This window comes from Mitsuaria chitosanitabida ATCC BAA-476 = NBRC 102408 (assembly GCF_001598255.1).
Classification (GTDB): Bacteria; Pseudomonadota; Gammaproteobacteria; order Burkholderiales; family Burkholderiaceae_C; genus Roseateles; species Roseateles chitosanitabidus.
In genome coordinates, this window is record NZ_BCYP01000040.1 from 56,450 (window position 1) to 112,315 (window position 55,866).

At 71.1% G+C, this 55,866-nt stretch carries 49 protein-coding genes and 1 riboswitch (2 of these 50 only partly in view); of the genes, 24 read left to right on the forward strand and 25 right to left on the reverse strand.

Translation table 11 applies throughout. The annotated features are described in order from the left end of the window. A protein-coding gene (locus MCHT01_RS23925) for a xanthine dehydrogenase family protein molybdopterin-binding subunit (protein ID WP_084453299.1) crosses the window boundary here: on the forward strand, nt 1-2,042 show its 3' portion. 193 nt of this gene lie to the left of the window's left edge; only the last 2,042 of its 2,235 coding nucleotides appear in the window; the start codon falls outside the window, past its left edge; it ends in the stop codon at nt 2,040-2,042. Nucleotides 2,043-2,325: 283 nt separating this feature from the next. Here the strand turns inward: MCHT01_RS23925 and MCHT01_RS23930 are convergent, their stop codons facing one another. Continuing rightward, on the reverse strand, nt 2,326-2,517 hold the full coding sequence (locus tag MCHT01_RS23930) for a heavy-metal-associated domain-containing protein (protein WP_067069804.1): 192 nt from the start codon (nt 2,515-2,517) through the stop codon (nt 2,326-2,328). A 228-nt stretch (nt 2,518-2,745) separates the two neighbouring features. On the opposite strand from MCHT01_RS23930, the gene MCHT01_RS23935 reads away from it, so the two are divergent. The 3 genes from MCHT01_RS23935 to MCHT01_RS23945 are packed head-to-tail and all read left to right on the forward strand — an operon-like array spanning nt 2,746 to nt 6,634. Next, nucleotides 2,746-5,256 carry a heavy metal translocating P-type ATPase gene (locus tag MCHT01_RS23935; RefSeq protein WP_148661694.1) on the forward strand — a complete coding sequence of 837 codons (2,511 nt, stop codon included), beginning with the start codon at nt 2,746-2,748 and terminating at the stop codon, nt 5,254-5,256. Then, a complete protein-coding gene (gene cueR, locus MCHT01_RS23940) occupies nt 5,256-5,705 on the forward strand; it encodes a Cu(I)-responsive transcriptional regulator (protein WP_067069806.1) in 450 nt (149 codons plus the stop codon). Before MCHT01_RS23935 ends, cueR begins: the two co-directional genes overlap by 1 nt. Then, nucleotides 5,702-6,634, forward strand: coding sequence for a pirin family protein (locus MCHT01_RS23945; RefSeq protein ID WP_067069809.1), 933 nt, complete (start codon nt 5,702-5,704; stop codon nt 6,632-6,634). Before cueR ends, MCHT01_RS23945 begins: the two co-directional genes overlap by 4 nt. A gap of 135 nt (nt 6,635-6,769) precedes the next feature. Here the strand turns inward: MCHT01_RS23945 and MCHT01_RS23950 are convergent, their stop codons facing one another. Both MCHT01_RS23950 and MCHT01_RS23955 read right to left on the reverse strand, forming a co-directional pair. Continuing rightward, nucleotides 6,770-7,642: a pirin family protein gene (locus tag MCHT01_RS23950; protein ID WP_067069812.1), complete on the reverse strand. Its 873-nt coding sequence runs from the start codon at nt 7,640-7,642 to the stop codon at nt 6,770-6,772. A gap of 99 nt (nt 7,643-7,741) precedes the next feature. Then, on the reverse strand, nt 7,742-8,368 hold the full coding sequence (locus MCHT01_RS23955; RefSeq protein ID WP_067069815.1) for an FMN-dependent NADH-azoreductase: 627 nt from the start codon (nt 8,366-8,368) through the stop codon (nt 7,742-7,744). Nucleotides 8,369-8,504: 136 nt separating this feature from the next. Between MCHT01_RS23955 and MCHT01_RS23960 the strand changes: the two genes are divergently transcribed. Further along, nucleotides 8,505-9,446, forward strand: a complete 942-nt coding sequence (locus MCHT01_RS23960) for a LysR family transcriptional regulator (RefSeq protein WP_067069818.1) — start codon at nt 8,505-8,507, stop codon at nt 9,444-9,446. A gap of 19 nt (nt 9,447-9,465) precedes the next feature. On the opposite strand, the gene MCHT01_RS23965 is transcribed toward MCHT01_RS23960, so the two are convergent. Then, nucleotides 9,466-10,293, reverse strand: coding sequence for a TonB family protein (locus MCHT01_RS23965; protein WP_067069821.1), 828 nt, complete (start codon nt 10,291-10,293; stop codon nt 9,466-9,468). Nucleotides 10,294-10,551: 258 nt separating this feature from the next. After that, nucleotides 10,552-10,674: riboswitch (TPP riboswitch) on the forward strand. Nucleotides 10,675-10,832: 158 nt separating this feature from the next. Between MCHT01_RS23965 and thiC the strand changes: the two genes are divergently transcribed. The 8 genes from thiC to MCHT01_RS24005 all read left to right on the forward strand — a co-directional run bounded on the left by thiC (nt 10,833) and on the right by MCHT01_RS24005 (nt 21,542). Then, the gene (thiC, locus tag MCHT01_RS23970) at nt 10,833-12,815 is read left to right on the forward strand and encodes a phosphomethylpyrimidine synthase ThiC (RefSeq protein ID WP_067069824.1); all 1,983 of its coding nucleotides are present in this window, start codon (nt 10,833-10,835) and stop codon (nt 12,813-12,815) included. A gap of 5 nt (nt 12,816-12,820) precedes the next feature. Next, complete coding sequence (locus MCHT01_RS23975; RefSeq protein ID WP_067069827.1) at nt 12,821-13,864, forward strand: FAD-dependent oxidoreductase; 1,044 nt, start codon at nt 12,821-12,823, stop codon at nt 13,862-13,864. Continuing rightward, nucleotides 13,861-14,190 (forward strand): sulfur carrier protein ThiS, encoded by a 330-nt coding sequence (gene thiS / locus MCHT01_RS27625; protein ID WP_084453300.1) that lies wholly within the window; start codon nt 13,861-13,863, stop codon nt 14,188-14,190. Before MCHT01_RS23975 ends, thiS begins: the two co-directional genes overlap by 4 nt. 1 nt (nt 14,191) lies before the next feature. Beyond that, nucleotides 14,192-15,061: a thiazole synthase gene (locus tag MCHT01_RS23985; protein WP_084453301.1), complete on the forward strand. Its 870-nt coding sequence runs from the start codon at nt 14,192-14,194 to the stop codon at nt 15,059-15,061. A 170-nt stretch (nt 15,062-15,231) separates the two neighbouring features. Further along, nucleotides 15,232-16,848 (forward strand): bifunctional hydroxymethylpyrimidine kinase/phosphomethylpyrimidine kinase, encoded by a 1,617-nt coding sequence (locus MCHT01_RS23990; protein WP_067069832.1) that lies wholly within the window; start codon nt 15,232-15,234, stop codon nt 16,846-16,848. A 28-nt stretch (nt 16,849-16,876) separates the two neighbouring features. Next, nucleotides 16,877-18,604, forward strand: a complete 1,728-nt coding sequence (locus MCHT01_RS23995) for an MFS transporter (RefSeq protein WP_245643610.1) — start codon at nt 16,877-16,879, stop codon at nt 18,602-18,604. 206 nt (nt 18,605-18,810) lie between these two features. Beyond that, nucleotides 18,811-20,016: an HlyD family secretion protein gene (locus MCHT01_RS24000; protein ID WP_084453314.1), complete on the forward strand. Its 1,206-nt coding sequence runs from the start codon at nt 18,811-18,813 to the stop codon at nt 20,014-20,016. Beyond that, the gene (locus MCHT01_RS24005; RefSeq protein WP_067069835.1) at nt 20,013-21,542 is read left to right on the forward strand and encodes an efflux transporter outer membrane subunit; all 1,530 of its coding nucleotides are present in this window, start codon (nt 20,013-20,015) and stop codon (nt 21,540-21,542) included. The genes MCHT01_RS24000 and MCHT01_RS24005 overlap by 4 nt, the downstream gene beginning before the upstream one ends. 76 nt (nt 21,543-21,618) lie before the next feature. Here MCHT01_RS24005 and MCHT01_RS24010 read toward each other — a convergent pair whose 3' ends face one another. Next, a complete protein-coding gene (locus MCHT01_RS24010; RefSeq protein ID WP_067069838.1) occupies nt 21,619-23,661 on the reverse strand; it encodes an alkaline phosphatase in 2,043 nt (680 codons plus the stop codon). A 144-nt stretch (nt 23,662-23,805) separates the two neighbouring features. Then, a complete protein-coding gene (locus MCHT01_RS24015; protein ID WP_067069841.1) occupies nt 23,806-24,372 on the reverse strand; it encodes a hypothetical protein in 567 nt (188 codons plus the stop codon). A gap of 200 nt (nt 24,373-24,572) precedes the next feature. Between MCHT01_RS24015 and MCHT01_RS24020 the strand changes: the two genes are divergently transcribed. Beyond that, nucleotides 24,573-25,223 carry a methyltransferase domain-containing protein gene (locus MCHT01_RS24020; protein WP_067069844.1) on the forward strand — a complete coding sequence of 217 codons (651 nt, stop codon included), beginning with the start codon at nt 24,573-24,575 and terminating at the stop codon, nt 25,221-25,223. Nucleotides 25,224-25,265: 42 nt separating this feature from the next. Here MCHT01_RS24020 and MCHT01_RS24025 read toward each other — a convergent pair whose 3' ends face one another. After that, a complete protein-coding gene (locus MCHT01_RS24025; protein ID WP_067069846.1) occupies nt 25,266-25,679 on the reverse strand; it encodes a PspC domain-containing protein in 414 nt (137 codons plus the stop codon). Nucleotides 25,680-25,848: 169 nt separating this feature from the next. Here MCHT01_RS24025 and MCHT01_RS24030 point away from each other — a divergent pair, with 169 nt between their 5' ends. Beyond that, nucleotides 25,849-26,538: an alpha/beta hydrolase gene (locus tag MCHT01_RS24030; protein WP_067069958.1), complete on the forward strand. Its 690-nt coding sequence runs from the start codon at nt 25,849-25,851 to the stop codon at nt 26,536-26,538. Nucleotides 26,539-26,689: 151 nt separating this feature from the next. Then, nucleotides 26,690-29,998: a S9 family peptidase gene (locus MCHT01_RS24035; RefSeq protein WP_067069849.1), complete on the forward strand. Its 3,309-nt coding sequence runs from the start codon at nt 26,690-26,692 to the stop codon at nt 29,996-29,998. 256 nt (nt 29,999-30,254) lie between these two features. Here the strand turns inward: MCHT01_RS24035 and MCHT01_RS24040 are convergent, their stop codons facing one another. Continuing rightward, nucleotides 30,255-30,647, reverse strand: a complete 393-nt coding sequence (locus tag MCHT01_RS24040) for an S-adenosylmethionine decarboxylase family protein (protein ID WP_067069852.1) — start codon at nt 30,645-30,647, stop codon at nt 30,255-30,257. A 57-nt stretch (nt 30,648-30,704) separates the two neighbouring features. After that, nucleotides 30,705-31,202: a MerR family transcriptional regulator gene (locus MCHT01_RS24045; protein ID WP_084453303.1), complete on the reverse strand. Its 498-nt coding sequence runs from the start codon at nt 31,200-31,202 to the stop codon at nt 30,705-30,707. Nucleotides 31,203-31,263: 61 nt separating this feature from the next. On the opposite strand from MCHT01_RS24045, the gene MCHT01_RS24050 reads away from it, so the two are divergent. Further along, entirely contained in the window at nt 31,264-32,319 is a 1,056-nt protein-coding gene (locus tag MCHT01_RS24050) for an MBL fold metallo-hydrolase (protein ID WP_067069855.1), read from the forward strand. Between the two features lie 347 nt (nt 32,320-32,666). Here MCHT01_RS24050 and MCHT01_RS24055 read toward each other — a convergent pair whose 3' ends face one another. The 7 genes from MCHT01_RS24055 to MCHT01_RS24085 all read right to left on the reverse strand — a co-directional run bounded on the left by MCHT01_RS24055 (nt 32,667) and on the right by MCHT01_RS24085 (nt 40,752). Then, nucleotides 32,667-33,566: a M48 family metallopeptidase gene (locus tag MCHT01_RS24055; protein ID WP_067069857.1), complete on the reverse strand. Its 900-nt coding sequence runs from the start codon at nt 33,564-33,566 to the stop codon at nt 32,667-32,669. Between the two features lie 15 nt (nt 33,567-33,581). Further along, the gene (locus MCHT01_RS24060) at nt 33,582-34,373 is read right to left on the reverse strand and encodes a lysophospholipid acyltransferase family protein (protein ID WP_067069860.1); all 792 of its coding nucleotides are present in this window, start codon (nt 34,371-34,373) and stop codon (nt 33,582-33,584) included. Beyond that, complete coding sequence (gene gmhB, locus MCHT01_RS24065) at nt 34,373-35,023, reverse strand: D-glycero-beta-D-manno-heptose 1,7-bisphosphate 7-phosphatase (RefSeq protein WP_245643612.1); 651 nt, start codon at nt 35,021-35,023, stop codon at nt 34,373-34,375. The genes MCHT01_RS24060 and gmhB overlap by 1 nt, the downstream gene beginning before the upstream one ends. 60 nt (nt 35,024-35,083) lie before the next feature. Further along, complete coding sequence (glyS, locus tag MCHT01_RS24070) at nt 35,084-37,225, reverse strand: glycine--tRNA ligase subunit beta (RefSeq protein ID WP_067069863.1); 2,142 nt, start codon at nt 37,223-37,225, stop codon at nt 35,084-35,086. A gap of 17 nt (nt 37,226-37,242) precedes the next feature. Further along, nucleotides 37,243-38,208, reverse strand: a complete 966-nt coding sequence (gene glyQ / locus MCHT01_RS24075) for a glycine--tRNA ligase subunit alpha (RefSeq protein WP_067069866.1) — start codon at nt 38,206-38,208, stop codon at nt 37,243-37,245. 109 nt (nt 38,209-38,317) lie between these two features. Continuing rightward, nucleotides 38,318-39,868 (reverse strand): apolipoprotein N-acyltransferase, encoded by a 1,551-nt coding sequence (gene lnt / locus MCHT01_RS24080; RefSeq protein WP_067069869.1) that lies wholly within the window; start codon nt 39,866-39,868, stop codon nt 38,318-38,320. Then, nucleotides 39,868-40,752, reverse strand: coding sequence for a CorC family transporter (locus tag MCHT01_RS24085; protein WP_067069872.1), 885 nt, complete (start codon nt 40,750-40,752; stop codon nt 39,868-39,870). The genes lnt and MCHT01_RS24085 overlap by 1 nt, the downstream gene beginning before the upstream one ends. A 134-nt stretch (nt 40,753-40,886) precedes the next feature. On the opposite strand from MCHT01_RS24085, the gene MCHT01_RS24090 reads away from it, so the two are divergent. Both MCHT01_RS24090 and dksA read left to right on the forward strand, forming a co-directional pair. Continuing rightward, nucleotides 40,887-41,987 (forward strand): CobW family GTP-binding protein, encoded by a 1,101-nt coding sequence (locus MCHT01_RS24090; RefSeq protein ID WP_067069875.1) that lies wholly within the window; start codon nt 40,887-40,889, stop codon nt 41,985-41,987. Between the two features lie 137 nt (nt 41,988-42,124). After that, a complete protein-coding gene (dksA, locus tag MCHT01_RS24095) occupies nt 42,125-42,766 on the forward strand; it encodes an RNA polymerase-binding protein DksA (RefSeq protein ID WP_084453304.1) in 642 nt (213 codons plus the stop codon). Here the strand turns inward: dksA and MCHT01_RS27630 are convergent. Together MCHT01_RS27630 and MCHT01_RS27635 are read right to left on the reverse strand one after the other, a co-directional pair. Beyond that, nucleotides 42,741-43,646 carry a hypothetical protein gene (locus MCHT01_RS27630; RefSeq protein ID WP_245643614.1) on the reverse strand — a complete coding sequence of 302 codons (906 nt, stop codon included), beginning with the start codon at nt 43,644-43,646 and terminating at the stop codon, nt 42,741-42,743. The genes dksA and MCHT01_RS27630 overlap by 26 nt on opposite strands. Nucleotides 43,647-43,657: 11 nt before the next feature. Next, nucleotides 43,658-43,840 (reverse strand): hypothetical protein, encoded by a 183-nt coding sequence (locus tag MCHT01_RS27635; RefSeq protein WP_245643616.1) that lies wholly within the window; start codon nt 43,838-43,840, stop codon nt 43,658-43,660. A 194-nt stretch (nt 43,841-44,034) separates the two neighbouring features. Between MCHT01_RS27635 and MCHT01_RS27640 the strand changes: the two genes are divergently transcribed. The 3 genes from MCHT01_RS27640 (at nt 44,035) to hslU (ending at nt 46,650) form a co-directional block, all read left to right on the forward strand. After that, entirely contained in the window at nt 44,035-44,550 is a 516-nt protein-coding gene (locus tag MCHT01_RS27640) for a hypothetical protein (RefSeq protein WP_245643617.1), read from the forward strand. Nucleotides 44,551-44,746: 196 nt separating this feature from the next. Beyond that, on the forward strand, nt 44,747-45,307 hold the full coding sequence (hslV, locus tag MCHT01_RS24105; RefSeq protein WP_067069878.1) for an ATP-dependent protease subunit HslV: 561 nt from the start codon (nt 44,747-44,749) through the stop codon (nt 45,305-45,307). Then, a complete protein-coding gene (gene hslU, locus MCHT01_RS24110; protein ID WP_067069881.1) occupies nt 45,304-46,650 on the forward strand; it encodes an ATP-dependent protease ATPase subunit HslU in 1,347 nt (448 codons plus the stop codon). The genes hslV and hslU overlap by 4 nt, the downstream gene beginning before the upstream one ends. A gap of 94 nt (nt 46,651-46,744) precedes the next feature. Here the strand turns inward: hslU and MCHT01_RS24115 are convergent, their stop codons facing one another. Next, nucleotides 46,745-47,251: a hypothetical protein gene (locus MCHT01_RS24115; protein WP_067069884.1), complete on the reverse strand. Its 507-nt coding sequence runs from the start codon at nt 47,249-47,251 to the stop codon at nt 46,745-46,747. A 142-nt stretch (nt 47,252-47,393) separates the two neighbouring features. After that, entirely contained in the window at nt 47,394-47,621 is a 228-nt protein-coding gene (locus tag MCHT01_RS24120; protein WP_067069887.1) for a hypothetical protein, read from the reverse strand. A gap of 137 nt (nt 47,622-47,758) precedes the next feature. Here MCHT01_RS24120 and MCHT01_RS24125 point away from each other — a divergent pair, with 137 nt between their 5' ends. After that, a complete protein-coding gene (locus MCHT01_RS24125; protein ID WP_067069890.1) occupies nt 47,759-48,190 on the forward strand; it encodes a YybH family protein in 432 nt (143 codons plus the stop codon). Nucleotides 48,191-48,264: 74 nt separating this feature from the next. Here the strand turns inward: MCHT01_RS24125 and MCHT01_RS24130 are convergent, their stop codons facing one another. After that, nucleotides 48,265-49,041, reverse strand: a complete 777-nt coding sequence (locus MCHT01_RS24130; RefSeq protein ID WP_067069893.1) for a type III pantothenate kinase — start codon at nt 49,039-49,041, stop codon at nt 48,265-48,267. A gap of 140 nt (nt 49,042-49,181) precedes the next feature. Here MCHT01_RS24130 and MCHT01_RS24135 point away from each other — a divergent pair, with 140 nt between their 5' ends. Next, complete coding sequence (locus MCHT01_RS24135) at nt 49,182-51,047, forward strand: methyl-accepting chemotaxis protein (protein WP_084453305.1); 1,866 nt, start codon at nt 49,182-49,184, stop codon at nt 51,045-51,047. A gap of 129 nt (nt 51,048-51,176) precedes the next feature. Here the strand turns inward: MCHT01_RS24135 and cobA are convergent, their stop codons facing one another. The 4 genes in view from cobA to nirB are tightly spaced (at most 13 nt apart) and all read right to left on the reverse strand, a layout consistent with a single transcriptional unit that may run on beyond the window. Next, nucleotides 51,177-52,100: a uroporphyrinogen-III C-methyltransferase gene (cobA, locus tag MCHT01_RS24140; RefSeq protein WP_369688635.1), complete on the reverse strand. Its 924-nt coding sequence runs from the start codon at nt 52,098-52,100 to the stop codon at nt 51,177-51,179. Continuing rightward, nucleotides 52,097-54,898, reverse strand: a complete 2,802-nt coding sequence (locus tag MCHT01_RS24145; protein ID WP_067069896.1) for a nitrate reductase — start codon at nt 54,896-54,898, stop codon at nt 52,097-52,099. The genes cobA and MCHT01_RS24145 overlap by 4 nt, the downstream gene beginning before the upstream one ends. Before the next feature lie 13 nt (nt 54,899-54,911). Continuing rightward, nucleotides 54,912-55,292, reverse strand: a complete 381-nt coding sequence (gene nirD / locus MCHT01_RS24150; protein ID WP_067069899.1) for a nitrite reductase small subunit NirD — start codon at nt 55,290-55,292, stop codon at nt 54,912-54,914. An 11-nt stretch (nt 55,293-55,303) separates the two neighbouring features. Further along, nucleotides 55,304-55,866 carry the end of a nitrite reductase large subunit NirB gene (gene nirB, locus MCHT01_RS24155; protein WP_067069902.1) on the reverse strand. It continues 1,939 nt past the right edge of the window, so only the last 563 of its 2,502 coding nucleotides appear in the window; the start codon falls outside the window, past its right edge; the stop codon is at nt 55,304-55,306.

Genomic DNA, 55,866 nt, shown 5'->3' on the forward strand with positions numbered 1-55,866 from the left:
CCGCGGCGCCGAGCAACACCTTCGCGCCCAACGCCTGGCTGCGCATCACGCCGGACGGCAAGGTCACCGTGGTGTGCGGCTCGGCCGAGATGGGCCAGGGCGTGCTGACCGCGATCCCGATGATGGTGGCCGAGGAGCTGGACGCCGACTGGGCGCAGGTCTCGGTCGAGCAGGCCCCGGCCGACACCGCCTACAACAACCCGATGTTCGGCATGCAGGCCACCGGCGGCAGCACCACGGTGCGCGCCCACTGGACGCCGGTGCGCCAGGCCGGCGCGGCGGCGCGCCAGATGCTGGTCGCGGCGGCGGCGAAGCAATGGCAGCTTGACGCGGCCTCGCTGCGCACCGAGCGCGGCCAGGTCCTCGCGCCCGATGGTCGCAAGCTGGGTTACGGCGCGCTGGTCGCCGAGGCGGCCAGGCAGCCCGTGCCGGACAAGCCCGCGCTGAAGGACCGCAAGGACTTTCGCATCATGGGCAAGCCCACGCGGCGCCTGGACAGCGCGGCCAAGATCAACGGCACGGCCAAGTTCGGCATCGACGCCAAGGTCGACGGCATGCTGGTGGCCGTGATGGCGCGCGCGCCGATCGCCGGCGCCAAGCCCAAGGCCTTCGACGAGGGCAAGGCCAAGGCGGTCAAGGGCGTGCGCAAGGTCATCGCGATCCCGTCGGGCGTGGCGGTGCTGGCCGACGGCTACTGGGCCGCCAAGCAAGGCCGCGACGCGCTGGGCATCGAATGGGACCTGGGCGAGCACGCCAACCTGTCTTCCGACAAGGTGTCCTCGACGCTGGAGGACGGCCTGCAGCACGCCACCGCGATCGCGCGCGAGGAAGGCAACGTCAAGGACGGCGCGGCCACCTCGGCGCGCCGGATCTCGGCGCAGTACGAGGTGCCCTATCTGGCCCATGCCTGCATGGAGCCGCTGAACTGCCTGGCCTGGGTGCGCGGCGACGAGGTCACGCTCTGGGCCGGCACGCAGAGCCAGGGCCCGGCGCAGGGCATCCTGTCTCAGGTGGCGCAGGTCACGCCGGCCAAGGTCAAGGTGAACACGCTGCTGCTGGGCGGTGGCTTCGGACGCCGCTTCGCGCCGGACTTCACCATCGACGCCACGCTGCTGTCCAAGCTCAGCGGCAGCCCGGTCAAGCTGATCTACGCCCGCGAGGACGACATGGCGGCCGGCTACTACCGGCCGGCCTCGCGCGTGCGCTTCGAGGCGGGGCTCGACGACAAGGGCCAGCCGCGCATGCTGCGCGCCGAGGTGGCCAGCCCCTCGATCATGGCGGCCTCGGGCTTCATGAAGATCCCGGACAACGGCGTCGACGCGATGGCCGTCGAGGGCCTGGCCGACCACCCGTACACGATCCCGAACCAGCGCATCGCCTACGGCCGCGCCGAGCCGGGCCCGCAGGTGTGGTTCTGGCGCTCGGTGGGGCATTCGCAGAACGCCTTCTTCATCGAGAGCTTCGTCGACGAGCTCGCCCACGCGGCCAAGGCCGACCCGCTGAAGTACCGGCTCGCGCTGCTGGACCAGCAGCCGCGCGCCCGGGGCGTGCTCGCGCTGGCGGCCGAGAAGGCCGGCTGGAGCAGACCCGCGCCCAAGGGCCGCTTCCGCGGCCTGGCGGTGGCGGAAAGCTTCGGCACCTATGTGGCGGAAGTGGCGGAGGTGTCCGTCGGCAAGGACGGTGCGATCAAGGTCCACAAGGTGACCGCGGCGGTGGACTGCGGGCAGACGGTGAACCCGCAGACCATCGCGCGGCAGATCGAGGGCGCCGTGGTCTATGGACTCACGGCCGCGCTGTATGGACGCATCACGTTCAAGGACGGGAAGGTGGAGCAGAGCAACTTCCACGACTACCCGGTGCTGCGCATGAACGAGATGCCCAAGGTCGATGTGCACATCGTGCAGAGCGATGCGGCGCCGGGCGGCATCGGCGAGCCAGGGACGCCGCCGATCGCGCCGGCGGTGGCCAATGCGATCTTCGCGGCGACGGGGAAGCGGCTGCGGCAGTTGCCGTTCGATACGGAGGCGCTCAAGAAGGCCTGATTCAGGCAGCGCTCTGGTGTGCGACGGCCCTCACCCCCGCCCCTCTCCCGCGCAGCGGGAGAGGGGTGACGCGTGCGGCGTCCGAGCAATCGGCAATCGGCAATCGGCAATCGGCTATCACGCTCGGTGCTGTATTACTCCCTCGCCCGCGGGGCGGGAGAGGGCGGGGGTGAGGGTGGGAGCGTTGCAGTACGCCTGAGCCCGAAGACCCTCACCCCAGCCCTCTCCCGCCCAGCGGGAGAGGGGGCCGCCGCCGACCGGGCGACTTCGCAAGGGGCTTCGCTCAGGCGGGCGGGTAGCCGGCCTCGGTCAGCGCCGCCGCCAGCTGCTCGCGGGTGGCGGCGCTGTTCACCTGGGCGGTCTTCGCGCCCAGGTCGACGACCACCTCGGCTTGCGCGTCGACTTCCTTGACCGCCTCGGTCACCGCGGCGCGGCAGTGGCCGCAGCTCATGTCGGGCAGCTTGAATTCATGCATGGAGAGACTCCTTGAAGGATGCGAGTTGGAAGGAATGAGAAAGGAATGGCCCGAAGGTTAAACCTTGCCATCATGGCAAGGTCAACCGACGGCCCTCCGGTCACCCCGCCATCATCAAGGTCGTCGATACCGCGTGCGCGGGTCGCGCCCCCGATCGGCGCCCCGTCCCTTCTCTCGAACGGGGCATGGCCTTGACCTTCCCATCATGGCAAGCTTGAGACTTCCGCCATGAACACCGCCACCCCTTCCCTCGCCTCGCCCTCCCCGTCGACGGACGCGGAGTTGCAGTTCGCCGTTTCCGGCATGACCTGCGCCAGCTGCGTCAACCGCGTCGAGCGCGCCCTGCGCAAGGTGCCGGGCGTCGAGCAGGCCGAGGTCAACCTCGCCGCCGAGACCGCCACCGTGCGCGCGCCCGGTGTGGACGCGGACGCGCTGGTGGCCGCGATCGTCAAGGCCGGCTACGAGGCGCAGCCGCTGGTCGAGGATCAGGCCGACGCACCCCGCCCCGTCGCCTGGTCCGCCACCGGCTGGCCGGTGCTGATCGCGGCGGCGCTGTCGCTGCCGCTGGTCGCGCCCATGGTCGCGATGCTGTGGGGCGCGCACTGGATGATCGACGGCTGGTGGCAGCTGGTGCTGGCCACGCCGGTGCAGTTCTGGCTGGGCGCCCGCTTCTATCGCGCCGGCTGGGCGGCGCTGAAGGACCGCAGCGGCAACATGGACCTGCTGGTCGCGCTGGGCACCAGCGCCGCCTACGGCCTGAGCGTCTACGAACTGCTGCGCGACGGTCCGATGAGCCCGGCGCTCTACTTCGAGTCCGCGGCCGCGGTGATCACGCTGGTGCTGCTGGGCAAGTGGCTGGAAGGCCGCGCCAAGCGCCAGACGCTGAGCGCCATCGCCGCGCTCAGGCAGCTGCGGCCGGAGCACGCCCGCGTGCGCCGCGACGGCGCCGACATCGACCTGCCCGTCGCGCGCCTGCGTCTGAAGGACCTGATGGTCGTTCGCCCCGGCGAGCGCATCCCCGCCGACGGCCGCATCCGCGAAGGCCGCAGCCAGGTCGACGAATCGCTGATCAGCGGCGAGAGCCTGCCGGTGGAGAAGCGGGAAGGTGACCGCGTCGTCGGCGGCGCGGTCAACGGCGAGGGCCTGATGCTGGTCGAGGTCACCGCGCTGGGCGCCGAGTCCACGCTGTCGCGCATCGTGCGGCTGGTCGAGTCGGCGCAGGCGCACAAGGCGCCGATCCAGCGTCTGGTGGACAAGGTCAGCGCGGTCTTCGTGCCGACGGTGCTGGTGATCGCGGCGGTCACGCTGCTGGCCTGGGGCCTGGCGACCGGTGACTGGGAACGCGCGCTGATCCACTCGGTCGCGGTGCTGGTCATCGCCTGCCCCTGCGCGCTGGGCCTGGCGACGCCGGCCGCGATCATGGTCGGCACCGGCGTGGCCGCGCGGCGCGGGCTGCTGGTCAAGGATGCCGAGGCGCTCGAGCACGCGCGCGGCGTGGACCTGGTCGTCTTCGACAAGACCGGCACGCTGACCGAGGGCAAGCCGCGCCTGATCGACTTCGTCGCGGCGCCCGGCCAGGACGAGGCCGATGCGCTCGCGCTCGCGGCGGCACTCCAGCAAGGCAGCGAGCATCCCCTGGCGCGCGCCGTGCGGGATGCCGCCGCGCAACGTGGCCTCCCGGTGCCGGTCGCCAGCGAGTTGCGCGCCTCGGCGGGCCGCGGCATCAGCGGTCGCGTCCGCGACGGGCACGGCGCCCGTTCGCTCCCGCTCCCACTTGCGGCAGCGGGCGACGCACGCTCGCTCCCTCTCCCACTTGCGGCACCGAGCGATGCCCGCTCGTCGCTCCCTCTCCCGCTTGCGGCACCGAGCGATGCCCGCTCGTCGCTCCCTCTCCCGCTTGCGGCACCGAGCGGCGCCCGTTCACTCCCTCTCCCGCTTGCGGGAGAGGGCTGGGGTGAGGGTCTTCCGGCCCACCCCAACGACCTGCTGCTCGGCAGCAGCCGCTGGATGGAGGAACTGGGCGTGGACCTGACCCCGCTGCGCGCGTCCGCGGATGCGGCGCTCGCGCAAGGCCGCACGTTGTCGTGGATGGCCGCGTCCGACGGTCCGGGCGCGCCGACGCTGGTCGCGATGCTGGCCTTCGGTGATCGCGTGAAGGACGGATCGCCCGAGGCCATCACGCGCTTGCGCGCGATGGGTCTGCGCACGCTGATGCTCAGTGGCGACAACGCCGCCGCGGCCGCCGCGGTGGGCGCCTCGCTCGGGCTGGACGAGGTCCGCGCCGAGCTGCTGCCCGAGGACAAGGCCCGCATCGTCGCCGAGTTGCGCACGGCCGGATCGCGCGTGGCCATGGTCGGCGACGGCATCAACGACGCGCCGGCGCTGGCCGCGGCCGACGTCGGCCTGGCGATGGGCGGCGGCACCGACGTCGCCATCGAGGCCGCCGGCATCACGCTGATGCGCGGCGATCCGCGCCTGGTCGCCGACGCGATCGCGCTGTCGCGCGCGACCGTGGCCAAGATCCGCCAGAACCTGTTCTGGGCCTTCGTCTACAACCTGCTCGGCGTGCCGCTGGCCGCGCTGGGCCTGCTCAGCCCGGTGATCGCCGGCGCCGCGATGGCGCTGTCCAGCGTGTCGGTGCTGGGCAACGCGCTGCTGCTCAAGCGCTGGCGCGGCACCGCCGGGCAACACCTGCCCCCGACTTCGACCGCCTCGTCGACCCACACAGGAGCCGCGTGATGCCCGCGTCCACCGCCTCTCCCGCCGCATCGGCCGCTTCCGCCGGTCCGCTGACCATCGGCCAGGCGGCCGAGCGCTCCGGCGTGTCGCCCAAGATGCTGCGCCACTACGAGTCGCTGGGCCTGCTGCCGCCGGTGGCGCGCACCGAGTCCGGCTACCGGCTCTACGGCGACAAGGAAGTCCACACGCTGCGCTTCATCCGGCGCGCGCGCGACCTGGGCTTCTCGATGGCCGAGATCGGCGAGCTGCTCAAGCTCTGGCAGAACCGCCGCCGCGCCAGCGCGCAGGTCAAGCGCATCGCCGAGTCTCACATCGCCGATCTGGACCGCCGCATGGCCGAGATGCAGGCCATGCGCCGCGCGCTGGCCGGCCTGGCGCATTGCTGCCACGGCGACGATCGCCCCGACTGCCCCATCCTCGACGACCTTTCGCAAGGAGCCGCCCCATGAGCGACACATCCCCCTTCGACCCGCGACCCGCCCGCTGGGAGCGCCTGACCGCGCACCTGGGCGACGTCGGCGGCCTGACCATCCGCCGCGCGCTGCCGACCGCCAGGCGACGCATGGTCGGCGCCTGGTGCTTCCTGGACCACGCCGGCCCGGCGGACCTGACGCCGACCACGGCGATGCGCGTCGGTCCGCATCCGCACACCGGCCTGCAGACCTTCAGCTGGATGATCGAGGGCGAGGTGCTGCATCGCGACAGCCTGGGCTCCGAGCAGATGCTGCGCCCCGGTCAGGTGAACCTCATGACGGCCGGCCGCGGCATCAGCCATACCGAGGAGTCGCAGTCCGATCGCCTGCAGCTGGCCCAGCTGTGGATCGCGCTGCCCGACGCGGTGCGCGACTGTCCCCCCGCCTTCGAGCACTTCCCCGAGCTGCCGTCCTTCGCGACCGGCGGCTTCGACACCATGCTGCTGGTGGGCGAGTCCGGCGGCCGGCGCTCGCCGGTGCCCAGCCACACGCCGCTGCTGGCCATGGACCTGAGCGCCGCCCGCGCCGCCGAGGCGACGCTGGCGCTGCATCCCGACCACGAGTACGGGCTGATGGTGCTCGAGGGCGAGCTCTCGGTGACCGTCGATGGCGAATCCACCGGCATGAGCAAGCCCGGCGAGCTGCTCTACGTCGCGCCGGGCGCGCAGTCGCTGCACCTGCTCTCGGGCGGCGGCAAGAGCCGCGCGCTGCTGCTGGGCGGCCCGCCCTTCGATGAGCCGGTGCTGCTGTTCTGGAACTTCGTCGGCCGCTCGCGCGAGGAGATGCTCGCCTACGCCGAGGAGTGGAACGCCCGCGAGGACGGCGGCCGCTTCGGCGCCGTGCACGGCTTCGACGGTCCGCGGCTCAAGGCCCCGGTCGTGCCGCCGCTGAAGGCGCCGCAGTAAGGGCCGTCCCGGCCGCGAGGCCCGGGGACGCCGGACGCAAGAAGGCCGTCGCATCGCGACGGCCTTCCACTGTCATCGAGGCGCCGGGGGCCGGCCCTCGCGGACCGGTCCTGGCGCGCCACGGGTGCCCACGGCTCAAGCGAACTTGCCCGCCTGGAAGTCCCGCACCGCCTGGAGCAGCTCGCCCTCGGTGTTCATGACGAACGGACCGTACTGCGCGATCGGCTCGCCCAGCGGCTGGCCGGCGATCAGGATCACGCGGGCGCCTTCGTCCGACGCGGTCAGCCGCACGCCGTCCGAGCCCGGCGTGTTGGCCAGGATCGCCATGCGGCCGCTGTTGACCAGGCAGCCGGTGTCGAAGCGCAGCGCGCCCCGATACACGTAGACGAAGGCGTTGTGCGTCGCGGGCAGCGCCTGCTCGAAGCTGACGCCCGGCTCCAGATGGATGTCCAGGTAGGTCGGCAGCGTCGCGTCGCGTTGCACCGCGCCGGCCACGCCGTGGCTCTCGCCGGCGATGACACGCACCTGGGCGCCGGGCAGCGCGAGCTCGGGGATCTCCTCGCTCGGGATGTCGCGGTACCAGGGGTCGCGCATCTTGTCGCGACCGGGCAGGTTCAGCCACAGCTGGAAGCCTTCCATCCGGCCCTCCTGCTGCTCGGGCAGTTCCGAATGGATGACGCCACGGCCGGCGGTCATCCACTGCACGCCGCCGGGACCGAGCAGGCCTTCATTGCCGGCCGAGTCGCGATGGCGCATGCGGCCGTCCAGCATGTAGGTCACGGTCTCGAAGCCGCGGTGCGGGTGGTCGGGGAAACCGGCGATGTAGTCGTCGGCGTTGTCGGTGCCGAAGGCGTCCAGCATCAGGAAGGGATCCAGCCGCCGCTGCAGGTCGTGCGTGAGCACGCGCGTCAGCTTGACGCCCGCGCCGTCGCGCGTGGCGGTTCCCTGCACCAGGCGCTCGACCTGGCGGGGCGTCGTGATGGTGGTGACAGGGGTGGCGGCGGTCATGATGGATTCCTTTCCTCGATTACCTTGAATGCGGACGTCTCGCTCCGACGGTCGGAGCACGCGCCAGTCCCGCGGGACGCACGACTGGCGCGAGGGCGATCAGGCCGGCTGGGTTTCGCCCAGGATGGCCGCGATCTCTTCGCGGGCGGTGGCCAGGCCCTTGGCCGCGGCTTCCTCGCCCATGTTCAGGCCTTCGGCCAGCACGAAGTCCACGTCCTTCATGCCCAGGAAGGCCAGCGTGACCTTCAGGTAGGGGACGATGTTGTCGGTCGGCTGGTCGCGGTGGACGCCACCGCGGCTGCTCACCACGATGACCTTCTTGCCGGTCAGCAGGCCTTCCGGACCCGTGGCGGTGTAGCGGAAGGTCACGCCGGCGCGCGCCACCGCGTCGATCCAGTTCTTCAGCTGCGAGGACACGCCGAAGTTGATCATCGGGGCGGTCAGCACGACGACGTCGGCGGCCTGCAGCTCGGCGATCAGTTGGTCGTTGAAGGCGACGCGGTCGGCTTGCGCCTGGGTGCGGGCGTCGGCCGGGGTGAACAGCGCGCCCAGCGTGGCCTCGTCCATGGCCGGCAGCGGACGCACGGCCAGGTCATGGACGTGGACTTGGGCGCCGGCGTTGCGCTCGACCAGGCCTTGCACGACCTCGTTGGCCAGCAGGGTCGACACGGAACCCTGGCCTTCATGCAGACGGCGGGCGCTGGAATTGATTTGCAGGATGTTCATGGTGCGTTGCTCCGGGTTCGGTGGTGGCCGGTCAGGGCCGGTGAGAGGGGATGACTGAACTGTATTGATCGCCCCATGCGCCCGGAAGCCATCGATCTGGATAAGATTGTTCCATTGGACGAACAATGGACCTGCCATGAGCCTCGACGCCGATGACCTGCTCGTATTCGCCCGCGTGATGGAAAGCGGCAGCTTCAGCCGCGCGGCCGAGCGTCTGCAGCTGCCCAAGTCCACGGTGTCGCGCCGGATCGCGGCGCTGGAGGAACGGCTGGGGGAGAAGCTCCTGCAACGCAGCACCCGGCGGCTGACGCTGACCGACTTCGGCCAGGGCGTGCTGGAGCACGCGCGGGTGCTGGCCGGCGAGGTGGATGGGGCCCTGGCCCTGGCGCTGCACCGGCAGCAGCGGCCCACCGGCCGGCTGCGGGTGTCGATGCCCGCGGACTTCGCGCACCAGATGCTGGTGGCCATGCTGAGCCGGTTCGTCGGCGACTATCCCGAGGTGCAGCTGGAGCTGGACCTGTCGCCGCGCCGGGTGGACCTGATCGCCGAGGGCTTCGACATCGCGCTGCGCATGGGCACGCTGCCGCCGGACAGCCAGTTGGCGGCGCGCCGGATGGCGATGTTCAGCAGCGGGCTGTACGCCTCGCCCGACTACCTGCGCCGGCATGGCGAGCCGCAGTTGCCGGAAGGCCTGATCAGCATGCACGGCCTGATGATCCTGAGCCGCGCCGGCGAGCCGCTGCCCTGGCGGCTGTTCGGCATCGTCGATGGCCAGGCCGATCAGCGCCAGGAATGGGTGGGCGTGCCGGAGAGCCGCACGCTGGTGAACGCGCCCGACATGCTGCTGCAGATGGCGCGCGCGGGGCTGGGCATCACCTGGGTCGGCAACCAGTACGCGCAGGCCTTCGTCGACCGGGGCGAGCTGGTGCGCGTGCTGCCGGGCTGGTGCGCGGAGCCCTCGACCTGCTGGGCCGTGTTCCCGCAGCGCCGGCTGATGCCGCTGCGCACGCGCCTGTTCCTGGACGCGCTCGCGGCGGAGCTCACGCCCTTCGACCAGGCGGCGATGTACGGGATGTGAGGCGCGCGGGCGCGCCGGGTCAGTCGACCTGGAAGCCGATCTCCACGCTCACCTGGCGCGGCCGGTTCACGGGCTCGAAGCGCCACTGCTTGACCGCGTTGACCACGGCGGCCGCGACCTTGCGGTCCGGCGCGCGCAGCGCCTCGGCCGATTCGATGGAGCCGTCCGGGCGCACGGTGAAGCGCACCTCCACCGAGCCGTTGCGCTGCTGCTGGAGCCAGTTGCGCGGGTATTCCGGATCGACCTTGCGGATCAGCTTGAGCGGCGCGTCCTCCTCGGGCTCGGCGACCTTGGGCGTCGGCGCGGGCATGGCGGCGGGCGGCTTCCCGGCCGGCGCCGTGGTCGCCGGCGCGGCCATGGCCACGACCTGGGGCGGCTCGGTCGCCTGCGCCACGGCGGGCGATGGCGCGCCGCCCGAAGGAGCGGCCGCGGTCTGCGTCGCGGGCGGCGGCGTCACGAGGGGCGCGGGCGACGCGGTCCCGCGCTCGGCCTGGGCGCGCTCGGCGAGCGCGCGTTCCGCGACCGGATCGAGGTCCTGCCGCTTGGCGGTCACCGCGGGCGCCGCGGGCGCGGTCGCCGGCTTGGCGACGGCCTTGGGCGGCTCGGTCCTGGCCTCGTGCTGCTTCTCGGCGGCCTTGCGCGCCTCGCCCTTCTCGGCGTGGAACTTGATCCACTGGAAGACCTTGTCGGCGTCGCGCTTGGCGCGGTCGACGTCGCTCAGCGGGGCCTTGGGATCGGCGGTCGCGGCACCGACGGTGCCCTGCGCGGCCTGGGCGCCCGTGGCGGTCTGCGCCTGCGCGGCACCGGCGGCCATCAGCATGGCGAGCACCAGGGCCGGGACCGGCATGGGACGCCGTGCCGGGTCTTGCCGGCGCGGGGACTGGGGACTTCTGCGGCTCATCACTCCACCCTCTTGGAGCGCGCGGGTCTGTTGATTTCTTGGTTTGTCGTTCTGCAGATCGCACCCGAGCGCGAGCGCCGCAGTGTATGAAGTCACGTGCGTGACGGACCCTCGGGGTTTGCCCGGGCTGGCGGCGGTCGCGGCTGCCGGCCGTCCACGATTTCACGAACCGTTCACGGATGCGCCGGGCCGCGCCTATACTGCGCGCCTGCTCCGGGGTGCCCTGGGCCGCATGACGCGGCACGGGCTGAGACATGGCGATGAAGCCGTGGACCCGCTGAACTTGATCCGGTTCGTACCGGCGTAAGAAGAGCCCGCCCTTCCGGCCCACTCCCGCGACAAGCGCGCGAGCGGACCGCCCAGGCCCGGCCCAGGTCCGCGACATCCGCTCGCGCCGGCCCGGGTCCGCCGCCCGAAGGGCCCTGTTCCCCACGCCTTCACGACCGCATCGGTCCAGCCTCCGGCGCCCAACCGGAGATGTCCCGATGACGCAAGACCTGTCCCTTTCCTCGTCCGCCGGCGATGCCGCCGTCGACTTCCACGAGCGTCTGGCCGCCAGCCGCGCGCCGCTGCCCGCCTCGACCAAGACCCACGAGCCTGGCGTGCTGCATCCGGCGCTGCGCGTGCCGCTGCGCGAGATCGCGCTGACCAACGGCGAACGCATCGCCGTCTACGACACCTCCGGCCCCTACACCGATCCCGCGGTGCCGACCGACGTGCGGCGCGGCCTGCCCACGCCGCGCGCCGAGTGGATCGCCGCGCGCGGTGACACCGAGTCCTATGCCGGCCGCCCGGTGCAGCTCTTCGACGACGGCCTGCGCGAGGCCGCCCAGCAGCAGGCGCTGCGCGCGCACGGCGCGGGCCTGTCGCGCACGCCGCGCCGCGCCGTCTCCGGCGCCAACGTGACGCAGATGCACTACGCCAGGCGCGGCATCGTCACGGCGGAGATGGAGTACGTCGCCATCCGCGAGAACGGCCGCCGCGCCTGGATGAACGAGTACCTCACCGATGCCGAGCGCGAGCAGCGCCTGCGCGGCGAGGGCCTGGGCGCCGCGATCCCGTCGGTGATCACGCCCGAGTTCGTGCGCGACGAGATCGCCCGCGGCCGCGCGATCATCCCGGCCAACATCAACCATCCGGAAGTCGAGCCGATGGCCATCGGCCGCAACTTCCTGGTCAAGGTCAACGCCAACATCGGCAACTCGGCGGTGAGCTCGGGCATCGAGGAGGAGGTCGAGAAGCTGGTCTGGGCCACGCGCTGGGGCGCGGACACGGTGATGGACCTCTCCACCGGTCGCAACATCCACACGACGCGCGACTGGATCCTGCGCAACAGCCCCGTGCCCATCGGCACCGTGCCCATCTACCAGGCGCTGGAGAAGGTCGGCGGCGTGGCCGAGGACCTGACCTGGGCGCTGTTCCGCGACACGCTGATCGAGCAGGCCGAGCAGGGCGTCGACTACTTCACCATCCACGCCGGCGTGCGCCTGCCCTTCGTGCCGATGACGGTCAAGCGCCGTACCGGCATCGTCTCGCGCGGCGGCTCCATCCTGGCGAAGTGGTGCATCGCGCATCACCGCGAGAACTTCCTGTACACGCACTTCGAGGAGATCTGCGAGATCATGAAGGCCTACGACGTCAGCTTCTCGCTGGGCGACGGACTGCGGCCGGGCTCGCTGGCGGACGCCAACGACGAGGCCCAGTTCGCCGAGCTGCGCACGCTGGGCGAGCTGACCAAGGTGGCGTGGAAGCACGACGTGCAGACCATGATCGAGGGCCCCGGCCATGTGCCGATGCACATGATCCAGGCCAACATGACGGAGCAGCTCAAGCACTGCGACGAAGCGCCGTTCTACACGCTGGGCCCGCTGACGACGGACATCGCGCCGGGCTATGACCACATCACGAGCGGCATCGGCGCCGCGATGATCGGCTGGTTCGGCTGCGCGATGCTCTGCTACGTGACGCCCAAGGAACACCTGGGCCTGCCGGATCGCGACGACGTCAAGCAGGGCCTGATGGCCTACAAGATCGCCGCGCACGCGGCCGACATCGCCAAGGGCCACCCGGCGGCGCGCTCGCGCGACGACGCGCTGTCCAAGGCCCGCTTCGAGTTCCGCTGGGAAGACCAGTTCAACCTCGGCCTGGATCCCGAGACCGCGCGCGAGTTCCACGACGAGACCCTGCCCAAGGACAGCGCGAAGGTGGCGCACTTCTGCTCGATGTGCGGGCCCAAGTTCTGCTCGATGAAGATCACGCAGGACGTGCGCGAGTACAGCGCGACGCTGGCCGCGAACGGCGAGGCGACCCCGGGCGCGTCCGTCGCGGTCTCGATGTCGACGGCCGGGAAGCCCCATGGCGACGGGGGTTCCGGTCACGGCGAGGAGGCGGAGGCCGGCATGCGGGCCAAGAGCGCGGAGTTCCTGGCCGGCGGCGGCGAGCTCTACATCCCGATCCGCCAGGCCTGAGCGCGATGGCCACCATCGCCATCGCGGGCGCCGGCCTGGCCGGTCGCCTGTGCGCGTGGGCGCTGGCGCGGGCCGGGCATCGTGTCGACGTGTTCGAAGCGGCGCCCGAGCCCGCGCCGTCCTTCGACGCGCGGGGCGCGGCCGCCTTCAGCGCGGCGGGCATGCTGAGTCCGCTCGCCGAGCAGGAACAGGGCGGCGCGGAGATCGCCGCGCTGGGCTGGCGCTCGCTGGCCCTGTGGCCGCGCATCGTCGCGGCGCTGCCGCGGCCGGTGCCGCTGTGCGCCGACGGCAGCCTGCTGCTGGCGCATCGCGCCGACCTGGGCGCGGCGCAACGCGCGCTGATGCGGATGCCGGGCGCCGAGCCCCTGAGCGCGGACGAGCTGGCCACGCTCGAACCCATGCTCGCGCCGGGCCTGCGCGGCTGGCACCTGCCGCGCGAGGGACTGATCGCCCCCGTGCCCGCGATGGCCGCGCTGCACGCGGGCGCCGAGGGCGCGCGCTGGCACTGGGCGCGCGCCGTGGACCAGGTCTTGCCCGGCGAGATCCACTTCGCCGATGGCGGCCGCTGGTCGGGCGACTGGGCGCTGGACACGCGCGGGCTGGGCGCGCGGCCTCCGCTGCCGCTGCGCGGCGTGCGGGGCGAGATCGTCACCCTGTCGCTGGACGGTCACGGCCTGCGACGTCCCGCGCGGCTGCTGCATCCGCGGCACCGGGTCTACCTCGTGCCGCGCAGCGACAGCGAGCTCGTCGTCGGCGCCAGCGAGATCGAGAGCGAGGACCGCAGCCCGGTCTCGCTGCGCTCGGCGGTGGAGCTGATGGCCGCGGCGCAGAGCGTGCTGCCGGCGCTGTCGGAGGCGCGCATCGTGCGCCTGGACCGGCACCTGCGCCCGGCGCTGCCCGACAACCTGCCCTTCCTCCATCACGAGCCCGGCCTGCTGCGGCTCAACGGCCTGTACCGCCACGGCTGGCTGCTCGCGCCCGCCCTGGTCGAGCGTCTGCTCGGCGACGCGGGACTGGCCGCCCTCACCGATCTGGAGATGTCTTCATGAGCAAATCCGACCGCGCGTCGTCTCCCGCCGGCCCCGGCGCGACCACCGTCGTCCCGTCACCCGGCTCGTCGCCGGCCCCGTCATTCCCGTCGTTTCCGCCGTCCTCGACGACCTCGATGGACTCGATGACGGTGCGTCTCGACGACCGCGCGTTGACCCTGGCCCGGGGCACGACGCTGGCGCAGTTGCTCGATCAGGAGCGCCGTGCGCCCGAGGCGGTCGCGACCGCGCTCAACGGCCACTTCGTCGCCCGCGGTGCGCGCGCGTCCACGCCCTTGCGCGACGGCGATCAGGTGCTGTTCTTCCAACCCATCGTCGGAGGCTGAGATGCCCCTCCCCACTTCTCCCACTTGCACGACGCAGGCCGCCGGCATCGAGGGCCCGCCGAGCGGCGCATCCATCGAGGCGGAACTGGTCATCGACGGTGTGGCCCTGGCGAGCCGCTTCTTCCTCGGCACCGCTGGCTATCCCAGCCCGTCGGTGCTGTGCGACGCGATCCGCGCGTCGTCGACGCAGCTGCTGACGGTCGGCCTGAAGCGCACGTTGCAGGCGGGCGACAACGGCGCGCTGGCGCAGGCGCTGAGCGTCGGTCGCGAGCAAGGCGCTCGCCTGCTGCCCAACACCGCCGGCTGCCGCAGCGCGCGCGAGGCGGTGCAGCTCGCCCACATGGCGCGCGAGCTCTACGGCACGGCGTGGATCAAGCTCGAGGTCGTCGGCGACGAGCACACGCTGCAGCCCGATCCCTTCGAGCTGGTCACCGCCGCGACCGAGCTGGTCCGCGAGGGCTTCGTCGTCTTCCCCTACTGCACCGAGGACCTGATCCTGGGCCGGCGCCTGCTGGACGCCGGCTGCCCGCTGCTCATGCCCTGGGGCGCGCCGATCGGTTCGGGTCAGGGCCTGCTGAATCTCCACGGCCTGCGCACCCTGCGCGAGCGCCTGCCCGACACGGTGCTGGTGATCGACGCCGGCCTGGGCGCGCCCTCGCAGGCGGCGCGGGCGATGGAACTGGGCTTCGACGCGGTGCTGCTGAACAGCGCGGTCGCGCAGGCCGGTGATCCGGCGACGATGGCCGGCGCCTTCCGCGACGCCGTGCGATCGGGCCGCGCGGCCTTCCACGCCGGCCTGATGCCGACGCAATCCTTCGCCGTCGCGAGCACGCCAGTCAGCGGTCACGCCTTCCTGCTGGGGGACGCATGAACACACGCATCGACGCCGCCCCGTCGCCTCGCCGGGATGACCGCGCCGCCGCTGCCGCGGAGTCCCGTCACGCGGCTCGAGGCGCGGAAGGCGGCACCTCACCCGCGGACGACCGTTCCGCCGACCGACGCGATGCCGGGATCGGCGCGGGATCGGCGGGACCGTGCACCGTGCTCGTCCCGCATCCCAGCCTGCCTTCGCCCTGGGCGCCGGACGTCGATCCCGACGCGAGCGCGCTGCAGCCCTGGACCGACGATCCCCACCCGCCGGTGATCTGGAGCGTCGCCGGCACGGACAGCGGCGGCGGCGCGGGCCTGAGCGCCGACACGCGCGCGGCGGCCGCGATGGGCGTGCACCTGTGCCCGGTGGTCGCGGCGGTGACGGCGCAGCACTCGCTGGGCGTGTGCGCGGTGTTCCCGCTCGATGTCGCGCAGATTCGCGCGCAGCTGAGCGCGCTGAAGCAAGACCTGCCCCCTCGGGTGATCAAGACGGGGCTGCTCGCGAGCGCGGCCGCCGCGGACGCCCTGCTCGCGCAGCGCGGCGACGCGCTGCTGGTGGTCGATCCGGTGCTCGGCGCGACGGCGGGGGGCTCGGGCTTCTGCGACGACGCGCTGCTCGACGCCTATCGCCATCAGCTGCTGCCGCAGGCGACGCTCATCACCCCGAACCGCCGCGAGGCGGAACGGCTGCTCGGCGTCGCCAGCGGCCAGCATCCGGTGCCGGCGCTCGCGGCGATGCTGCGCGGCCTGGGGGCGCAGGCGGTGTGCATCACCGGCGGCGACGACACCTCGCAGGCGGACGGCCTGGCGATGGACTGGCTGGACAGCGCGCTGGCGACCGGCTGGATCGCGATGCCGCGCCTCGTCCCGGGCCAGGGCGAACCGCTCCATCACCACGGCAGCGGCTGCACCTTCGCGACCGCCGCGGCGGCGGCGCTGGCGCGCGGCTTCGCGGTGCCGGACGCGGTCGTGCTGGCCAAGATGCTGACCTGGACCGCGCTGCGCGACGGTCATGCGGCGGGCGCCGGCGCGGGCCCGCTGCGGCCGGACCGCCGCTTCGTCGACGATCCGCGCGCGCTGCCGGTGATGGGGTTCGACGACGAGGCCTCGCCCGATCGCGCGACGCTGTCGCGCTGGCGCGAGGTGCTGTCGACGGCGCGCCGTCCGTCGCCCTTCGCGCGCGGCCTGTACGCGATCACCGATCGGCCGGAGCGGATCGCGGCGCTCGCGGTCAGCGGGCATTTCGAGCACGTGCAGCTGCGGGTCAAGCGCGGCGACGGTCCGGCGCGGCGCTCCGACGACGCCCTGCGCGCCGCGATCCGCGAGGCGGTGCGGGACATGGCGGGCCGCTCGTCGACGCTGTGGATCAACGACCACTGGCAACTGGCGCTCGACGAGGGCGCGCGGGCGCTGCACCTGGGCCAGGAGGACTGGGCCGCGATGGACGCCGCGTCCCGCGAGGACCTGCAGCAGCGCCGCGCCAGACACGGCGTGCGGCTGGGCCTGTCCAGCCACAGCCTGTGGGAGCTGTGCCGGGCGCGCGGCGTCGCGCCCGACTACATCGCCTGCGGTCCGCTCTGGGCGACGACGACCAAGGACATGCCCTGGCTGCCGCAAGGCCTGGCGCAACTGCGCTGGTGGTCACGAATGGCGGGCACGCCGGTGGTGGGCATCGGTGGCGTGCTGACGGACCGCCAATGGCGCGCCGGCATCGCCGCCGGCGCCTCCGCCATGTGCCTGGTCCGTGCGGCGGAGGAGATGGTGGAGAAGGGACGCTTGAGGGAATAATGGCCCGGTCCCCACCGCAGCGACCGCCGTGGCCACCTCCCCCTACCTGAAGCCGGTCCCCGACTGGCAGGAGCACGAGAAGCCCAGCATGCCGGGCTCTCCGTCGATGCCCTGGCATCCGCCCTGGCGCCGCGTGGCCTATGCCTTCGTCGCCATCCTGGTGGGCATCACCGGCGCGCTCGGCAACGGCCTGGTCACCGCCAACCTCCCCGTCCTGCAAGGCCAGCTCGGCCTCACCCCGTCCGAAGGCGCCTGGCTCTCCGCCGCCTACGTGATGGTCAACGTCACGGCCAACCTGCTGGTCTTCAAGTGCCGCCAGCAATTCGGCATGCGCTGGTTCGCCGAGATCGGCCTGGGCGTCTACGCCGTGCTCACGCTGCTCCACCTGGCCGTCGGCACCTTCGAGACCACCCTCGCCGTGCGCGCCGCCAGCGGGCTGGCCGGCGCCGCCTGCTCCACGCTCTGCCTGCTCTACATGCTGCAGAGCATGCCCCGCACCCACACCGGCAAGATGCTGGTCATCGGCGTGGGCATCGGCCAGCTCGCCGCCCCGCTGGCCTGGGTCGTGTCACCCGCGCTGCTCAACCAGGGCGGAGGGTCCTGGCACAACCTCTATCTCTTCGAGGCCGGCCTCGCGCTGTGCAGCTTCGCCGCCGTGGTCATGCTCAAGCTGCCGCCCGGCATCCAGATCAAGGTCTTCGAGCGCGCCGACTTCCTCACCTTCGCCCTGGTCGCGCCCGCCGTCGCCATGGTCTGCGCGGTGCTCGTGCAGGGCTACCTGCACTGGTGGTTCGACACCCCCTGGCTCGCCTGGCTGCTCATCGCCGCCCTGCTGCTCCTGGTGATCGCGGTGTTCATCGAGCACCACCGCGCCAACCCCTTGATCCAGACCCGCTGGTTCTTCAACGGCGCCACGGTGCGCTTCGTCATCGGCGGGATGATCCTGCGCTTCCTGACCGCCGAGCAGTCGGTGGGCGCGGTCAGCTTCCTGCGCGCGCAAGGCATGGGGCCGGACCAGCTGCAACCGCTGTTCGCGGTCGTCCTGGTCGGGATGATCGTCGGCATGCTGGCCTGCTCGCTGACCTTCACGCCCAGGACCATGGTCCCGCAGATCCTGCTGTCCATCGTGCTGTTCGCGATCGCCGGCCTGCTGGACCATCACCGCACCAGCCTGGATCGGCCGCAGGACTTCTACGTCAGCCAGTTCCTGCTCTCCATCGGCGCCGGCATGTTCATGGGGCCGCTGATGCTGATCGGCATCGGTCAGGCACTCAAGAACGGGCCGGCCTACATGGTCACCTTCTCGGTGATGTTCTCGATCACGCAGACGCTGGGCGGACTGGTCGGTTCCGCCGTGCTCAACACCTATCAGCTCTATCGCGAGCACGAGTTCTCCGCCTCCATCGTCGCCGGCCTCGATCGCACGGATCCCCAGGTGGCGATGCGCATGGCGCAGCAGAGCGCGGCGCTCAGCGGCGTGATCGGCGACCCGGTGCTGCGTTCGGCGCAGGGCACGGCACAGCTCGCGGCCGCCGCGCGGCGCGAGTCCAACGTCCGCGCCTACAACGACGTCTTCATGTTCAGCGCCGTGACCGCCATCGGCTTCCTGATCTGGCTGCTCGCATTGCTGGGCCGCACCGCCCTGCGTGACCGTCTCACCCGACACCATGCCGCGGCCGAGCCGCCCGTCTCCGCGAGTCCGGCCGCGATCCCCTCCCCCCTGCCGGCCCTTCCATCGCCGACCGCACGACCATGAGCCCAGCGCCGACTCCGTCCGACCCCGCTCGCCCCGACGCGCCGTCCGGCCCCCGGCCTCCGATCGCGCCGGCCCCGACGCCCGCCCATCCGCCCGGTTATCCGCCGCCGCCGGTCCCTCCGAGCGTCGCGATGGCCCCCTCCGCCACCGGCACCGCGGGCGCGGACCTGCCCTTGCCCACCGACGGCGAGGGGGCCGGCCAGCCCATGCCGCCGCCGGCCGCGGCTTCCGGGACGCCGACGATGCCGCCACCGCCCGCCGCCACGCCCGCGCCCGACGCGCCGCCCAAGTACCTGAAGGCCTCGATGACGGCGATCGTCGCGATGGCGCTGGTGGCGATCGTCGGCGTGACGCTGATCCTGCGGGCCTGGGAGCTGGGGCCCTTCGACACCAGCAACGAGACCACCGACAACGCCTACGTGCGCGGCGCGGTGACGGTGCTGTCGCCGCAGGTCAACGGCTATGTGGTGGAGGTGCTGGTCAAGGACTTCGAACGGGTGAAGGCCGGCCAGCCGCTGGTGCGCATCGATGACCGGCTCTATGCCGCCGCCGTCGCGCAGGTCGAGGCCCAGCGCGCCAACGCCGCCGCGCAGTTCGACAACTTCGATCAGACGCAGGCGCAGAACCGGGCGACGCTCGCCGCCTCGCGCGCGACCCTGGCCTCGGCCGAGGGCGAGCTGGCGCGCTCGAACGCGGAGCTGGCGCGGGTGGAGGATCTCGCGGGACGCGGTTCGGTGTCGCTGAACGAGCGCGACCGCGTGCGTGCCAGCAACCGGCTGGCGTCGGCCAATGTCGAGAAGGCCCGCGCCGACATCCGCATCGGCGAGGAACGCATCAAGGCCACCAGCGTCAGCCGCGGCGGCCTGCATGCCGGCGTGCAGGCCGCGGACGCGCAGCTCGCCACCGCGCGCATCAACCTGGCCAACACCGTCGTCCGCGCGCCCATCGACGGGCAGGTCAGCGAGGTCTCGGTGCGGCTGGGGCAGTACGTCAGCGCGGGCTCGCAGCTGATGTTCGTGGTGCCGCAGCAGCTCTGGGTCGTCGCCAACTTCAAGGAGACGCAGACCGGCCGCATGCAGGTGGGCCAGGCCGCCTCGTTCAAGGCCGACGCGCTCAAGGGCGTGCGCTTCACCGGCCAGGTGCAGCAGATCGCGCCGGCGACGGGCTCGGAGTTCAGCGTGCTCAAGGCCGACAACGCGACCGGCAACTTCACCAAGGTCGTGCAGCGCCTCCCGGTGCGGATCGCGCTGGATCCGGGACAGGCCGCGCTGGAGCGGCTGCGCCCCGGCATGTCGGTCGTGGTGACCGTCGAGACCAACGCGCCGGAGGCGGGATCGGCCGCCGCATCCGCGTCGTCCACGACGTCCGCGCCATCCACGCCGACCGCGACCGCGACCGGAGTCTCGCGATGAGGTGGGGAATACCGCGACTGGCGGTGCCGGAGCGCGCGCCCTCGCCCGGGATCTCCGTGGCCATCGGACTTCTCGGGGGGGCGCTGCTCGCCGGGTGCGCGCCCGCCTTGCGCGCGCCGCCCGAGGCCGCGCGGCCCGAACTGCCCGCCGGCTGGCGCGAACAGCCGGTGTCGAGCGCCTCCACGGTCTCCGCGCCCGCGGTCGACGCCGCCGCGCGCGAGCGCATCCGTCCCGACTGGTGGCAGGACTTCGGCGATCCGGTGCTGAGCGGCCTGGTGCTGCGCGCGCTCGATCGCAACAACGACCTGCTGCTGGCCGGCGCGCGGCTGGACGAGGCCCGCGCCACGCTCGCCGCGAGCCGGGCCGCCGAGGGCCCGCAGCTCAACGCGACGCTGGTCGCGCAGGGATCGCGGACGCTGCAGGTGACCGGCATCTCCGAGTCGCACATCGTGCAGCCGGGGCTCTCGGCCTCCTGGGAGCTGGACCTCTGGGATCGCCTGACCGCCCTCACCCGCGCGGCGCGCCTGCGCGTCGCCGCCAGCGAGGCCGACCGCGACGGTGCCGCGCTGAGCGTGGCGGCGACCACGGTGCAGTCCTACATCGCGCTGCTGGCGCTGGAATCCCAGCTGGCCTTGTCCAAGGCCACGCTGGACTCGCGCGCCGAGGCGCTGCGGCTGGCGCAGGACCAGGCGCGCATCGGCTACATCTCGCAGCTGCAGCTCACGCAGGCGCAGGCCGAGTACGCCTCCGTCGCGCAGCAGGTGCCGCAGCTGGAGCTCACCATCCGGCGGCAGGAGAACGCGCTCGCGCAGCTGACCGGCCAGTCGCCCGGCGACATGCCGCGCGGCCGGCGCTTCGAGGAACTCGACCTGCCGGCGCCGCCAGTAGTGCTGCCCTCGGCGCTGCTGGAGCGGCGTCCGGATCTCGCGCAAGCCTCGCTGACGCTCGCCGCCAGCGACGCGACCCTGGCCGCGCGGCGGGCCGCCTTCATGCCGCAGATCTCGTTCAGCGCGACGGGCGGCAAGCTCTACGTGGCGGCGCTCGACTACAACCCGCTGCGCGTCTGGAGCATCGGCGGCAGCGTGCTCGCGCCGATCTTCGACGCGGGCCGTCTGCAGGCGCAGTTCGACACCGCGACCGCGCAGCGCGACCAGGCCGCCTATGCGTACCGCGGCCGCGTGCTGACGGCGATCACCGAGGTGGAGAACGCGCTGGCCGGCATCGAGCGCCTGGACCGCCAGCGCCGCTTCGCGCAGGAACGCCGCGAAGTGCTGGCGCGCTCGCTGCAGTACGCGCATGACCGCTACGACGCGGGCTACGCGAGCTACCTCGAGGAGCTCGACGCCCAGCGCAACCTCTTCGCGCAGGACAACGACCTGATCCGCATCCGCCAGGGCGAGCTGGAGAACCGGCTCGCTTTGATCCGCGCGCTGGGCGGCGGTTGGCGCGGCACCACGGTACCGGTGGCGCCAGCCGCCGCCGCATCGCCGTCGACATCGGCGCCAGCGCCCTCGACATCCCCATGAAAAATGGGGACCTCGTGGTCCCCATTCGATGCGTCATCGCGCCACGGTGCCTGGCCCGTGCCGCCGATCGGCGCGCTTACTTCGCCGACTTCGCCGGCTTCTTCGCGCCGGTGGCGTCGGCCGGGGCGGTGACGCCCTTGACCGCCGCCTGCGCGACCTTGAAGAACACATCCGTGTTGTCGATCACGCCGGTGAAGGCCAGCGCGCCCGGGCCGAAGGCCGACAGCGGAATGTCGGTCGCCGTGTGCACGGCCTGCTCGCCGGGCACCTGGCCGGTGACCAGGTACTCGCCCAGCGCGTCGTCGCGCTCGGCCGCGTTCGCCGGGTACCACTTCAGCGGCTCGCTCTTGGCCATCGGCTGCTGCGTGTCACGCAGCGGCGTGTTGTTGGTGCGCCAGTCTTCGTAGCGGTCCGCGTTCGCGCCGTAGCCCACCAGCAGGCGGTAGTCGATGTCGGTCGCTTCCGGATAGCCGTCGGCCGCGATGCGATAGCGCGGGAAGCCGGCCTTCTCGTAGACGCCGACGACCTTGTCGCGCAGGTTGGCCGCGCCCTTCTTGGTCGCCGCTTCCTGCAGCGCCTTGTCCGTCAGCATCGAGCCGCCGATCAGCGCCGCGCCCGAGCACTCGTGGTCCGCGGTCACGATGACCAGGGTGTCGCCGTTCTCGCGCGCGAAGTCCTGCGCCACCTGCACCGCGCGGTCGAACTCGATGGTGTCCAGCATCCAGCGCTCGCTGTCCATGTTGTGCGCCTGCTTGTCGATGGACGCGCCCTCGATCATCAGCACGAAGCCCTTGGACTGCTTCTTCAGCGTCGCGATCGCGGCCTTGGCCATCTCGTCCAGCATCGGCTGGTCGGGGAAGCCGTAGTCGTCGACCACGCTGCCGCCGCCCAGACCCTTCTTCACGCCACGGCGGCCGTCGATCTTGTCCAGCGCCACATTCATGTTGGAGAACGCGAACAGGCCCAGCAGCTTGTCGGCGCCCTTGCCCGCGATGGCGGCGTCCAGCTCGGACTTCGTCGGCGCGTAGCGATAGCCGGCGGCCTGGAATTCCTGGATCAGGTCGCGGTCCTTGTCCTTCGCGCCCGGGGCCGCGCCCCAGCGCTTGACGATCTCGGCGGTGTGCGGGTCGGTGGCGGAGAAGGCGTAGTCGTTGGCCTCCGCGCGCTCCGAGCCCGGCGTGCCGGCCGGCAGGAACCACTTGCGGCCGCCCCCCATCAGCACGGTCAGGCCGGTGCGCGAGCGGTCGTCGAAGAACTGGTCGACGATGCCGGTGCCCGCGCCGCGGTTGCTGGTGTGCACCGCGTTGCCTGCGGGCGTGGCGTCGAAGACGTCGGCCGTGGTCACGATGCCCAGCGCCTTGCCCTGCGTGCGGTGCAGGTACTCGGACAGGTACTCGATGCGCGGGTTGTCGAAGGCGTCGACGGTGTCGTCGGGGAACACGCCCTCTTCATTGTTGTTGTTCTTGTTGCCGGAGACGTAGGACGTCATGCCCGGCGAGGAGTCGGTGACGATGGAGTTCAGCGACGAGGTCTTCACCAGCGCGGTCGCCGGGAAGGTGTCCATCGCCAGCGGGTGGATGGCCTTGCCCTGCGCGTAGCCGCCCTTGACGATGCGCGCCGCGGTGCGCTGCGCCGCGCCCATGCCGTCGCCCAGCAGGATGATGACGTTCTTGATCTTGGGGCCCATCGCGGCGGCGAAGGGGATCACGTCGAAGTTGCCGGTGGCGGTGACCTTCTGGCCGTCGGCCTGGGTGGCCTCGACGCTGAACTCGTGGCGGCCGGCCTTCTCGATGCCGACGGCGCGCACGGTGGCGATGGCGGTCTCGGCGCTCAGGCCCTTGACGCAGCCGCTGGCGCAGTCACGCAGCGCGACGGTCGCGTCGACCGGCTTGCCGTCGATCAGGAAGCGCGCGGCGGTGATGCGCTGGCCGGCGTCCGGCTTGATCGTCGCCTGTAGGTCGAAGCGCTGGCCGGGCAGGAAGCGCGCGATCACGGGCTCGGGCTGGCCGCTGGAGAACAGCTCGCTGGGCGGCGTCAGGCGGGTGACCGTCGGGGCCGCTTGCGCGGACAACGCCAGCAACGCGCAGGCGCCGGCGAGCAGGGTGGGCAGGGGTTTCATCGATGTGGACTCGAGTCGGAGAAATCGGCGGGCCGCGCGTCGATCGCGGGCCCGGGAATCGGCAGCCCGCCGTCGGCGACGGCCCGAGCGGCGGGGGTGGCGGCCCTCAGGGCCGCGGAAGATCGGAGGATCGGGGCGACGGGCTCAATGCCCGTGGCCGGCGGGCTTGGCGTCGGCGCTGGCCTGGGTCTCGAGCGCGCCGGGGGCCAACTGCAGACGGACCCAGGACACGCGCCCGGTCTCGTCCTCGAAGCGGCCCACCGACAGCGTGCCGGTCAGCACCACCAGGCCGTCGCGGTGCGCGACCAGGCGCTCCTTCTGGGCGGGGTCCAGCAGCACGGTCACGGTCGACGCGGGCAGGTCGTCGGCCTCGCCGTCCGCGTGCTCGCTCATGCGCACCGGGCGCGGCGTGAACCAGAAGCGGCCCGGCTTGGCGTCCTCCTGGGCGACCATGTAGCCCACCAGGCGCACCTGGCGGCCATCGGCGCCGCGCAGAGCGTCCGACAACGCCAGACCCGCGGGGCCGATCGGCGTCGTGAAGAACTGGGAGAACTTGAGGTCCAGAGCCGCCTCGGCGGCGGCCGGAGCGGCCTGGGCTTGGGCGGCGGGCTCGGCCTGGAGCAGGGGGGAAGCGGCGATCGCGGCGACGGCCGCGGCCAGCAGAGCGGCACGGCGGGCAATCCGCGGGCCTGTGGGGTGTTCTACGCGCATGGGCGCGGATTCTTTCGGTCGCGCATGACGATTCCGTGACGGCGAGCAATGACTTGCTTTTCCAGCTTGACCCGGCGGTCGCATCACGCGAAGCTGGGCCGCGCCTCCGCCCTCGCCGACGGGGCCGCGAAGACGCCGTCAGAGCGCTCTCCCCAGTTTCGACGCCCTGCCGGCGTCCTCGGCGACGGCAAAGGGAGCCCATGAACACGCATGACGAGCGGCCCGCGCTGCACGCGCTGAACGCCCTCTACGGCCGCCGCGCGGCGGTCTACGACTACGAGCTGATGCCGGTGGCGCCGCTGCGCCGCGAGGCGATCGCGGCGCTGGCGCTGCGGCCCGGCGACACGGTGCTGGACATCGGCGCCGGCACCGGTCTGAGCCTGCCCGGGCTGTGCGAGGCGGTCGGCCCGGCCGGCCGCGTCGTCGCCGTCGAGCCCTGCGAGGCCATGATGCGTCAGGCCCGGCAACGCTCCCGCGCCGGCCACTTGGGCGCCCCGGTGGACTTCCTGGCCGCCGCGGCCGAGGACGCGCCTTATGAGGCCGTGCTCGGCGACCGGCGCGCGGACGCCGCGCTGTTCTTCTTCACCCACGACGTGCTGCAGAGCCTGGCGGCGCTGGAGCGCGCGCTGGCGGTGCTCAAGCCGGGCGGGCGCGTCGTCGCCGCGGGGCTGGTCTGGGCGCCCCCCTGGCTCCCGCTGAGCAACCTGTTCGTGCTGGGGGCGGCGGTGCATTCGGTGACACGCATGGACGGACTGGACTGCCCGTGGCGGCAGCTCGAGGCCCGGATGAAAGAAGCGGAGGTCGAGCGCCGCTGGCTCGCCTCCGCTTATCTGCTGCGGGGACGGCGCTGAGCCGTCCCGCCTGCCGTCGCGTCCCGGGGGCCCGGTCCTCGTTCAATCCTCCAGCGGGATGAAGATCCACATCAGCAGGTAGAGCAGCGGCCCGACGCCCGCGCACAGCGTCAGTCCGACGAAGACGATGCGCCAGAACCAGGACGCGATGCCGGTGAGCCGCGCGATGCCGCCGCACACGCCGCCCAGCCAGCGATCGTCACGGCTGCGGCGCAGCGCGTTGATCGCGTTGACGGCGGGCGCGCCGCCCTGCGGGGTCGCGTAGCGCGCCGAGCCGTGGGCCGCGCTGCCGGGGCCGTAGGCGGTGCCGTCGGGACCGGTGGCGGTCCAGGCCCCGGAGGCGCTGGCGCCCTCGCCGCCCAGCACGCGGGCCTTGGCCTTGGCGAACTCCTCGTCGCTGAGGATGCCGCGCTGATGCAGATCGGCCAGTCGGTTGAGTTCTTCGCTGTCGGACATGGGGCTCCTTTCGATGTCGGCGGCATCTGCTGATGCCATGTGGCGAAGACTACGCATCGGGTTCCCTCGGCGCGCGGCGCATGCGACCAACTGCAGCGAGGCGCGATACGGCGCGGGGACCGCGCGACGGGCGACACGACGAGCGGCGCCAGGGCCTACGATGCGCGCCATGACCTCCCTCGCCACCATCGAACTGCAAACCCGCGAGACCCCTCGCTTCAGCATCCTCGTGCTGCACGGCCTGGGCGCGGACGGCAACGACTTCGTGCCGGTGTGCCAGGCGCTGGACCTGCGTCCGGTGCTGGCCCATGGCGGCCTGCGATTCGTCCTGCCGACCGCGCCGGAGATCCCGGTGACCCTCAACGGCGGCATGCGCATGCGCGCCTGGTACGACATCCGCAACGGCGACCTGACCCGGCGCGAGGACGCCGACGGCGTGCGCGCCTCGCAGGCGCTGATCGAGGACCTGATCGCCCGCGAGGAGCGCGAGCACGGCATCCCGCCGGAGCGCGTCGTGCTGATGGGCTTCTCGCAGGGCTGCGCGATGACGCTGATGACCGGGCTGCGCCACCCGCGCAAGCTCGCTGGGCTGGTGGGCCTCTCCGGCTACCTGCCGCTGCTGGAGACCACCGAGGCCGAACGCCACGCCGCCAACGCGGACACCCCCATCTTCATGGCGCACGGCACGAACGACGGTGTCGTGGTGCCGGCCCGCGCGCAGGCCTCGCTGGCCGAGCTGCGCCGCCTCGGCCACGAGGTCGAATGGCACGAGTACCCGATGGCCCACGAGGTCAGCATGGACGAGATCCAGGCCCTGCAGGCCTGGCTGGAGAAGACGCTGACGGCCGCCGCCGGCTGAGCCCGCGCGGGCGCAGAGCCGATCGCGCGAGCGGCCTCCGGCCGCTTGCGGCGAGCACCGCACAACCGAGGCCCGCGGCCCCGGGATCGGGCCCGAAACCTCGGGAATGTCTTTGTTCCGGACAGGGGGGCGCTTGCTATAACCCCGCCCCATGCACGCTTCCCTGTTCAAGTCGCTGCCGGCCCTGTCGCTGGCCCTTCTGCCCCTCGCGCCGCTGAGCGCCGCCACCCCGCCGCAGACCGCCACGCCGGTGGCCGCCGCCGCGGCCTCGATCGCCGCGCCGGTCTCGGCCCAGCGCCCCATCACCCATGACGTCTACGCCGGCTGGCGCAGCATCCAGGGCACGCAGCTCAGCCGCGACGGCCAGTGGATCGCCTATGCGCTGGTGGGCCAGGAGTCCGATGGCGAGCTGGTCGTGCGCCATGTCGCCGACGGCCGCGAGTACCGCTCGCCGCGCGGCACCGCGCCGGCCTTCAGCGCCGACGGCCGCTTCGTCGCCTTCGCCGTGCAGCCCACGCGCGTCGACCTCGACAAGGCCAAGAAGGACAAGAAGAAGGGCGACGACGCGCCCAAGGCCGGCGCCGCGCTGATGGACCTGGCCACCGGCAAGGTCGAGACGGTCGAGCGCGTCAAGCGCTTCGCCTGGGGCAAGGACGGCGGCCAGACCCTGGCCCTGCTGCTGGACGCGCCGCTGAAGAAGGACGGCGCGAAGGACGCGCCCGCGAAGACCGATCGCGACGATCGCGCGGAGGACGTCGATGCCGACGCCGCGTTCGCCGCGATGGCCTCGGATCGCCTCGACCAGGAAGCCGCGGCCGACGGCCAGGGCGGCCCCTCCGCCAAGAAGGCGCCCGGCACCGAGCTGATCCTGATCGACGCCACGACCCGCGAGCGCCATGCGTTCAAGGACGTCGCCGATTTCGCCTGGGACAAGCAGGGCCGGTTGCTCGCCTACACCGTGTCGGTGAAGGAGCCCGCGAAGGACGCCGCGAAGCCCAGGACCGCCGCGGCCCCTGCCGCCGCCGCGTCCGGTTCGACGCCTCCGGTCGACGCGAAGGCGCAGGCCAAGGCCGACGCGCCCGTCGACGCCAAGGCCTCGACGCCGGTCGCCGCCGACGAGACCGCGCGTGAAGGCGTGTACCTCGTCGACGCCGCCGAGCCGACCCAGCCCCGCGCCGTGCTGAGCGGCGCCGGCAGCTACAAGCAGCTGCGCTTCGACGAGGCCGGCCGGCAACTGGCCTTCGTCACCAACCGCGACCATGTCGCCGTGACCGCGGCCGCCAAGCGCAAGGCGGCCGAGGACAAGGCCCGGGAGAAGGCGGCCGAGACGGCCGCCGAGAAGGCCGGCGGCAAGGCCGCCAAGGCCGACGAGACCAAGCCCGACGCGAAGGACGGCAAGCCCGATCCGACGCCGTTCAAGCTCTTCCTGTGGAAGGCGGGCGCGACCTCCGCCTCGGTGCTGGTCAGCGCCGACACCGCCGGCATGCCCGCCGGCTGGACGCCGAGCGAGCACGCGCCGCTGAGCTTCAGCAAGGACGGCCAGCGCCTGTTCCTGAGCACCGCCGAACTGCCCGCCGCCGAGCCCAAGGACGCGCCCGAGCCCATGAAGGTCGATCTGTGGCACTGGAAGGACCCGGAGCTGCAATCGGCGCAGAAGGCCAAGGCCGAGCGCGAACGCGTGCGCAGCTACCGCGCCGTCGTGCACCTGGGCACCGACGTGGATCAGGCCCGCTTCGTGCAGCTCGCGACCAAGGACCTGCCCACCGTCCAGGTCAACGAGAACGCCCGCGTCGCGCTGGGCCTGAGCGAGCTGCCCTACCGCCAGCTGATGTCCTGGGAAGGCCTGTACCAGGACGCCTACGCGGTGGACCTGCACACCGGCGCGGCCAAGCCGCTGGGCCGCAAGCTGCGCCACGCGCCCAAGCTGTCCCCGGGCGGCAAGTACGCGCTGGGCTTCGACGCCAACGCCGCCCGCTGGGTGGCCTGGCGCACCGACACCGCCGAGGCGATCAACCTGACCGGCAAGATCAAGTCGCGCTTCGACAACGATGACCGCGACGTGCCGGACCTGCCCTCCCCGTATGGCGCGGCCGGCTGGACCGCCGATGACGACAGCGTCGTCGTCTACGACAAGTTCGACCTCTGGGCCATCCAGCCCGCCACCGGCAAGACGCAGAACCTGACGCAGGGCTGGGGCCGCAAGCAAGGCCTGGAGCTGCGCGTCGTGCCGCTCGATCCCGAGGACGCGGACGCCAAGCCGCTGCCCGCCGACACGCTGATGCTGGCGGGAACGCAGGACGTCTCGCGCGCCAGCGGCTACTACCGCGTGGACGCCACCGGCGGCCTGCCCAAGACGCTGATCCAGGACGACAAGATGATCGGCGGCCTGATCAAGGCCAAGGACGCGGACCGCGTGGTCTTCACGCAGCAGACCTTCAGCGAGTTCCCCGACCTGTGGACCTCGACGCTGGGCCTGCAGTCCCCGAGCAGGATCAGCGACGCCAACCCGCAGCAGGCGCAATACGCCTGGGGCACGCAGGAGCTGATCGAGTACACGACGGGCGACGGGAAGAAGCTGCGCGCGCTGCTGGCCAAGCCGGCCGGCTTCGACCCGAAGAAGCAGTACCCGATGATGGTCTACATCTACGAGAAGATGACCGACAACCGGTACCGCTACGTGCCGCCAGCGCCGAGCCAGAACATCAACGTCTCGCGCTACGTCTCCAACGGCTACCTCGTGCTGCGTCCGGACATCGTGTACACGACCGGTCATCCGGGCAAGAGCGCGATGAACACGGTGCTGCCGGCGATCCGCCAGCAGATCGCCAAGGGCTATGTCGATCCCAAGCGGGTGGGCATCCAGGGTCACAGCTGGGGCGCGTACCAGATCAACTACCTGATCACGCACACCCACATGTTCCGCGCCGCGGAGGCCGGCGCGTCGATGGCCAACATGATCAGCGGCTACGGCGGCATCCGCTGGGGCGCGGGCATCAGCCGGGCCTTCCAGTACGAGCACGGCCAGAGCCGCATCGGCGCCACGCCGTGGGAGCGTCCGGACCTGTACATGGAGAACTCGCCGATCTTCCGTGTCGACAAGGTCACCACGCCCTACCTGACCATCCACAACGACGACGACGACGCGGTGCCCTGGTACCAGGGCATCGAGTTCTTCACGGCGCTGCGCCGGCTGGGCAAGGAAGCCTACTGGTTCAACTACAACGGCGAGAAGCACGGCCTGCGGGACCGCGACAACACCAAGCACTACACCGTGCACATGGCCGAGTTCTTCGACCATTACCTGCTGGGCAGCCCGCGTCCCGCGTGGATGGACCAGCCGGTGCCTTATCTGGAACGCGGCAAGCGTGACGTGATGGGGATGTTCAAGCCGGCGGTGAAGCCGGAGGCGACGGCGGTGGCCAAGGAAGGATCGGCTGGCGCGACGCCTGCCGCGAAGTAAGCCGCGACGCAGGCCGCTCGGAAGCCCCTCGCCCGCTGGCGGGAGAGGGGTTGGGGTGAGGGCCGGTGAGTGGCCAGAGCGCGAGTCGATGCCAAGCCGACTGCGATTGGCGCTCCGCAGCCTGCGACGGCCCTCACCCCCCGCCCTCTCCCACTTCGTGGGCGAGGGAGCCTTGAGCACCTTGCCTGCTCAAGTGCCTTGCCTGCTCAAATGCCGCGCTTGCTCAAATGCCGTGCCATTCAAGCGCCGCGCCGACTCAAGCGACCGCGTCTTCACCCAGCCGCCCACGCCCCAGGCGCTGCCTCAGCGCTTGCGCCGGTGAGAACATCTCGATCAGCGCCGCCATCATGGCCTCGGCTTTGACGCTGTTGTCCCCGCCGTAGTTGCAGACGTACACGTCCAGCGTCACCGAGGCGATCTCCGGCCAGGTGTGGAGCGCCGCGTGGGACTCCGCCAGCAGCAACATGCCCGTCACCCCTCCGGGCTGGCCGTCGAGCGCATCGGGGAAGCGATGCCATTGCTCGCCGACGACGCTCAGCCCGGCGGCTTCGGCGGCGGCCCGGGTGCGTGACGCGAGCTCGTGCTCATCGAGCAGCAGCGCGGACAGGGTGCAGCCGGACAGGTCGGCGGTGAGATGCAGGCCGTTCATGGCGGCGCAGTGTAGGGCCGCGGTGAGGGTCTTCGAGCGCTCCGAACAGCCCCGAACTCAGTCGGCGGGCTGGCCGGCCTCGGCGAGCAGCGCGCGGCAGCGCTCTTCGTGCTGAGCAATCTCCGCCATCGTCACTTCGATGTCGCTGAGCTGCTGGTGCAGCTGCCGGCGATGCTGCTGCAGCACGCCCAGGAAGGCGCGCAGCTGCGGCACGGTGTCGGCCTGGCTGTCGTACATGTCGACCAGCTGCTTGATCTCCTGCAACGCCAGGCCCAGGCGTTTGCCGCGCAGCGTCAGCTTCAGCCGCGTGCGGTCGCGCTGCGTGTAGACGCGGTTGCGGCCGGCGCGCGCCGGCGTCAGCAGGCCCATGTCCTCGTAGAAGCGGATCGCGCGGGGGGTGATGTCGAACTCGGCCGCCAGCTCGGTGATCGTGAACAGCGGACCGGCAGGCTCGCCGCCGTCGGCCGCGTCGCCGGGGCCCGGCAGCGCCTCGTCGGCGGGACCGCCCGCGGTGGGCGAGGTGTCACCTAGGCTCGGACGCGATTCGGTGCTCATGGCTACACTGGCAAATGACGTTGACGTAAACGTAAGTCTAAAGTCTAAAGAGTCCTCAGCCATGGCCAATCCTCGCGAATCGGAACTCTCCTACCCCCTGGGCGACGCGCTGCCGGCGCCCGGCACGGTCCTCGAGGTCGCCCCCGGGGTGCGATGGGTCCGGATGGGCTTGCCCTTCGCGCTGGATCACATCAACCTCTGGCTGCTGCGCGACACCCTGGACGGTCGGGAAGGCTGGTCCATCGTGGATTGCGGCATCCACAGCGACGCCACGAAGGAGAACTGGGAGCGCGTCTTCGACGCCCACCTGGACGGCCTCCCGGTGCTGCGGGTGCTGGTCACCCACTTCCATCCCGACCACATGGGCCTGGCGCACTGGCTGACCGAGCGCTGGCAGTGCCGGCTGTGGATCAGCGCGACGGACTACCAACTGGCCAAGCTGGCCTCGTCCTCGACGGTGGGCATGGGCGGCGACGCGGCGGCGGCCTTCTTCGGCAGCCACGGGCTGAGCGATCCCGAGGCACTGGCCAAGATCCGAGGCCGCGCGAGCTACTACCCGAGCATGGTGCCCGCGGTGCCGTCGGCTTTCCGGCGGCTGCTGGACGGGATGACGGTCGAGATCGGCGGACACCGCTGGCGCTGCCTGGTCGGCTACGGCCACGCGCCCGAGCACATCAGCCTGTTCAGCGAGTCCCTGGGGATCCTGATCTCCGGCGACATGGTGCTGCCGCGCATCTCGACCAACGTCTCGGTGGTGGACGTCGAGCCCGAGGCCGATCCGCTGACGCTGTACCTGGACTCGCTCGAGCGCCTGCTGCCGCTGCCCGAGGACACGCTGGTGCTGCCGGCGCACGGCAAGCCCTTCCGCGGCCTGCGCGCGCGCATCGACCAGCTGCAGGAACACCACGCCGAGCGCCTGGCCGAGGTCGTCGAGGCCTGCAGCGCCAAGCCTTGCCATGCGGCGGAGTTGCTGCCGATGATGTTCCGGCGTCCGCTGGACCTGCATCAGACGACCTTCGCCATGGGCGAGGCCGTCGCCCACCTGAACCGGCTGTGGCTGGCGGGCACGCTGACGCGGTCGCTGGACCCGGATGGCGTCTACCGCTTCTCGGCCTGAGCACGGTCGAGCACGGTCGAGCGCGATCGGCCCGTCGCCTGATCGGCGGTGGGCGCGTGGTGTCGGTGGGGGATCTGTCCGAGAGAGGAATCAGTCGCCGCCACCCCGATCGGGGCAGCGGCGCTGAGCCTTGTATGCATCAGTTTGTCGGTTGTCGGCGCGGGTCGACCGGAGCAGCCTGGCGGCTGGGGGACCCTGGCGCCGCCGGGAGGAAACCGCTTTCGCGACAGACCTCAGATGCGGTGATGACAGCGCTGGCGAGTGTGCTCGCCACTCATTTGAGCTACAAGCCCCCCCAAAGGGGGAAACAAGAACTCCTCACGTTACCGTCGTAAGTTATTGACGGGTCAGGCCTCGTCCATCAGCGGCAGCACCGCCTGCTTGAGGCGGTCGCGAGCGAGTTCGTAATCCGGCATCACCGAGCGCACCACCGCCCAGAAGCGCGGGCTGTGGTTCATCTCCTTGAGATGGGCCAGTTCATGCGCGACGACGTAGTCGATCAGCGCCGGAGAGAAATGGATGAGCCGCCAGTTCAGCCGGATCATCCCGTCGGCGCTGGCGCTGCCCCAGCGCGTCTGCGCCGAGGACAGCCTCAGCCCGGCCATGGTCACGCCCAGCGGCTCGGCGAAGTGGCGGCAGCGCTGCTCGAAGCGCTGGCGCGCCTGGCGCTGCAGCCAGGCCTGCACCGTGTCGCGGATCTGGTCGGGTGCCGCGTCCTGCGGCAGACCCACGTAGAGCATGCGACGCGCGACGCTGGCCAGCGTCGGCTGGGGATCGGCCTGACCCTCGTCGAGCCGGACGCCCGTCAGCGACGGATCCAGCACCACGATCAGCGGCTCGCCCAGATACGGGAGCGAGCAGCCGTCGCCCCAGTGCACGCGCGCGGCCTGCGTGCGGCGAGCGCGCTCACGCTGCTCGACCAGCTTGCGCAGGATCCACTCACCCTTCTGCTGGAGCGCGTTGTCGATGTCGCCCAGCGGCACCCATTTCGGGGCGGACACGCGCAGGCCGTCCTCGCTCACCGTGAAGCCAATGCTGCGGCGACGCGCGCGCTTGAGTTCGTAGGGAATCGCCTGCCCCTGCAGCAAGACCTGGCGCGTACTGGCGCCGTCGGCGCGCGCGCGGGGCGGCGGGACGACGGGTTCAGGCGCGGGACGCGGCGGCGTGGGCTCGGGCTCGCTGTCGAAGAGCGACAGCTGGGTGAAGTTCAGCAGTCCGGCCAGGCCCCGCAGTTTGGAGGGGAGCATGGTCTGCGAGTGTAGTCAGGCCTTCGCCGGAGCGGGAGGCGGCGCCGAGGTCGCGGTGCCCGCCTCGCCCGCCGGATAGGCGGCCGGATCGAGCACGCGCATCTCGGTCTCGATCCACTGCTGCACGTCCTTCATCAGCTCGGCCGGGGTGCGGCCGGCGCTGGGGATCATCGGGCCGATCGACACGTCGATCACGCCCGGGCGCAGCAGGAAGCTCTTGCGCGGCCAGCACACGGCGGAGTTCATCGCGATGGGCACGACCGGCTGGCCGGTCTCGACCGCCAGGCGGGTGCCGCCGCTCTTGTATTCGCCGGCCTTGCCACGCGCCACGCGCGTGCCTTCCGGGAACATGATCACCCAGTTGCCCTGGGCGGTGATGCGCTTGCCCTGCGCGGCCACCTTGTTCCAGGCCTCGCTGCGCTTGCTGCGGTCGATGTGGATCATGTCCAGCCGCGCCATGGCCCAGCCGAAGAAGGGGATGTAGATCAGCTCGCGCTTGAAGACGTAGGCCAGCGGGCGCGGCATCAGCATCGGGTAGGCGAAGGTCTCCCAGGTCGACTGGTGCTTGGACAGCAGGATGGCCGACTGCTGGGGGTCGCTGGGCAGGTTGTCCATGCCGCGCACGCGCCAGTGCACGCCGCAGATCAGCTTGGCGCCCCAGATGGCCACGCGCAGCCAGCCGGCGCACATCCAGTAGAGCTGGGTGCTGTTCAGGAACAGCGAGCACACCACGACCGCGGTGCCCCAGGGGACGACGGTGACGATCAGGTAGAGGACGAAGAGAAGGGAACGCAGGGCGATGAGCATCAGCTCAGATCTCCGGGGCCGGTGGACGGTTCGATGGATTCGCCGCGCGACTCGGCGCGCGCGCGGCGGTCCTGGAGGATGAGCGCGTCGGCGAACGCGGCCAGGTCCTGATGCACGCGGGTGCCGGGCACCAGCGCGAGCTGCTCTTGCAATTGCGCCTCGTCGACGTCGCCCAGCCGGTCGCCGCGCAGCAGGTGTGGCACGCAGCCCGCGTTGCGCGCGGTCTGCACGTCGCGCACGCTGGCGCCGACCATGTGCACCTGCGGGAGGTCCACGCTGAAGCGCTCGCCGATCTGCTCCAGCAGGCCGGGCAACGGCTTGCGGCAGTTGCAGTTCTCTTCCGGCGCATGCGGGCAGAAGAAGGCGGCGTCCAGACGACCGCCCTTCTCCGCCAGCAGCTGGTTCAGCCGGAGGTGGACCGCGTTCAGCGAGGCCATGTCCAGCAGGCCGCGGCCGATGCCGGGCTGGTTCGTCGCCAGCACCGTGTGCCAGCCCGCGTGGTTCAGCCGCGCGACGGCCTCGAGCGCGCCGGGCAGCGGCTCAAGTTCCTCGGGCGATTTGACGTGGTCGTCGCGGTAGCGGTTGATCGTGCCGTCGCGGCCCAGGATCACCAGCTTCATGCCATGCGGATGGTCGGACCGGGTGGGCATCGAGGTCTCCGGTGAGCGTGGATCAGAGGGTCAGTGGAACGACGACGGACGATCCAGGGATCAGACCGCCAGACGCGACAGGTCGGCGACGCGGTTCATCGCCTCGTGCAGCTGCTTGAGCAGCGCCTGGCGATTGGCGCGCAGCGCGGCGTCCTCGGCGTTGACCATCACGTCGTCGAAGAACGCGTCGACCGGCGCCTTCAGCGCGGCCAGCGCCTTCAGCGAGCCGGCGTAGTCGTGCTGCTCGAAGAGCTGATCCGCCTGCGGCTTCACGCCGGCCAGCGCGTCGGCCAGGGCCTTCTCGGCGGCCTCGACCAGCAGCGCGGGCTTCACCTCGGTCGGGAGCTCGCCCTCGACCTTCTTGAGGATGTTGCCCACGCGCTTGTTGGCCGCGGCCAGCGAAGCAGACTCGGGCAGCGCGGCGAATGCACGCACCGCTTCCAGGCGCTTGGGCACGTCGCCCAGGCGGGTCGGGTTGAGCGCCAGCACCGCGTCGACTTCCTGGGCGCTGTAGCCCTGGTCGCGCAGGCTCACGGCCAGCCGGTCGGAGAAGAAGCTCAGCAGCGCCTCGCTCGGATCCTGGATCAGCTCGCCGAAGGCGGGCAGCGCGCCGCGGATCAGCTCCGGGAGCTCCAGGTGCATGTGGTTCTCGACCAGGATGCGGATCACGCCCAGCGCATGGCGGCGCAGCGCAAACGGGTCCTTGTCGCCGGTGGGCAGCTGGCCGATGCCGAACAGACCGATCAGGGTCTCCAGCTTGTCGGCCAGCGCGACCACCGTGCCGGTGTGGTTGCGCGGCAGCGCGTCACCGGCGAAGCGGGGCTTGTAGTGGTCCTCGATGGCCTTGGCCACGCCGTCGCGCAGGCCCTCATGGCGCGCGTAGTAGCCGCCCATGACGCCTTGCAGCTCGGGGAACTCGCCCACCATGTCGGTCAGCAGGTCGGCCTTGGCCAGCAGCGCGGCCTCCTTGACCTTGCTGTCCAGCACGTCGAACTCGTCCTTGGCCTCGACGGTGTACGGGAGCTGCGCCATGCGCAGCTGGTTCACGATCGCATGCGAGATCGCGACCACGCGCTGCGTGCGCTCGCCCTGGCTGCCCAGCTTGCCGTGATAGACGACCTTGTCCAGGCCCTCGACGCGGGACGCCAGCGTCTTCTTGCGGTCCTGGTCGAAGAAGAACTTGGCGTCGGCCAGGCGCGGGCGCACGACGCGCTCGTTGCCCTCGACGACCTTGGACGCGTCGTCCGGATGCACGTTGCTGACCACCAGGAAGCGGTGGGTCAGCTTGCCGTGGCCGTCCAGCAGCGGGAAGTACTTCTGGTTGGCCTTCATCGTCAGGATCAGGCATTCCTGCGGGACGGCCAGGAAGTCGGGCTCGAACTGGCACGAGAGCACGTTGGGCAGCTCGACCAGCGCGTTCACCTCGTCCAGCAGCTCGGGCGCGTCGATGGGCGTCAGGCCCAGCGGGGCGGCCTGGGCCTGCAGCTGGCGCACGATCTCGTTGCGGCGCTGCTCGAAGCCGGCGATCACGCCGCCCTCTTCCCGCAGCTGCTGCTCGTAGCTGTCGGCGTTCCTGATCTCGATCGTCGCGGTCTTGGACTCGAAGCGGTGACCGCGCGTGACGCGGCCCGACTTCAGGCCCAGCGCGGTCACGGCCACCACCTCGTCGCCGTGCAGGGCGACCAGGCCGTGGGCCGGGCGCACGAACTTGACGTCGCTCCAGCCGTCGGCCAGCTGGTAGGTCATGACCTTGGGGATCGGCAGCTTGGCGATCGCCTCGTCGACCGCCTTCTGCAGACCGTCCTGCAGCGAGGCGCCGGCGACGACGGTGTCCAGGAACAGGGCCTCGGCCTTGCCGTCCGGCGCGCGCTTGAGCGAAGGCACGACCGAGGCGTCCGCGCCGACCGCGGCCAGCTTCTTCAGCAGCGCCGGGGTGGGATTGCCCGAGGCGTCCAGCGCCACGGCGACGGGCATCAGCTTCTGCTGCACGGCGCGATCGGCCGCCTTGGCGGCCACGCCGGCGATGTGCACGGCCAGGCGACGCGGAGTGGCGAAGGCGGTCACCGCGGCGTCGGCCGGGGTCAGGCCTTGCGCCTTGAGCGCGTCGGCCAGCACCGTCGAGAAGGCTTCGCCCAGCTTCTTCAGCGCCTTGGGCGGGAGTTCCTCGACGAACAGTTCAACGAGAAGATTCTTGGTGCTCATGCTGCTGCTTCCCCGGCTCAGGCGGCGGCCTTCTTGTCCGCGGACTTCTCCGCCTTCGCCGACTGCTCGGCGTTCTTCTTCTCGATCTGGGCGATCACCTCGTCGGCCCAGTCCTTGGGCGCCATCGGGAAGCCCAGGCGCGCGCGGCTGTCGACGTAACCCTGCGCGACGGCGCGCGCCAGGTTGCGGATGCGGCCGATGTAGGCGGCGCGCTCGGTGACGCTGATCGCGCCGCGCGCGTCCAGCAGGTTGAACGTGTGCGCGGCCTTGAGCAGCTGCTCATACGCGGGCAGCGCCAGCTGCACGTCCATCAGGTCCTTGGACTTGCGCTCGTAGGCGCCGAAGGCGCCCAGCAGGAAGTCCACGTCGCTGTGCTCGAAGTTGTAGGTCGACTGCTCGACCTCGTTCTGATGGAACACGTCGCCATAGGTCAGGCCGTCGGTGTAGACCAGGTCGTACACGGACTCCTTGCCCTGCAGGTACATGGCCAGGCGTTCCAGGCCGTAGGTGATCTCGCCGGTGATGGGCTTGCAGTCGATGCCGCCGACCTGCTGGAAGTAGGTGAACTGCGTCACCTCCATGCCGTTGAGCCAGACCTCCCAGCCCAGGCCCCAGCAGCCCAGCGTGGGGTTCTCCCAGTCGTCCTCGACGAAGCGCACGTCGTTCTGCTTCAGGTCGAAGCCCAGCGCCTCCAGCGAGCCGAGATAGAGCTCCAGGATGTTGGCGGGCGCCGGCTTGAGCACGACCTGGAACTGGTAATAGTGCTGCAGGCGGTTGGGGTTCTCGCCGTAGCGGCCGTCCTTGGGGCGGCGGCTGGGCTGGACGTAGGCGGCCTTCCACGGCTCCGGACCGAGCGCGCGCAGGAAGGTCGCGGTGTGGCTGGTGCCGGCGCCGACCTCCATGTCGTAGGGCTGCAGCAGCGCGCAGCCTTGCTTGGACCAGTACTCCTGCAGGCGGAGGATCAGTTGCTGGAAAGTCAGCATGGACGTCGGGCCGTGGATCGGGCGTTGGGGGAAAGCGCCCGATTCTATGTGTCCTCGGGGGAGCACCCGGGGAGCGCGGCCGCCTTGTTGCGGCGGGCCCGCAGCCGATTCAGGCGGCGCGCGGATCCCCCGGTCGGCGGCCGGCCTTTCGCGCGGTCCGACGGGCCAGGACGGCCGGGACGATCAGCAGGGCCACCAGCCCCCACAGCGGCCACAGCCCGAGCGCGGACAGCCAGCGCGCGTACGGCGTCACGCCGGCGCGGCCCTCCACCGTCACCTCCAGCACGCCGGCCTGCTCGGCGGGCAGCCGGGCGACGACGCGGCCCCGGTGGTCGACCTGCGCGGTGGCGCCGGTATTGGTCGCGCGGACGATGGGGCGCTGGAACTCCAGCGCGCGCATCTGCGAGAACTGCAGATGCTGGTCCTGCACCATGCGCGGCCCGAACCAGGCCAGGTTGCTGGCGTTGACCAGCACCGTCGCGGCCGGGTCGCCATGGTCGAGCGCGCTGGCCACCACGTCCTCGCCGAACAGATCCTCGTAGCAGATCAGCGGCCGCAGGCGCTGGCCGGCGAAGGGCAGCGCGCGCTGGTGCGTGCCGCTGCCCTGGTCGTCCATGGGGATGTTCATCGCCCTGACGAACCAGTGGAAGCCCGGCGGAATGAACTCGCCGAAGGGCAGCAGGTGGCGCTTGCCGTAGTCGTAGGACTGGTCGAAGCCCAGCCCCACCAGCGAGTTGACGAAGCCGTCGCGCTCGTTGCCCAGGAAGGTGCCCAGCAGCAGTGGACGCACGCGCGCGTCGCGCGTCAGGCGCTGGACCTGCTCGTCTTCCAGATAGGCCAGCGGCAGCGGGAGCACCGATTCCGGTGTGATCACGACCTGACCGCGCGCCGAGTCGATCAGCGAGATCAGACGGTCGAAGTTGTCCTCGAAACGGGCACGGTCGAACTTCTGGTCCTGCGGGATGTTGGGCTGCACCAGCGAGACCGTCAGCGTGCCGGTGGCGTGGGTGAACTCCCGCGGCAGCCAATGCGCGCCGCCGACGGCGGCGACCAGCGCGATCAGCAGCGGCCAGCGCCGCATCGCCAGCGCCGCCGCGATCAGCGCCGCGACCGCGGTGATGCCGTAGACACCGACATACGGCGCCAGCGCGGCCAACGGGCCCTGCGCATGCGCGTAGCCGCTGGCGATCCAGGGGAAGCCGGTGAACAGCGTGGCGCGGGCGAGTTCCGCCCCGAGCCACAGTCCGGCGAAGGCGAGCACCCGCCGGATCGGCCCGACCGGGGTGATCGACGGGCCCGGCGCCGTGTCGACGCCGGCGACGCGCGCCGCCAGCCCCATCGCGAGCGCGTAATAGAGCGACAGGAACAGCGCCAGCAGCAGCACCGAGGCGGCGGAGACGACCACGGGCAGGTGCCCGAAGTCGTGCATGCTGATGTAGAGCCACCACAGCCCCGAGGCCAGCCAGCCGGTGCCGAAGAGCGCGCCGGTGACGGCGGCCCGGCGCGGGCGCGCCGCGGCGCAGGCCCAGAACAGCCAGGCCAGCGCCAGCGGCTGCAGCCACCAGGCGGGGCTGGGGGAGAAGGACGCGGTATGCAACGCGCCAGCGACCAGGGCCAGCGCCGGGTGCCGCGCCGACCGGAGCCAGGACGCGCCGCGCATCAGCCGCTGCGGTCGTCGGCCTCGGGAGCCGGCGCGCGGGTCACCTTGAACCAGCGCACCGCGCCGCCGCGGTTGATCATCACCGCGAAGCGCAGTCCCGCCACCTCGACCGTCTCGCCCCGGCGCGGCACGCGGCCGTGCTCATGGGCGACCAGGCCGCCGATGGTGTCGAAGTCGTCCAGCGGGAACGACAGGCCGAAGGCGTGGTTCACCGCCTCGATCTGCGCATCGCCCGCGACGCGGTAGCTGCCGTCAGCCAGGGTGTAGATGCCGGCGTCGCCGTCGGCGACGTCGAACTCGTCCTCGATCTCGCCGACGATCTCCTCGAGCACGTCCTCGATGGTGATCAGGCCCGCCGTGTTGCCGAATTCGTCGATGACGATGGCCAGGTGATTGCGGTTGGACCGGAAGTCCCGCAGCAATTCGTTCAGGCCCTTGCTCTCGGGCACGAAAACTGCCGGGCGCAGGAGCGCGCGCAGGTTCAGTTCCGGGGCGCGCTGGAGCTTGAGCAGGTCCTTGGCCAGCAGGATGCCGATGATGTTGTCCCGCTGCCCGTCGTAGACCGGGAACCGGGAGTGCCCGGAGTCGATCACGGCGGCCAGCAGCTCGTCGGTGCCGGCGCCGATGTCCAGCAGGTCCATCCGCGGGGCGGCGACCATGACATCACCGGCGCTGAGCTCGGCCATGCGCAGGACGCCCTCGAGCATCTGGCGCGATTCGGGCGCGATCAGGTCGCGCTCTTCCGCTTCGGCGAAGTTCTCGATCAGCTCGCTGGTCGAGTCGGGACCCGGATGGAGGAATTCCAGGACGCGGTCCAGCAGACCGCGATGGTCGTTGCCACGCCCGCCATGTTTGGCGGGCCGACTAGGCTGAGGTTCAGACACTGCGGTGTGTGCCGTCGTTGAGGAGGCGCCAGAATAACCGATTGACATTGACATTCGCTTGAAACACAGTCGTCCGCCCTCAGATGCCGAGGCCCGGGCATTGTCCGAAGCTCCTCTCTCACTGGCTGTACATCATGTCGACCGCTGAATCCACCACGACTCCCGGGCTCATCCCCGCCACCATCCTCACGGGCTTCCTCGGCTCGGGCAAGACGACGCTGCTCAAGCGCGTGCTGACCGAGACCCACGGCCAGAAGATCGCCGTCATCGAGAACGAGTTCGGCGAGGAGAACATCGACAACGACATCCTGGTCAGCGAGACGCAGGAACAGATCATCCAGCTGAGCAACGGCTGCGTCTGCTGCACCATCCGCGAGGACCTGCGCACCACGCTGGCCGACCTGGCCAGCCGCCGCCGCAAGGGCGAGCTGGACTTCGAGCGCGTCGTCATCGAGACCACCGGCCTGGCCGATCCCGGTCCGGTCGCGCAGACCTTCTTCATGGACGACGAGATCGCGGAAACCTTCCTGCTGGACTCGATCCTGACGCTGGTCGACGCCAAGCACGCCAACGAGCAGCTGGACACGCGCCAGGAAGCGCGCCGCCAGGTCGGCTTCGCCGATCAGATCTTCCTGAGCAAGACCGACCTGGTGGACGACCAGGCGGTGGAGGCGCTGTCGCACCGCCTCAAGCACATGAACCCGCGCGCCCCGCAGCAGCGGGTGCATTTCGGCGAAGTGCCGATCAAGGACGTCTTCGACCTGCGCGGCTTCAACCTGAACGCCAAGCTGGAGATCGATCCGGACTTCCTGTCCGCCGACGATCACGATCACGCGCATGACCATGGTCACCATGGCCACGATCACGACCATGGTCACGAGGGCCACGACCACGCGCCCGGCGAGGCCTGCAACCACCCGCACCACCACCATCACGACGACGACGTGAAGTCCTTCGTCTTCCGCTCGGAGCGCCCGTTCAATCCGGCCAAGCTGGAGGACTTCCTGGGCGCGATCGTGCAGGTGTACGGCCCCAAGATGCTGCGCTACAAGGGCGTGCTGAACATGAACGGCACCGACAAGAAGGTGATCTTCCAGGGCGTCCATCAGCTGATGGGATCGGATCTCGGACCGAAATGGATGCCGGGGGAGAAGAAGGTCAGCAAGATGGTGTTCATCGGCATTGATCTGCCCAAGGACATCCTGTTGCAGGGACTGGAAGGGTGCCTGGCTTAGTGCCACACTCGGCGACGATCTCGGGCGGCGGCGGAGGTGGCTACAATCCGCCGCGCCCGAACCAGGCCCTTGCGCATCGGTGGGAGGCTCCGGCCCCTCATCCCGAGCAGGTATAAAGAGCCGCTAGGAGAGCGAACGTGAGCAAGACACCGGCTTCCAAGACCGCAGCGCCCAAGGCCAGCTCCAAGCCCGCGAAGGCCGCGTCCTCCGCGGCCAAGTCCGAGGCGACCGACGCGCCGGACAGCACGGTCTCGCTGCTGGACACGCCCGTCCGGCCCGCGACTCCGACTTCAACCTCGAACCCGAACAGCCGACCCGCCGTGAAGCCTGATCCCAAACTCTCCTCCGCCTGGAAGTCCAAGCCTGGCGCCGAACTGACCGACGCCGAAGTCCTGGCGATGCCGGACAGCGAGTACATGAACGACAAGCAGGTGGACTTCTTCCGCGCCAAGCTGACGCAGCTGAAGGAGGACATCCTGTCCAACGCGGGCGAAACCACCGAGCACCTGCGCGAGGACACCTCCATCGTCCCCGATCCGGCCGACCGCGCCACGATCGAGGAAGAGCACGCGCTGGAACTGCGCACCCGCGACCGCGAGCGCAAGCTGCTCAAGAAGATCATGCAGTCCCTGCAGCGTCTGGACAGCGGCGAGTACGGCTACTGCGACGAGACCGGCGAGCCCATCGGCCTGGGCCGACTGATCGCCCGCCCGACCGCCACGCTGTCGCTGGAAGCCCAGCAGCGTCGCGAGCTCAAGCAGAAGATGTTCGGCGACTGAGCCGACGGCCCGAGCGAGCATGTCCGACCCCAAAGACCTCAACAGCAAGGACGGCGAGAGCTTCTTCCGCAAGGTGGCGCGCTTCGTCGCCAATCCGACGACCGACTGGGCGGAGATCAACTCCCGCCAGGACGATCCGGAAGCGGACGCGGCCAAGGCCGAGTTGCGGGCGATGGTCGAGCGCAAGCGCCGCAACGACTTCGTGCGCAAGCGCGAGCTCGACATGCTGCGCAAGATCCGGCGCGAGGGCCTGACGCCCGAGCAGCTGGCGGCGCTGGGCGGCCATGCCACCTCGGGCATCGATGAACTGGGCCGCATCAGCGAGATCCAGGGCGCCCGCCGCGACGAAGCCAGCGTCAAGGCCAAGATCGACCAGATCGAGCAGCAGATGGTGGGCGAGTCCTTCGCCCCCACGCAGGTGCAGGGCCAGCACCCGCCCGGCTTCTTCGAGACCAGCACGCGTCCGGTGAACTTCGCCATGACGCAGCCCGCCGACCAGATCGTGGCGCGCGTCTCCGATTTCGCGCCCCCGGACGAGATGGAGCGGCTGGACCTGGCCCCGCCGCCCGCCGCGGCCTCGATGGGAGGCGGCATGGCCCCCCTGTCGTCCTCGGCGGCGGCCCCGATCCCGCAGCTCAAGCAGGAGATCCCGACCCTGAGCTTCCGCGTCGCGGATCCGCAGGTCGAGGTCAGCGAGGTCGTGCACGACGCCGAGCTGGACGAGGCGGTCATCGCCTTCGCCAACGGCGACTACGAGCACTGCGAGCGCAGCCTGTCCGACCTGACCGGCGCCCACGGCCCGCGTCACGACCATCCCGAGACCTGGCTGGTGCTGTTCGACCTGTACCGGGCCACCGGCCAGCAGGGCAAGTTCGAGCACCTGGCCAACGACTACGCCCAGCAGTTCAGCCTGTCCTCCCCGCAGTGGTTCTCGCTGCCCAAGCTCGTGGCCGAGGCCGTGCAGCAGGAGCGCGCCCCGCGCGGCCGCGCGAGCAGCGTGTCCTGGACCAGCCCGGAGTACCTGGACGTCGAGGCGGTCACGCAGATGCGCACGCGCTGCGAGAACCTGCCCATGCCCTGGGTGCTGGACTGGTCCTCTCTCCTCTCTCAAGCAGATCGACACCGAGGCCTGCGCGCGCCTGCGCGAGCTGTTCCGGCTCTGGGCCCAGCAGACGCTGGACCTGCGCTGGCTGTCGGGCGACCACTTCTTCCAGGTCCTGAAGGACCAGGCCCCGGTCGGCAACCGCGACGCGGACCCCATCGTCTGGATGCTGCGCCTGGAGGCGCTGCGCCTGGCCAACCGCCCGGACCAGTTCGACGAGGTCGCGATCGACTACTGCGTGACCTACGAGGTCTCCCCGCCCAGCTGGGAGAAGGCGCAGGTCCATCTGCGCATCAGCGGCAACGCGCTGTCGACCAGCTCGCCGCAATCGACGGTGCAGCCCGCGGGACTGGACACCGGCATCGCCTTCCTCGAGTCGACGATGACCGACGCGATGAACACCGCGGCGCTGATGGAACTCTCCGGCCAGCTGAGCGGCGACATCAGCGAGACCCTGCAGCTCATGACCGACCAGCTGGGTGGCGCGTCGCTGGTGACCATCGCCTGCCCCAAGCTGATCCGCCTGGACTTCATGGCCGCCGGCGACCTGCTGAACTGGGTGCTGGCACGGCGCAGCGAGAACCGCGCCGTCGTCTTCACCGACGCGCATCGGCTGGTGGCGCTGTTCTTCGGCGCCATGGGCATCAACGAACACGCCAAGGTCAAGGTGCGGCACGTCTGACGGACGTCCTCACGACCTTCGCAGCGACGGGGCCTCTGGCCCCGTCGTGCTTTCCGATGGCCCATCATCGGCATTCGCACACGCGGCGCGACAGCTTTTTTCTCACCTTGTGATTCGGCCCACGGATCCCACGTGTGCTGTTCGCGACCTTGACCGCCCCCGGGGCCAAGCGTCTCCGACCCTCAGGAATTCCGACATGTCCCAAGACCATTCCTCCCCGCTCCCGCCCTATCACGGCACCACCATCGTCAGCGTGCGGCGCGGCAACCAGGTCGCGATCGGCGGCGACGGCCAGGTGACGCTGGGCTCCATCGTCGTCAAGTCGACCGCGCGCAAGGTGCGCAAGCTCCACAAGAACCAGGTGCTGGCGGGCTTCGCCGGCGCGACGGCGGACGCGTTCACGCTGTTCGAGCGCTTCGAGGCCAAGCTCGAGAAGCACCAGGGCAACCTGGTGCGCGCGGCGGTGGACCTGACGCGGGACTGGCGCACCGACCGCGTGCTGCGGCGGCTGGAGGCGATGCTGGCGGTGGCCGATCGCACGGCCTCGCTGATCATCACCGGCAACGGCGACGTGCTGGAGCCCGAGCAGGGCATCGTCGCCATCGGCAGCGGCGGCGCGTACGCGCAGGCGGCGGCCAAGGCGCTGCTCAACCACAGCGAGCTGAGCGCGGTGGACATCGTCAAGCAGTCGCTGGTGATCGCCGGCGAGATCTGCATCTACACCAACGGCAATCACACGATCGAGGTTCTGGAATGAGCAGCAGCATGACCCCGCAGGAGATCGTTTCCGAGCTCGACCGTCACATCGTCGGCCAGGCCGACGCCAAGCGCGCGGTCGCGATCGCGCTGCGCAATCGCTGGCGCCGCCAGCAGGTGGACGAGAAGCTGCGCGGCGAGATCACCCCGAAGAACATCCTCATGATCGGCCCGACCGGCGTGGGCAAGACCGAGATCGCGCGCCGCCTGGCCAAACTGGCCGACGCCCCCTTCATCAAGGTCGAGGCGACGAAGTTCACCGAGGTCGGCTACGTCGGCAAGGACGTGGACAGCATCGTGCGCGACCTGGTGGACATCGCGGTCAAGCAAGAGCGCGAGCGCCAGATGCGCCTGCAGCGCACCCGCGCCGAGGACGCCGCCGAGGAGCGCATCCTGGACGTGCTGGTGCCGCCGCCCCGCTCCACCGGTTTCGCGGCGCCGGCCTCGGCCGAGCCCAGCGGCGAGAACACCGCGCGGCAGGTCATGCGCAAGCGCCTGCGCGAAGGATCGATGGACGACAAGGAGATCGAGATCGAGCTGGCCGAGGCCAAGCCCTCGATGGAGATCGTCGGGCCGCAGGGCATGGAAGAGATGGCGGAGCAGCTCAAGGGGCTGTTCTCGCAGATGGGCCAGGACCGCAAGAAGGCACGCAAGGTCAAGATCGGCGAGGCGATGAAGCTGCTGGTCGAGGAAGAGGCCGCCAAGCTGGTCAACGAGGACGAGCTCAAGGCCGCGGCGCTGGCGCATGCGCAGGACAACGGCATCGTCTTCATCGACGAGATCGACAAGGTCGCGACGCGCAGCGAGCACTCGGGCGGCGCGGACGTGTCGCGCCAGGGCGTGCAGCGGGATCTGCTCCCCTTGGTCGAGGGCACGACGGTCAATACCAAGTACGGGATGGTGAAGACCGATCACATCCTGTTCATCGCGTCGGGCGCCTTCCACCTGAGCAAGCCCAGCGACCTGATCCCCGAGCTGCAGGGCCGCTTCCCGATCCGGGTGGAGCTGAAGTCGCTGTCGGTGGAGGACTTCGAGGCCATCCTGTCGAGCACGCACGCCAGCCTGGTCAAGCAGTACCAGGCCCTGCTGGCGACGGAAGGGCTGACGCTGGAGCTGAGCCAGGACGGCATCCGCCGCCTGGCGCAGATCGCCTACGAGGTCAACGAGCGCACCGAGAACATCGGCGCGCGGCGCCTGGCGACGGTGCTGGAGCGGCTGCTCGACGACCTGAGCTTCGACGCGCACAAGCACGCCGGGAAGACGGTCACCATCGACGGCGCGCAGGTCGACGACAAGCTCGGCGCGCTGGCGCAGAACGAGGACCTGAGCCGCTTCATCCTCTGATGTCCGGTGGTTCGACGCCCCCACGCCGGGGGCCCGAAAGGGACGAAGGGCGCCGTGAGGCGCCCTTCCCGCTTTTGGCGCCGCGACGGCGCCCTTACTCGAACAGCACCTGCACCGTCAGGACGGGGGCCTCGTCGAGGCTGGCCTTGCATTGGCGGCCCAGCTCGACGCTGCTGAAGCCCGAGGACATCAGTTCGACCAGTTCCTTGGTCTTGTCGGCCGGGTAGCCCGGGACGATGCGCTGGATATCTTCCGCGCTGGCCTTGGGCGGGATGTTCTGCGGCGCGCAGACCAGCGTCACGGCCTTGCCGTCACGGGTGCCTCGCAAGCCTTTGGTGGTCTCGTCGTCGATGCCCTTGAGCACCAGGGCACCGTCGAGCTTCAGCTGGTAGACGTCGTGCGAGAAGCTGCCGCCGGTGACGCAGAGCTCGGCACGCAGCGCCTTGTCGGCGACCGTCGTCGGCACGACGACGCAGGCGGCCTTGCCGGGCGTGGGCCTGAGCGTGGGCACCGCGGCGGCGTCTTGCGCCTGGGCAGGCGCGGCCATGACGGCAACGACGGCGGCCAGCAGGGCGCCAAGCGCCTGGATCTTGTGGTTCATGTCTGTCCTCTCCTGTGAACTGCATGCGCCGAAGGGCGCGGCGAGGAGTATGGACAGGGATCTCGCCCCGACCGGACGCCGACCCGGCGCCCGCGGGCAATCCTTCACGAGGACGACTGCCGCGTACGGCGGACGCCGACGCTCAATGCCCGCCGTGGCTGTCGCTGAAGTCGATGTCCCAATTCGTCGTGTCGCGGTGTCCGTCGGGTTCGCGTTGCCGGCTCCAGAGATAGAGCCACATCACCAGGGCGATCAGCGACAGCGCGAAGATCAAGGGATAGACCACCGAGGGCAGGATCTTCGGTGAGCGCACGTCGCTGGGCATGTAGGACGCCCAGGCGACGAAGAGGACGACGAGCAGCGATCGCATACGGGGCGAGTATCAGCGGTAGAACCGCCTCGGCGGGATGACATCGTCCCCGGCAGACCGCCCGATTCGGGAGCGTGTCGATCCGAGCCACGCTCGATCGTCGTCCTGCACGACCTCGTCCACACCAGGAGCCCGTCATGTCCCTCGATCCCGTCCACGCCTTCCTGCGCGACTACGCCGCGGCCGTCCACGATCGCGACCTGGAGCGCTTCATGGCGCTCTACGCCGACGATCTGCAGGTCTTCGACAGCTGGAGCACCTGGGAGCACCGCGGCGCCGATCCCTGGCGCCAGATGGCGGCGGCGTGGTTCGGGGGTCTGGGTGACGAGCGCGTCCGGGTGACCGCGAGCGAGGTCGTGAGCTGGGTCGACACCCAGGTGGCGGGCGGCTCGGCGACCTGGGAGTTCGCCGCCATCGACCCGTCGGGCAAGCCACTCCGCTCGATCGAGAACCGCCTCACCGTGCTGCTGCGCAAGAACGGCCCGCAGTGGCGCGTCGTGCATCAGCACACCTCGGTGCCGATCGACTTCGGCACCAAGCACGTGGCGCGGCCGTCGACGCCGACCTGACCCCGCATTCGGCACGCGCCACGGGTCCGATGTCGAGGGCGGACGATGCGCCCGCCGCCGCCGGCCCGCGGCGCTCAGAGCGCCAGACGGTGCGCCTGCAGCGCGAGCAGGCCGTCGAAGATCAGCGAGTCCACCAGCTCGTGCGGGATGTCCAGCGCGGGCGAGACCTTCCAGCCCGCGCCGCCGGTCATCAGCGTGACCGGCTCCTGGCCGCAGCGCTTGACGATGTGGCGATGCATGCGCTCGATCGCGCCGGTGATGGCGTAGTTGCCGCCGCTGGTGAGCGCGTCCGAGGTGTTGGTCGGGAACTCCCGCACCTCGCCCGTGGGCACGCGCAGGCCCGCGGTGCCGCCTTCCAGCGAGCGCAGCATGATCCCGTGCCCCGGCAGGATCAGCCCGCCGAGGAAGCGTCCGTCGGCGTCCAGCGCATCCACCGTCACCGCCGTGCCCACCATCACCACCAGCGCCGGCCGGGGCGAATGGCCGCGCAGCCGCGACAGCACGTGATGCCGCGCGCCGATCAGCGCGACGAAGCGGTCCGCGCCCAGGCGACCGGGATGGTCGTAGCCGTTGGTGACGCCGCCGGCCTGCGTCGTCGACGCGACCCAGCGGGTCTCCAGGTCCCAGAGCTCCATCTGCTCCTCGACCCGGTGACGCATCCCGTCGCCGGCCACGTTGCAGCCCAGCATGGTGCCGGGTACCGGCAGCTGGGCCCAATCCGTCTCGGCCAGCTTCTCGACGTTCTCGAGGAACTGCGCGCCGTGCGCCAGCATCGCGCTGCCAGGCTGGGGCCCCGCGTAGAGCGCCCACTTGAGCCGGGTGTTGCCGATGTCGATCGCCAGAAATGTCATGGTTCGAGGGGTCTGCGAGGGACTGGGCGGCAGGTTAGCAGTGTTTATCCTCAAGCCGGTGCGGGTTACGGCCGATTTAGGATGAGATGCAGTCTGGTCGCACCATCCCGGGGCGACACCTGCCACAAGACAAGGCTCCGATGAAGTTCTCCATCGCCACGCGACTCTGGATCCCCGTCGTCGTCATGGCCACCATGACGGTGGTGATGTCGCTGGGGGCCGCCTCCCGCACACGGGCCCTGCTCGTCGTCGCCCAGGCGACACAGGAAAAGCAGCAGCAGCGTTTCGAGCTCGCCCTGCGCTGGCGCGGCTTGACCGAGGCCAACGCCAGCCGCGTGCAGGCCGGCCTGGCGGCCAACGACAACGCCGTGGCCGACGCGATGAAGGCGGACATCGCCCGCACCACCGAATCCATCAACGAGGTGCAGAAGCAGCTCGAGGCCCTGGCGGAGACGGACGAGGACAAGGCCGCGATGGCCAAGATCGCCGACCGCCGCAAGGACTACATCGCGGCGCGCAACGACGCGTCCAAGCTGAAGTCCGGCGGCGACGTCGAGGGCTCGCATGCGGCGCTCAGGCAGAAGGTGGTGCCGGCCATCGACCAGTACCTGGCCGCGCAGCAGGACTTCGTCACGCTGCAGCAGGGCAAGTCCGCCGCGCTGCGCGAGGCGGCCGGCGCCGAGCGCATGCGCACCGTGTGGGGCGTGGCGGGCGTGATGTCGCTGATCGTGGGACTGCTGGCGCTGGCCACGGCGTACTTCGTGCGGACCATCTCCGCCCCGCTGAAGTCGCTGGTGTCGGAGGCCGAGCGCATCGGCGAGGGCGACCTGTTCCACGTCGACCGCGAGTACCGTGCCGACGAGATCGGGGACGTGCAGCGCGCGCTGGCCGCGATGAAGAGCGCGTTGCGCAAGGTGATCCGCGAGGTGCGGGCCAGCGCCGACGGCATGCAGACCGCGAGCCAGGAGATCGCCAGCGGCAACCAGGACCTGAGCGTGCGGACCGAGCAGACCGCGTCCAACCTGCAGCATGCGGCCTCGTCGCTGGCGCAGCTCACGGGCACGGTGCAGCAGAGCGCCGACAGCGCGCGCACCGCGAATCAGCTGGCCGGCAGCGCCGCCGAGGTGGCGGAGCGCGGCGGCACGGTGGTGTCGGAGGTCGTGGGCACGATGGTGCAGATCGACGACTCGGCCAAGAAGATCCACGACATCATCGGCACGATCGACGGGATCGCGTTCCAGACCAACATCCTGGCGTTGAACGCGGCCGTCGAGGCGGCGCGCGCCGGCGAGCACGGCAAGGGCTTCGCGGTGGTGGCGTCGGAGGTGCGGTCGCTGGCGCAGCGCAGCGCCACGGCGGCGCGCGAGATCAAGGCGCTGATCGGCGACAGCGTGGCGAAGGTGGAGACCGGCTCGCAGCTGGTGCGCGACGCCGGCGCGACGATGACGGAGATCGTCGCGAGCGTGCAGCGGGTGTCGGACATCATCGGCGAGATCAGCGCCAGCACGGTGGAGCAGAGCCAGGGCATCGGGAACGTGAACGGCTCGGTGGCGCATCTGGATCAGATGACGCAGCAGAACGCCGCGCTGGTCGAGGAATCGGCCGCGGCGGCGGAGTCGCTCAGCGAGCAGGCCCGGAAGCTGGCCGCGCTGGTGGGGCACTTCAAGGTGAGCGAGCCCAAGTCGGCGGGCGGCGTGGCGGCAGTCGCGGCGCCAGTCGTGGCGCCAGTCGCGGCGCCAGTCGCGGCGAAGGCCGCGATGCCGGTGAATTCGGGCGCGAGGGCGCCGATGGCGACGACGCCGGCGAAGAAGGCCGCAACGACGACCGCGAAGAAGGCGGTCATCAAGCCCGCGACCGCGGCGAAGCCGTCGACCGCGAAGGCGCCAGCAGCGAAGCCTGTCGCACGCGCCACGCCGAGCGCGGCACCGGCGCCCAAGGCGGCACCTCCGGCGCCTGCTGGACCGAGCGCGACGTCAGCGCCCGGAGATGATTGGGAGACGTTCTGACGAGGTCTCGCTGCATGCGACGGCCCTCACCCCAACCCCTCTCCCACTTCATGGGAGAGGGGCTCCTTTGCCCCTCGCCCGCTTGCGGGAGAGGGGTTGGGGTGAGGGCCGTTGAAGCTACGCAGAGCCTCAGGCCGTCTTCGCCAGTCCCCTTGCCTCCTCAATCGCCCCGTCCAGCGCGACCTCCTCCCGCCACCGCGCGGACAGCGCGACAACCTCCCCGATCACCAGCAGCGCCGGGCTCATCATCCCTTCCCTGGCGACCGCACCGGCCAGTTCCTCCAGCGTCGTGAAGCACTCGCGCTGCCTCTGCGTATGCGCCGCGCTCACGATCACGGCCGGCGTCGCCGCCGCCAGTCCGCCCGCCTGCAGAGCCTTGGCGATCGCCGCGGCGCGCGTCAGGCCCATGTAGACCACCAGCGTCAATCGGCTGCGCGCCAGCGCCTCCCAGTCCGGCGCGATCCCCCCATCGCCGTTGTGCCCCGTCACGAAGGCCACGCCCGGCGTGCAGCGCCGATCCGTGACCGGCACGCCGACCGACGCCGGCGCGGCGATCCCCGCCGACAGGCCGTTGATCACCTCGACCTCGATGCCCGCCTCCCGCAGCGCGTCGACCTCTTCGCCGCCGCGACCGAACACGAACGGATCTCCGCCCTTCAGCCGCACCACGCGCGCCCCCGCCTTCGCCTCGCGAATCATCAGCTCGTGGATGAAGCGCTGTTCCGTCGATACGCAGCCCCCGCGCTTGCCCACGCGCAGCACGCGCGCGGTCGGAGGCAGGCACTCGAGCACGCGCGCATCGACGAGGTCATCCGTCAGCACCACCTCCGCCTGCTCCAGGCGCCGCAGCGCCTTGACCGTCAGCAGCTCCGGATCCCCCGGCCCCGCGCCGACGAGCGCCACCCTCGGACGGGCCGGCTCGCGCGCCCCGTCCGCATCGCGCATGGCGCGGCTTCCGCGGCCAGCCTCGGAGCTGGCCGCAGGACGGGCATCCCGGCGGATCTCGGCGTCGGCGACGCGGCGGGCATCAAGGCGGGCATCCATCGTGTTCATGTCGCTTCCTTCACTTCCTGGGAGACCGTCATCGCCGCCACCGCGGCGGGCGCCGCGTTCACGAGACGCCGCAGCGCCGGCAGGCAGGAGCCGCATTGCGTGCCGCAGCGCAGCTCGCCCTGCAAGCCCGCGAGGCGCTCTTCCGGCGATCCCGCCGGCTGTCGCTGGAGGCAGGCCGAGATGGCGTCCTCCCGCACGTTGAAGCAGTTGCAGACCTGCGGACTCGCGGGCGTGCCGGGTTGATCCGCGTCCGGCGCGAGCAGCCGCCGCCCGAAGGGCATCACCGGCGAGCGCTCGCGCCACAGCGCGTCGAGCCATGCCCCTTCGCTGCCCTCGCCCACGCGCAGCAGCGATTCCAGGCGCGCCTGCGCGCCCTCCCCGTCCAGCCGCAGCGAGCGGCTGCGTCCGCGCCGTCCATCGGCATACCGCAGCACGCCGACGCCATTGAGCCGCAGCACCGTCGACAGCGCCTGCACCACCGGCGCGGGGGGAGCCTCGGCGAACGCGAGCTCCAGGCTCCAGCCTTCGAACGCCTCCTGCGCCGGTCCCGGCAGGCAGCAGGCGTACTCGGCCTGATCCATCAGCACCCGCAGCTGGGCGCGCAGCGCGGCGCCCTCGCCCGGCCGCACCCAGGCCGCGCCAAAGACCCGCCACGGCAAGCGCACCGCCTCCACCGAGATGGCCGCGAACTTGAGCTCCGGCTGCCGCGCGTCCGGACAGAAGGCCGGCTGCGTGAGCGCATTGACGCCGAGCTGGCCGCGTCCGCCCAGGAACTCGCTGCCCCAGTGCATCGGCAGCCAGGCGCGCTGCGGGCCCACGCGCTCGTCCGCCCGCAGCGGCACGATCAGCGGCCCGCGCCGCGACTGCACCCGCACCAGCGCGCCCGGCTCCAGCCGCCGCCGCGCGATGTCCTGCGGATGCATGGACAGCGCCGGCGCCGGCTCGCCGGCGAAGAGCCGCGCCACCGTGCCGCTGCGGCTCATGCCATGCCACTGGTCGCGCAGGCGGCCGGTGTTCAGCGCGATCGGGTACTTCGCGTCCTGCGTCTCCGCCGGCGGCACGAAGGGCTTGGCGATGAAGCGCGCGCGGCCGTCCGCATGCGCGAACAGTCCGTCCTCGTAGAGCCGCGACTTGCCCGCGCTCGCGCCCTCGGGCCAGGGCCATTGCCGCGGCGCCTCCTCGATCAACGCGTAGCTGAGCCCACCGATGTCCAGATCCCGGCCGCGCGTCGCCTCGCGATGCTCGATCCACAGCTGCTCGGCCCGCTCCCACGCGAAGAGGCTCGCCTTCCCCGGTCGCAGCACCGCTTCCATCCGCTGCGCGACGTCGCGCACGATGCGCCAGTCCGCGCGCGATTCGCCGGCGGGTGGCAGCACCGCGCGCACGCGGCTGATGCGACGCTCGCTGTTGGTGACCGTGCCTTCCTTCTCCGCCCAGGTCGTCGCCGGCAGCACGACATCGGCGAACTCCGCCGTCGCCGTGCCGGCGAAGGCCTCCTGCAGGATGACGAGCTCGCAGCGCCGCAGCGCCTCGCGCACCAGCGCCTGGTCCGGCAGCGACTGCGCCGGATTCGTGCACGCGATCCACAGCGCCTTGATCTCGCCGCGCGCCGCCGCCTGGAACATCTCCACCGCGGTGCGGCCGGGCCGCTCGGGCATCGCGTCCACGCCCCACAGCGCGGCGACCTCCGCGCGATGCGTCGCGTTGCCGGGGTCGCGATGACCGGGCAGCAGGGTCGCCATGCCGCCACTCTCGCGCCCGCCCATCGCGTTGGGCTGCCCGGTCAGCGAGAACGGCCCCGCGCCCGCGCGCCCGATCTGACCGGTCGCCAGATGCAGGTTGATCAGCGAGGTGTTCTTGGCCGCGCCGCTGCTGCTCTGGTTCAGCCCCATGCAGTACAGCGACAGCGTCGACGGCGACTGCGCGAACCACTGCGCGGCCTGCAGGATCTGGTCCTCCTTGAGCCCCGTGAGCCGCGCCGACTCGCTGGGCGTCATGCCCCGCACCAGCGCCTTGAGCGACGCGAACCCGGCCGTGTGCCGCTCGATGAAGGCGGCGTCGATCCACCCTTCCCAGATGCAGGCGTGCAGCATGCCGTGGAACAGCGCCACGTCGCTGCCGGGCCGCAGCGCCAGATGCAGGTCGGCGAACTCCGCCGTCTCCGTGCGGCGCGGATCGACGACGATGACCTTCATGTCCGGTCGCTCCGCATGCGCCGCCTCGATGCGCCGGAACAGGATGGGGTGCGCCCACGCGGTGTTGGCGCCGGCGATGAACAGGCAGTCCGTCCGCTCCAGGTCCTCGTAGCAGGTCGGCGGTGCATCCGCGCCCAGCGACTGCTTGTAGCCCACCACCGCCGAGCTCATGCACAGGCGCGAGTTGCTGTCGATGTCGTTGGTGCCGACCAGCCCGCGCGCCAGCTTGTTGAAGGCGTGATAGTCCTCGGTCAGCAGCTGGCCCGAGACATAGAAGCCGATCGCCTGCGGGCCGTGCTGCGCGCGGATGGCCAGCAGCTGATCGGCGAGGCGCCGCGTTGTCGTGTCCCAGTCCTGCGGCTGCAGCGCTTCCTCGCGCGTGGGCCGCCAGGCCGGGCGCAGCAGGCGTTGCTCGCGCCTCACCAGCGGCGTGGCCGTCAGGTGCAGCGTCGAGCCCTTGGTGCACAGCCGGCCGAAGTTGGCCGGGTGGTCGGGGTCGCCGCGCAGGCCGACGACGCGCGAGTCCGCGCCCTCGCCCGCCGTCTCGATGAGCACCCCGCAGCCGACGCCGCAGTACGGGCAGGTCGATCGCGTTTCGGCCATCGTGGCGCCCCGCTCAGCAGGCCACGCGGGTGCAGGGCCCGGCTTTGACCGGCGGCAGGTCGATGCCCACCGTGTCCAGCTCATGGCGGTCCAGCAGCACCTGACCGTCCTCGACCTTGACCTGGAACACGGGCGTGCGGCCCTCGTCGGGCTCGCGCGCGCAGCCGTTGTCCAGCGCGATGGTCCAGTTGTGCAGCGGGCAGGCCACCGCGTTGCCGAAGACGATGCCCTGACTCAGCGGCCCGGCCTTGTGGGGGCAGCGGTCCAGCAGCGCATGGACGCGATCGTCGGCGGTGCGGAACAGCGCCACTTGCGGGCCCTTCTCGCGGGACACGCGGCGCGAGCCCAGCACGGGGATGTCGGTGACGGCGCAGATGGTGATCCAGTGGGTCATGTCGTTCCTCCTCAACCCAGGACGCTGGCGACCGGCTCGAACTGGCGCACGTCCACCTGCGCCTTCGCGAACTCGAACCACGGATCCGGCTCCCCGTCGAGCGCATGCTGCAGCTCGGCCCACAGGGCCTGGCGACCCTCGTGGTCATCGAGGATGCGCCGCTTCACATGGTCCAGCCCGACGCGACCGACGTAATGCACGGTGCGCTCGAGGTACCAGCCCTCCTTGCGATACAGCTGCATGAAGGCGCCGGTGTATTCCATGACCTCCTCAGCCGTCTTGAGCTTCACCAGGAAGTGCGCGACCTCGGTCTTGATGCCGCCGTTGCCGGCGACGTACATCTCCCAGCCCGAGTCCACGCCGATGATGCCGACGTCCTTGATGCCGGCCTCGGCGCAGTTGCGCGGGCAGCCGCTGACCGCGAACTTGACCTTGTGCGGCGCGTACATGCGCCACATCGCGCGCTCCAGATCCTTGCCCATCTGCGTGCTGTCCTGCGTACCCATGCGGCACCACTCGGAGCCCACGCAGGTCTTCACCGTGCGCAGCGCCTTCGCGTAGGCATGGCCGCTGG

What these genes read in the sequence shown, in the direction of transcription:
- MCHT01_RS24055 (WP_067069857.1), bottom strand. Translation starts at nt 33,566, where the DNA reads ATGCTCCCCTCCAAACTGCGGGGCCTGGCCGGACTGCTGAACTTCACC.
- MCHT01_RS23930 (WP_067069804.1), bottom strand. Translation starts at nt 2,517, where the DNA reads ATGCATGAATTCAAGCTGCCCGACATGAGCTGCGGCCACTGCCGCGCC.
- cobA (WP_369688635.1), bottom strand. Translation starts at nt 52,100, where the DNA reads ATGAACACGATGGATGCCCGCCTTGATGCCCGCCGCGTCGCCGACGCC.
- MCHT01_RS24145 (WP_067069896.1), bottom strand. Translation starts at nt 54,898, where the DNA reads ATGGCCGAAACGCGATCGACCTGCCCGTACTGCGGCGTCGGCTGCGGG.
- MCHT01_RS24125 (WP_067069890.1), top strand. Translation starts at nt 47,759, where the DNA reads ATGTCCCTCGATCCCGTCCACGCCTTCCTGCGCGACTACGCCGCGGCC.
- MCHT01_RS23985 (WP_084453301.1), top strand. Translation starts at nt 14,192, where the DNA reads ATGCCCCTCCCCACTTCTCCCACTTGCACGACGCAGGCCGCCGGCATC.
- MCHT01_RS24135 (WP_084453305.1), top strand. Translation starts at nt 49,182, where the DNA reads ATGAAGTTCTCCATCGCCACGCGACTCTGGATCCCCGTCGTCGTCATG.
- thiC (WP_067069824.1), top strand. Translation starts at nt 10,833, where the DNA reads ATGACGCAAGACCTGTCCCTTTCCTCGTCCGCCGGCGATGCCGCCGTC.
- MCHT01_RS24120 (WP_067069887.1), bottom strand. Translation starts at nt 47,621, where the DNA reads ATGCGATCGCTGCTCGTCGTCCTCTTCGTCGCCTGGGCGTCCTACATG.
- MCHT01_RS23935 (WP_148661694.1), top strand. Translation starts at nt 2,746, where the DNA reads ATGAACACCGCCACCCCTTCCCTCGCCTCGCCCTCCCCGTCGACGGAC.
- MCHT01_RS24040 (WP_067069852.1), bottom strand. Translation starts at nt 30,647, where the DNA reads ATGAACGGCCTGCATCTCACCGCCGACCTGTCCGGCTGCACCCTGTCC.
- MCHT01_RS24045 (WP_084453303.1), bottom strand. Translation starts at nt 31,202, where the DNA reads ATGAGCACCGAATCGCGTCCGAGCCTAGGTGACACCTCGCCCACCGCG.
- MCHT01_RS23950 (WP_067069812.1), bottom strand. Translation starts at nt 7,642, where the DNA reads ATGACCGCCGCCACCCCTGTCACCACCATCACGACGCCCCGCCAGGTC.
- MCHT01_RS24015 (WP_067069841.1), bottom strand. Translation starts at nt 24,372, where the DNA reads ATGCGCGTAGAACACCCCACAGGCCCGCGGATTGCCCGCCGTGCCGCT.
- MCHT01_RS24025 (WP_067069846.1), bottom strand. Translation starts at nt 25,679, where the DNA reads ATGTCCGACAGCGAAGAACTCAACCGACTGGCCGATCTGCATCAGCGC.
- MCHT01_RS23945 (WP_067069809.1), top strand. Translation starts at nt 5,702, where the DNA reads ATGAGCGACACATCCCCCTTCGACCCGCGACCCGCCCGCTGGGAGCGC.
- MCHT01_RS23960 (WP_067069818.1), top strand. Translation starts at nt 8,505, where the DNA reads ATGAGCCTCGACGCCGATGACCTGCTCGTATTCGCCCGCGTGATGGAA.
- MCHT01_RS24060 (WP_067069860.1), bottom strand. Translation starts at nt 34,373, where the DNA reads ATGCTCATCGCCCTGCGTTCCCTTCTCTTCGTCCTCTACCTGATCGTC.
- MCHT01_RS24050 (WP_067069855.1), top strand. Translation starts at nt 31,264, where the DNA reads ATGGCCAATCCTCGCGAATCGGAACTCTCCTACCCCCTGGGCGACGCG.
- MCHT01_RS23975 (WP_067069827.1), top strand. Translation starts at nt 12,821, where the DNA reads ATGGCCACCATCGCCATCGCGGGCGCCGGCCTGGCCGGTCGCCTGTGC.
- MCHT01_RS23955 (WP_067069815.1), bottom strand. Translation starts at nt 8,368, where the DNA reads ATGAACATCCTGCAAATCAATTCCAGCGCCCGCCGTCTGCATGAAGGC.
- thiS (WP_084453300.1), top strand. Translation starts at nt 13,861, where the DNA reads ATGAGCAAATCCGACCGCGCGTCGTCTCCCGCCGGCCCCGGCGCGACC.
- MCHT01_RS24035 (WP_067069849.1), top strand. Translation starts at nt 26,690, where the DNA reads ATGCACGCTTCCCTGTTCAAGTCGCTGCCGGCCCTGTCGCTGGCCCTT.
- cueR (WP_067069806.1), top strand. Translation starts at nt 5,256, where the DNA reads ATGCCCGCGTCCACCGCCTCTCCCGCCGCATCGGCCGCTTCCGCCGGT.
- MCHT01_RS23965 (WP_067069821.1), bottom strand. Translation starts at nt 10,293, where the DNA reads ATGCCGGTCCCGGCCCTGGTGCTCGCCATGCTGATGGCCGCCGGTGCC.
- MCHT01_RS27635 (WP_245643616.1), bottom strand. Translation starts at nt 43,840, where the DNA reads ATGGGCAGGTTCTCGCAGCGCGTGCGCATCTGCGTGACCGCCTCGACG.
- gmhB (WP_245643612.1), bottom strand. Translation starts at nt 35,023, where the DNA reads ATGCCCACCCGGTCCGACCATCCGCATGGCATGAAGCTGGTGATCCTG.
- hslV (WP_067069878.1), top strand. Translation starts at nt 44,747, where the DNA reads ATGTCCCAAGACCATTCCTCCCCGCTCCCGCCCTATCACGGCACCACC.
- MCHT01_RS24000 (WP_084453314.1), top strand. Translation starts at nt 18,811, where the DNA reads ATGCCGCCGCCGGCCGCGGCTTCCGGGACGCCGACGATGCCGCCACCG.
- MCHT01_RS24115 (WP_067069884.1), bottom strand. Translation starts at nt 47,251, where the DNA reads ATGAACCACAAGATCCAGGCGCTTGGCGCCCTGCTGGCCGCCGTCGTT.
- glyQ (WP_067069866.1), bottom strand. Translation starts at nt 38,208, where the DNA reads ATGCTGACTTTCCAGCAACTGATCCTCCGCCTGCAGGAGTACTGGTCC.
- MCHT01_RS24130 (WP_067069893.1), bottom strand. Translation starts at nt 49,041, where the DNA reads ATGACATTTCTGGCGATCGACATCGGCAACACCCGGCTCAAGTGGGCG.
- hslU (WP_067069881.1), top strand. Translation starts at nt 45,304, where the DNA reads ATGAGCAGCAGCATGACCCCGCAGGAGATCGTTTCCGAGCTCGACCGT.
- glyS (WP_067069863.1), bottom strand. Translation starts at nt 37,225, where the DNA reads ATGAGCACCAAGAATCTTCTCGTTGAACTGTTCGTCGAGGAACTCCCG.
- MCHT01_RS24020 (WP_067069844.1), top strand. Translation starts at nt 24,573, where the DNA reads ATGAACACGCATGACGAGCGGCCCGCGCTGCACGCGCTGAACGCCCTC.
- MCHT01_RS24010 (WP_067069838.1), bottom strand. Translation starts at nt 23,661, where the DNA reads ATGAAACCCCTGCCCACCCTGCTCGCCGGCGCCTGCGCGTTGCTGGCG.
- MCHT01_RS24030 (WP_067069958.1), top strand. Translation starts at nt 25,849, where the DNA reads ATGACCTCCCTCGCCACCATCGAACTGCAAACCCGCGAGACCCCTCGC.
- MCHT01_RS24090 (WP_067069875.1), top strand. Translation starts at nt 40,887, where the DNA reads ATGTCGACCGCTGAATCCACCACGACTCCCGGGCTCATCCCCGCCACC.
- nirD (WP_067069899.1), bottom strand. Translation starts at nt 55,292, where the DNA reads ATGACCCACTGGATCACCATCTGCGCCGTCACCGACATCCCCGTGCTG.
- MCHT01_RS24005 (WP_067069835.1), top strand. Translation starts at nt 20,013, where the DNA reads ATGAGGTGGGGAATACCGCGACTGGCGGTGCCGGAGCGCGCGCCCTCG.
- MCHT01_RS27640 (WP_245643617.1), top strand. Translation starts at nt 44,035, where the DNA reads ATGCTGCGCCTGGAGGCGCTGCGCCTGGCCAACCGCCCGGACCAGTTC.
- lnt (WP_067069869.1), bottom strand. Translation starts at nt 39,868, where the DNA reads ATGCGCGGCGCGTCCTGGCTCCGGTCGGCGCGGCACCCGGCGCTGGCC.